At 46.5% G+C, this 57,671-nt stretch carries 40 protein-coding genes (2 of these 40 cut by a window edge); 23 read left to right on the top strand and 17 right to left on the bottom strand.

Annotated elements, in window-relative coordinates:
• Nucleotides 1-2,170, top strand: the 3' portion of a protein-coding gene (locus tag QT973_RS13285; RefSeq protein ID WP_333374155.1) for an EAL domain-containing protein. It extends 1,268 nt beyond the left edge of the window; only the last 2,170 of its 3,438 coding nucleotides appear in the window; its start codon lies beyond the left edge, outside the window; its stop codon occupies nt 2,168-2,170.
• A 198-nt stretch (nt 2,171-2,368) separates the two neighbouring features.
• On the opposite strand, the gene ilvN is transcribed toward QT973_RS13285, so the two are convergent.
• The 4 genes from ilvN to QT973_RS13265 all read right to left on the bottom strand — a co-directional run bounded on the left by ilvN (nt 2,369) and on the right by QT973_RS13265 (nt 5,407).
• Nucleotides 2,369-2,887: an acetolactate synthase small subunit gene (ilvN, locus tag QT973_RS13280; protein ID WP_333054405.1), complete on the bottom strand. Its 519-nt coding sequence runs from the start codon at nt 2,885-2,887 to the stop codon at nt 2,369-2,371.
• 718 nt (nt 2,888-3,605) lie between these two features.
• Nucleotides 3,606-4,418, bottom strand: a complete 813-nt coding sequence (locus QT973_RS13275; RefSeq protein WP_333054406.1) for a carbon-nitrogen hydrolase family protein — start codon at nt 4,416-4,418, stop codon at nt 3,606-3,608.
• Nucleotides 4,419-4,670: 252 nt separating this feature from the next.
• Nucleotides 4,671-4,799, bottom strand: a complete 129-nt coding sequence (psaJ, locus tag QT973_RS13270) for a photosystem I reaction center subunit IX (protein ID WP_333037175.1) — start codon at nt 4,797-4,799, stop codon at nt 4,671-4,673.
• Between the two features lie 119 nt (nt 4,800-4,918).
• Nucleotides 4,919-5,407, bottom strand: coding sequence for a Photosystem I reaction center subunit III (locus QT973_RS13265; RefSeq protein WP_333037176.1), 489 nt, complete (start codon nt 5,405-5,407; stop codon nt 4,919-4,921).
• Between the two features lie 330 nt (nt 5,408-5,737).
• On the opposite strand from QT973_RS13265, the gene tsaD reads away from it, so the two are divergent.
• Both tsaD and QT973_RS13255 read left to right on the top strand, forming a co-directional pair.
• Nucleotides 5,738-6,811: a tRNA (adenosine(37)-N6)-threonylcarbamoyltransferase complex transferase subunit TsaD gene (gene tsaD / locus QT973_RS13260; RefSeq protein ID WP_333054408.1), complete on the top strand. Its 1,074-nt coding sequence runs from the start codon at nt 5,738-5,740 to the stop codon at nt 6,809-6,811.
• A gap of 232 nt (nt 6,812-7,043) precedes the next feature.
• Nucleotides 7,044-7,535 (top strand): N-acetyltransferase family protein, encoded by a 492-nt coding sequence (locus QT973_RS13255; protein WP_333054409.1) that lies wholly within the window; start codon nt 7,044-7,046, stop codon nt 7,533-7,535.
• A 341-nt stretch (nt 7,536-7,876) separates the two neighbouring features.
• Here the strand turns inward: QT973_RS13255 and QT973_RS13250 are convergent, their stop codons facing one another.
• Complete coding sequence (locus QT973_RS13250; RefSeq protein WP_333054410.1) at nt 7,877-8,617, bottom strand: HAD family hydrolase; 741 nt, start codon at nt 8,615-8,617, stop codon at nt 7,877-7,879.
• A gap of 1,139 nt (nt 8,618-9,756) precedes the next feature.
• On the opposite strand from QT973_RS13250, the gene QT973_RS13245 reads away from it, so the two are divergent.
• Entirely contained in the window at nt 9,757-10,389 is a 633-nt protein-coding gene (locus tag QT973_RS13245) for a helix-turn-helix domain-containing protein (RefSeq protein ID WP_333051457.1), read from the top strand.
• A complete protein-coding gene (locus tag QT973_RS13240) occupies nt 10,349-11,191 on the top strand; it encodes a transposase (RefSeq protein WP_333051458.1) in 843 nt (280 codons plus the stop codon). The genes QT973_RS13245 and QT973_RS13240 overlap by 41 nt, the downstream gene beginning before the upstream one ends.
• Nucleotides 11,192-11,204: 13 nt before the next feature.
• On the opposite strand, the gene QT973_RS13235 is transcribed toward QT973_RS13240, so the two are convergent.
• From QT973_RS13235 to QT973_RS13205, 7 genes are all read right to left on the bottom strand, one after another.
• On the bottom strand, nt 11,205-15,419 hold the full coding sequence (locus QT973_RS13235; RefSeq protein WP_333391487.1) for a chemotaxis protein CheB: 4,215 nt from the start codon (nt 15,417-15,419) through the stop codon (nt 11,205-11,207).
• A gap of 233 nt (nt 15,420-15,652) precedes the next feature.
• Nucleotides 15,653-17,062 carry an adenylate/guanylate cyclase domain-containing protein gene (locus tag QT973_RS13230; RefSeq protein ID WP_333391485.1) on the bottom strand — a complete coding sequence of 470 codons (1,410 nt, stop codon included), beginning with the start codon at nt 17,060-17,062 and terminating at the stop codon, nt 15,653-15,655.
• A gap of 715 nt (nt 17,063-17,777) precedes the next feature.
• Nucleotides 17,778-18,893 (bottom strand): 30S ribosomal protein S1, encoded by a 1,116-nt coding sequence (locus tag QT973_RS13225; protein WP_333051464.1) that lies wholly within the window; start codon nt 18,891-18,893, stop codon nt 17,778-17,780.
• Nucleotides 18,894-19,533: 640 nt separating this feature from the next.
• The gene (nrdR, locus tag QT973_RS13220) at nt 19,534-20,091 is read right to left on the bottom strand and encodes a transcriptional regulator NrdR (protein ID WP_333051824.1); all 558 of its coding nucleotides are present in this window, start codon (nt 20,089-20,091) and stop codon (nt 19,534-19,536) included.
• A 194-nt stretch (nt 20,092-20,285) separates the two neighbouring features.
• Nucleotides 20,286-20,381, bottom strand: a complete 96-nt coding sequence (locus QT973_RS13215; RefSeq protein WP_006635641.1) for a photosystem II reaction center protein T — start codon at nt 20,379-20,381, stop codon at nt 20,286-20,288.
• A 418-nt stretch (nt 20,382-20,799) separates the two neighbouring features.
• Nucleotides 20,800-22,329, bottom strand: a complete 1,530-nt coding sequence (gene psbB / locus QT973_RS13210; RefSeq protein ID WP_333051466.1) for a photosystem II chlorophyll-binding protein CP47 — start codon at nt 22,327-22,329, stop codon at nt 20,800-20,802.
• Nucleotides 22,330-22,527: 198 nt separating this feature from the next.
• Complete coding sequence (locus tag QT973_RS13205) at nt 22,528-22,857, bottom strand: hypothetical protein (protein WP_039887994.1); 330 nt, start codon at nt 22,855-22,857, stop codon at nt 22,528-22,530.
• 746 nt (nt 22,858-23,603) lie between these two features.
• On the opposite strand from QT973_RS13205, the gene QT973_RS13200 reads away from it, so the two are divergent.
• From QT973_RS13200 to mnmG, 3 genes are all read left to right on the top strand, one after another.
• Nucleotides 23,604-23,975 carry a type II toxin-antitoxin system RelE/ParE family toxin gene (locus tag QT973_RS13200; RefSeq protein WP_333051469.1) on the top strand — a complete coding sequence of 124 codons (372 nt, stop codon included), beginning with the start codon at nt 23,604-23,606 and terminating at the stop codon, nt 23,973-23,975.
• A complete protein-coding gene (locus tag QT973_RS13195) occupies nt 23,965-24,318 on the top strand; it encodes a transcriptional regulator (protein ID WP_333051471.1) in 354 nt (117 codons plus the stop codon). The genes QT973_RS13200 and QT973_RS13195 overlap by 11 nt, the downstream gene beginning before the upstream one ends.
• Before the next feature lie 226 nt (nt 24,319-24,544).
• The gene (gene mnmG, locus QT973_RS13190) at nt 24,545-26,461 is read left to right on the top strand and encodes a tRNA uridine-5-carboxymethylaminomethyl(34) synthesis enzyme MnmG (RefSeq protein ID WP_333250135.1); all 1,917 of its coding nucleotides are present in this window, start codon (nt 24,545-24,547) and stop codon (nt 26,459-26,461) included.
• Nucleotides 26,462-27,033: 572 nt separating this feature from the next.
• Here mnmG and glgP read toward each other — a convergent pair.
• From glgP to QT973_RS13175, 3 genes are all read right to left on the bottom strand, one after another.
• Entirely contained in the window at nt 27,034-29,592 is a 2,559-nt protein-coding gene (gene glgP / locus QT973_RS13185; protein ID WP_333391495.1) for an alpha-glucan family phosphorylase, read from the bottom strand.
• A 150-nt stretch (nt 29,593-29,742) separates the two neighbouring features.
• Nucleotides 29,743-29,931, bottom strand: a complete 189-nt coding sequence (locus tag QT973_RS13180) for a hypothetical protein (protein WP_333391483.1) — start codon at nt 29,929-29,931, stop codon at nt 29,743-29,745.
• A 49-nt stretch (nt 29,932-29,980) separates the two neighbouring features.
• The gene (locus tag QT973_RS13175) at nt 29,981-33,328 is read right to left on the bottom strand and encodes an EAL domain-containing protein (RefSeq protein ID WP_333391481.1); all 3,348 of its coding nucleotides are present in this window, start codon (nt 33,326-33,328) and stop codon (nt 29,981-29,983) included.
• Nucleotides 33,329-33,669: 341 nt separating this feature from the next.
• Between QT973_RS13175 and QT973_RS13170 the strand changes: the two genes are divergently transcribed.
• The 5 genes from QT973_RS13170 to QT973_RS13150 all read left to right on the top strand — a co-directional run bounded on the left by QT973_RS13170 (nt 33,670) and on the right by QT973_RS13150 (nt 40,818).
• Entirely contained in the window at nt 33,670-34,248 is a 579-nt protein-coding gene (locus QT973_RS13170) for a hypothetical protein (protein ID WP_333051476.1), read from the top strand.
• 480 nt (nt 34,249-34,728) lie between these two features.
• Nucleotides 34,729-35,766, top strand: a complete 1,038-nt coding sequence (locus QT973_RS13165; RefSeq protein ID WP_333391479.1) for a M28 family peptidase — start codon at nt 34,729-34,731, stop codon at nt 35,764-35,766.
• Nucleotides 35,767-36,041: 275 nt separating this feature from the next.
• Nucleotides 36,042-37,922 (top strand): ABC-ATPase domain-containing protein, encoded by a 1,881-nt coding sequence (locus tag QT973_RS13160; protein ID WP_333209247.1) that lies wholly within the window; start codon nt 36,042-36,044, stop codon nt 37,920-37,922.
• Between the two features lie 77 nt (nt 37,923-37,999).
• Nucleotides 38,000-40,360, top strand: a complete 2,361-nt coding sequence (locus QT973_RS13155) for an FHA domain-containing protein (protein WP_333391476.1) — start codon at nt 38,000-38,002, stop codon at nt 40,358-40,360.
• Nucleotides 40,357-40,818 (top strand): EVE domain-containing protein, encoded by a 462-nt coding sequence (locus tag QT973_RS13150; RefSeq protein WP_333209251.1) that lies wholly within the window; start codon nt 40,357-40,359, stop codon nt 40,816-40,818. The genes QT973_RS13155 and QT973_RS13150 overlap by 4 nt, the downstream gene beginning before the upstream one ends.
• Nucleotides 40,819-41,120: 302 nt before the next feature.
• Here QT973_RS13150 and QT973_RS13145 read toward each other — a convergent pair whose 3' ends face one another.
• Both QT973_RS13145 and QT973_RS13140 read right to left on the bottom strand, forming a co-directional pair.
• Nucleotides 41,121-42,161 (bottom strand): glucokinase, encoded by a 1,041-nt coding sequence (locus QT973_RS13145; RefSeq protein ID WP_333259599.1) that lies wholly within the window; start codon nt 42,159-42,161, stop codon nt 41,121-41,123.
• Between the two features lie 35 nt (nt 42,162-42,196).
• Entirely contained in the window at nt 42,197-44,257 is a 2,061-nt protein-coding gene (locus QT973_RS13140) for an amylo-alpha-1,6-glucosidase (RefSeq protein WP_333391474.1), read from the bottom strand.
• A gap of 317 nt (nt 44,258-44,574) precedes the next feature.
• Here QT973_RS13140 and treZ point away from each other — a divergent pair, with 317 nt between their 5' ends.
• The 10 genes from treZ to QT973_RS13090 all read left to right on the top strand — a co-directional run.
• Nucleotides 44,575-46,398 carry a malto-oligosyltrehalose trehalohydrolase gene (treZ, locus tag QT973_RS13135; RefSeq protein WP_333051493.1) on the top strand — a complete coding sequence of 608 codons (1,824 nt, stop codon included), beginning with the start codon at nt 44,575-44,577 and terminating at the stop codon, nt 46,396-46,398.
• 233 nt (nt 46,399-46,631) lie between these two features.
• A complete protein-coding gene (gene treY / locus QT973_RS13130) occupies nt 46,632-49,427 on the top strand; it encodes a malto-oligosyltrehalose synthase (protein WP_333391493.1) in 2,796 nt (931 codons plus the stop codon).
• A gap of 143 nt (nt 49,428-49,570) precedes the next feature.
• Entirely contained in the window at nt 49,571-49,804 is a 234-nt protein-coding gene (locus QT973_RS13125; RefSeq protein WP_333028250.1) for a hypothetical protein, read from the top strand.
• 17 nt (nt 49,805-49,821) lie between these two features.
• Nucleotides 49,822-50,346: a GNAT family N-acetyltransferase gene (locus tag QT973_RS13120; protein ID WP_333051494.1), complete on the top strand. Its 525-nt coding sequence runs from the start codon at nt 49,822-49,824 to the stop codon at nt 50,344-50,346.
• 11 nt (nt 50,347-50,357) lie between these two features.
• Complete coding sequence (locus QT973_RS13115) at nt 50,358-50,510, top strand: hypothetical protein (protein WP_333231314.1); 153 nt, start codon at nt 50,358-50,360, stop codon at nt 50,508-50,510.
• A gap of 257 nt (nt 50,511-50,767) precedes the next feature.
• A complete protein-coding gene (gene dnaK / locus QT973_RS13110) occupies nt 50,768-52,675 on the top strand; it encodes a molecular chaperone DnaK (RefSeq protein WP_333051498.1) in 1,908 nt (635 codons plus the stop codon).
• A 325-nt stretch (nt 52,676-53,000) separates the two neighbouring features.
• Nucleotides 53,001-53,513, top strand: coding sequence for a DUF4112 domain-containing protein (locus tag QT973_RS13105; protein ID WP_333051500.1), 513 nt, complete (start codon nt 53,001-53,003; stop codon nt 53,511-53,513).
• Nucleotides 53,514-54,270: 757 nt separating this feature from the next.
• Entirely contained in the window at nt 54,271-54,879 is a 609-nt protein-coding gene (locus QT973_RS13100; protein ID WP_333051502.1) for a PadR family transcriptional regulator, read from the top strand.
• A gap of 265 nt (nt 54,880-55,144) precedes the next feature.
• Nucleotides 55,145-56,926 carry an efflux RND transporter periplasmic adaptor subunit gene (locus tag QT973_RS13095; protein WP_333231310.1) on the top strand — a complete coding sequence of 594 codons (1,782 nt, stop codon included), beginning with the start codon at nt 55,145-55,147 and terminating at the stop codon, nt 56,924-56,926.
• A 180-nt stretch (nt 56,927-57,106) separates the two neighbouring features.
• Nucleotides 57,107-57,671, top strand: partial view of an efflux RND transporter permease subunit gene (locus QT973_RS13090; protein WP_333391472.1) — the beginning only. 2,639 nt of this gene lie beyond the right edge of the window; only the first 565 of its 3,204 coding nucleotides appear in the window; the start codon lies at nt 57,107-57,109; its stop codon lies off the right edge, out of view.

The following is a 57,671-nucleotide window of genomic DNA, read 5'->3' as shown; positions in this document are numbered from 1 at the left end:
TTACACCTTGGCAAAAATACTGCCGGTCGGGATTTTCCGCGCCGATGCTGCTGGAGATTGCTTGTACGTCAATGAGCGATTTTTGGAGATGGCGGGACTGACTGCGCCAAAGGCACTCGGCGAAGGTTGGGCGCAAAGTTTGCATCCCGAAGACCGCGAGCGTGTTTTGAGCCAGTGGTATCGCGCTGTCATAGACAAGTTGCCATGTAAGTTAGAGTACCGCTTTTGCAACGGTGAGTTGACAACCTGGGTATTTTGGCAAGCAGTGCCAGAAATTACCAAAAGCGGGGAAGTTCTAGGCTATCTCGGCACGTTGACCGATATCACCGATCGCAAGCAGGCAGAATTCGCGCTGCAACAGGCCGAAGAGAAATACCGCAGTATTTTTGAAAATGCGATCGAAGGCATTTTCCAGACAACGCCCGACGGACGCTACCTCAGCGCTAACCCTGCTTTGGCGAGAATTTACGGCTATTCCTCGGCCGCCGACTTGATCGCGAACATACGCAACATCGACAGCCAACTCTACCTCGATCCCAACCGCCGTGTCGAGTTTTTGCGCGCGATCGAAAAACACGGTTTTGTGTCTGAGTTCGAGTCCCAAGTTTACCGCGCTGACGGCAGTACTATCTGGGTTTCCGAGAACGGCCGGGCAGTTCGCGATCCTGACGGAAATTTACTTTACTACGAAGGCACTGTCGAAGATATTACCCTCCGCAAAATAGCAGAAGATAAGTTGGTACACGATGCTTTGCACGATATGCTAACCGGTTTGCCCAACCGAGCTTTATTTATGGATCGCTTGGGGCACGCGATCGATCTTTCCAAACGCCGCCCCGAAATTTTGTTTGCGGTGCTGTTTATCGATCTCGATCGCTTTAAGGTTGTTAACGACAGTTTGGGGCATTTAGTGGGCGATCGGTTGCTCATCGCGATCGCGCAGCGCCTGGGAATCTGTTTGCGCGCTGGAGATACCGTTGCGCGTCTTGGTGGCGACGAATTCGCTATTTTGCTGGAAAATATCAAAAGCACCGAGGATGCGATCCAGATTGCCGAACGAGTGCAAGCGGAACTGGCAGAGCCTTTTTACCTTAACGAATATCAAGTTTTTACCAGTGCTAGCATTGGGATTGTTTGTTCTGGTTTGCCTCGATATCCAAGGGAAACTAGCAAACTGTCGAGTCCCGAAAATTTGGGAAATATCGATCGGGAAACTTCTTTGTCTGGCTTATCTTCCGACTCTCCTGTTCCCAATGTCCCGTTCCCAATGTTGTACGATCGGCCTGAAGAACTGCTCCGAGATGCAGATGCGGCCATGTATCATGCTAAGGGATTGGGCAAAGCTCGCCACGAAGTTTTTGACTTAAGTATGCACACTCGCGCCGTCGCCCTTTTGCAACTGGAAAACGACCTGCGACGCGCTTTAGACTCCCAGGAATTTCAGCTTTACTATCAGCCTATCGTCTCTCTTGTTACTGGTAGAATCAGCGGTTTTGAAGCGCTGCTGCGGTGGTATCACCCGCAGCGGGGTGTCGTAGCTCCTGGCGAGTTTATTTTAGTAGCTGAAGAAACTAGATTGATTATACCTATTGGCTGGTGGATGATGCGATCGGCTTGCCATCAGATCCACGAGTGGCACCAAAAATTCCCCGAAAATCCGCCGTTGACTGTCAGCGTCAACCTTTCTAACCAACAATTTAAACAACCGGATTTAATCGATCGCATTCGCGACATTTTACAAGAAACTCAGCTTGACCCCCGCACTTTAAAGGTAGAAATTACTGAAGGCGTCATCATGGAGAATGCCGAATCAGCAGTGGCTATCCTCGCGGAATTGAAAAATTTACAAATTCAATTATATATTGACGATTTCGGCACTGGCTATTCTTCTTTGAGCCGCCTGCACACTTTTCCAACTGATGCTTTAAAAATCGATCGAGCTTTTGTCAGCCGCATGACTGAAGATGAAGGCAACGAAGCGATTGTACAGACTATTTTAATTTTAGCCAGTCATTTAGGCATGGATGTAATTGCTGAAGGCATCGAAACCAGCGAACAGCTTAATTTACTTAGAGCGCTGCAATGCGAATACGGACAAGGATACTTTTTCTCAAAGCCGATAGACAGCATCGCAGCCACACTTTTAATAGAAAGTCAACCCCAATGGTAAGGATCGCGAATTAAATAACTTACAATTTTAATTGTTATTGTGGAAGTTATTTAATTCTCATTCCTAATTAGTCAGGAGTCGTTAGTCATTGGTCATCAGCCATTGGTAATTGGTAGTTGGTAATAAGAAGTCGAAAGTTAAAAGTTAAAACATTCCTTCTGACTAATGACTAATGACTAATGACTAATGACTAATGACTTAAACTTTCGCTTCCAAGGACTTGAGAAACTCAGTATTTACCCCCGACTCGCGCGTCAGGGCAATTTTCCCAGTACGAGCAATTTCCTTAATCCCAAATCTATTCAGCACCTGGACGATCGCCACCATTTTACCGGGATCTCCGACAACTTCCAATGTCAGCGTATCATCACCAATATCCACCACTCGCGCTCTAAAAATTTGAGCTAACTCAATGATCTCCGATCGCGTCCCGCTAGCAGCATTAACTTTCAGCAACATCAACTCCCGTTCCACACAGGGAATTTCCGTTATATCCTGAACTTTAAGCACGTTAATCAACTTGTACAGTTGCTTTGTCAACTGCTCAATAACTTGGTCATCTCCGGGTACAACCATCGTAATCCGAGACACTCCCCCTTGTTCCGCCGGGCCAACGGCCAGACTTTCAATATTAAAACCCCGACGGGCAAACAAACCAGCAATTCGAGTGAGGACACCCGCTTCATCTTCAACTAAAACCGAAAGAGTGTGTTTCATCAGAAAATTGGGTAGAAACCTCGTCCTTTTAGGACGGCTTTATATTACAATATAATTGGTCAACGACCCACCCGAGACGATGGATCAAACAGCCTATACGAGCGAAGTTCAGCCCGAGGTGCTGGCGGCGAAGCAAAATCGGTAGACCGGTTCAAGAGGATAGGGCAATGGTAAACATCCCTAGAATCAAAACGAAGAAGAATTCCGTTTGGTATTCGACACATAAAAACCGCTTTCTCTTGCGGGGTTAGTCTGTGGAGCGAACATAAGACCAAATCTCTTTTAGGGTGGAGGCAGTTGCGAAGAAGCAGAAATTCAAATCGTGAGGTTTGGGAATCCCCGTCCGCGACGGTCGGGGTGGATGTCAATTCTCCAAAAAGACGCATTTCGTGCAATTCTACTTTCGCCCATTCGCCTGAGACCAGAAATGCACGCCCATTCAACCTGCCTTAGACATTTTATCGCGAGTTACTGGCCGTTCCTTTCCAGGAAAAAACAATATATTAAGCTGTCGGGGCGCCTAGTAACGCCCGATCGACAATATCACTCATAGATCGGCGTAAATCCGCCCCCACCCGCTTATTTTTGTCGATCGCACGCACATGATCTAAGTTTTTTTGTGTACGAACCTACACAATTACTTGAGCGAATAAAAACTTGAAAGGTCGGGCGGCCCACTGGGACTGAAATTTTGAGACCAATTGGTCTCAAAATTCCTTCAGAGAAAAACCCGGTGTTGCAGAGATGGCATCTGGCGGCGGACTTGTTCTAGTCGATCGGGATTAATTTCTGCAATTGCCACACCCGGTTCGTCTCCAGCATCCGCCAAAACGGCACCCCAAGGGTCTACAATCATCGCGTGACCGTGTGTTTGACGGCGGCCGTAGTGGTGTCCAGTCTGTGCAGGTGCGATCGTATAACAAGTATTCTCGATCGCCCTAGCTTGCAACAAAACCTTCCAGTGATCCTTGCCAGTGTAAGCAGTAAACGCCGCCGGCACGAACAAAATATCAGCCCCCTTGTACGACAAATGCCTGTACACCTCCGGGAACCGCACGTCGTAGCACACCGAAAGTCCTAGGGTGCCCAAATCCGGCGACACATAAACAGGGGGCAAATCTTCACCAGCTTTCACAGTGTTCGATTCCCTGTAAGTAATGCCGTCTGGCACATTCACATCAAACAAATGTACTTTTCTGTACCTTGCCACTTCAGTGCCGTTTGGGTCTACCAGCAAACAAGTATTGTATACCTTCCCCCCGGTCGTCGGCACTGGAAATCCGCCGCCCAGAATCGTTACCTGGAACCGCTGGGCCATCGTTTTGAGGAATTTTTCGCTTTGGATGCCGATCGCCTCTGCTGAAGCAATCTTTTCCTCCTCTTCGCCCATAAACGAGAAATTTTCTGGTAAGGAAACTAACTCCGCACCCCGACGCACTGCCAGGTCGATTAATTCCTCTGCCTGAACCAAATTTTTTTGCAGGTCAGGCAAGCTAGTCATTTGAATTGCTGCGGCGAGATAAGACTTCATCGATTCAAAATATTAGTCAATAGTCAATAGTCAATAGTCATTAGTCATTAGTCATTAGCCATTGGGAACTAATTTGATAACTAAATAGTTTAGATCCTTGGGTTTTACCCATCTCGGCGCTGGTTTTGCCCGAACTGGTATGGTTTGAGAGTTTTGATATTTGAGTTTTAAATTAGCCTGTAACTCATCACTCAAAACTCAAAACTCTCAACTTTTTACTCCTAGGTTTTGTAACCTAATTTCCTTCAAATCTTACGGCATCGGATGGAAAAGCAGGTCGGGGAAAAAGCGGTTAAATTCAATTAAAGCCGCAGCTTGAATAGATATCCAAAGGATAGCCAATACTGGTGCTGTCGAAAGAAACTTGACAAAGTATTGCATGAATTCTGCTCCTGAAAATTCCAGACAGTTGGTAATTGCCGATCGGTCTAGCGCGCTAATTGCTATTTTCTAGTTAACTACTTAACTGTTAGCTATTAGCTCTTCTCCATTTCCCAATTTTAGCGGGGGGAAACAGTAATTTCGTCGTCCTTCGCAAACATTTCACCGCTGGTGATTGATGTGAGAGCTGCCAGAGGCCATAAAACGCCGCTCAGCATACATTTGATTGCCAAAGGAACGTCGATAATAATCTCTTTTTCCTCTGGGGTTGCTGATTTCTTGGTAACTTGCAGATAAGAACGGCCCACCCAACCAATCCAACCTGCGATATACAAGAACAGTATGCTAGGAATCAAAAAGTCCCCTGCTTTGCTCAAGTTGCCGTCTACGATTAAGTGCGGGTATCCTTCCGGGCCGCACATAGCTTGAGAATAGCGATCGAATCTTGCTTTCGCAGATGCGGGGTCGCCATTGGTTGAACGTGCATTTTTAGCCAGTTCCTTGAATTCGGGAGAGTCCTTGCACGGCACTAAATTGTAAGCCGAAGCAACTGGAGCAAAACTGATCCAGACACTCAACACTAAAATTGCAGCAAACAATCGTCGCATGGAATTGTTTCCTTTTGTTACAAAACAATAAGTTTTTGTACAAGCATTTCAACTTGCCGATCTGGAATCCAGATTACCGTGTTTGTTGACAGTGTAAAGTATCCATCATTGATGTGGCAAAGTCCAATAGAATGAGGGATTCCCGTTCTCATAGGTCAATGCTGAGCTAGCAATACCGCGAGGATATTCCTTCATTGCATCCGATGATGGTCTTACCTGTCGATCGGGCAAAAATCCCTTAACAATAACCTGAGTACAGGTAGAGCGGGGGACTTGCGCCGAATTAGTTAAGCTAGCAATAACTAACCTATCAAATAAAATTAGCAGTTAATGGCAACCATTTTCGCAATCGAAACAAGTTGTGACGAAACAGCAGCAGCAATTGTTAAGAATCGTCAAGTTTGCAGCAATGTTGTAGCATCGCAAATTAAAATCCACCAGCAGTTTGGCGGGGTAGTACCGGAAGTCGCTTCGCGGAGTCACCTAGAAATGCTCAATCAGGTAATTGCCCAGTGTCTCGGTGAAGCAAACCTGAGTTGGTCAGAAATTGACGGCATTGCAGCGACTTGTGCCCCCGGTTTAGTAGGTGCATTGTTAGTCGGGCTGACAGCGGCGAAAAGCTTGGCAATAGTCCATCAAAAACCTTTTTTAGGCGTCCATCACCTCGAAGGACACATCTACGCTTCTTACCTTACCGAACCCGACTTGCAGCCACCGTTTTTGTGTTTGTTAGTTTCCGGGGGCCACACTAGCTTTATTTACGTCAAAGATTGCGGCGTTTATGAAACAGTAGGACACACACGCGACGACGCCGCAGGCGAAGCTTTTGATAAAGTCGCGAGACTGTTGCAGCTAGGATATCCCGGCGGGCCGCTGATTGACAAATTGGCCGCCCTTGGCAATCCCCAAGCATACCCTCTACCAGAAGGCAGAATTTCCTTGCCCGGTGGTGGCTACCATCCTTACGACAGTAGTTTTAGCGGGTTGAAAACTGCTGTTTTGCAATTAGTGCAGAAACTCAAGAAACAAAATAACAATGTGGGTGAGGAAGGCATCTTGACTGCCTCTACAATTAATGATATTGCGGCCAGCTTTCAGGAAACTGTAGCTAAGGGTTTAACAAAAAGAGCGATCGACTGTGCCGTAAATTTCGGGCTTACCACTATTGTAGTCGGCGGCGGAGTTGCAGCAAACAGCGGACTGCGAAAACACTTACAAGCAGCAGCAGCCAAACACAACTTGCGGGTATTGTTTCCGCCATTAAAATATTGTACAGACAACGCAGCAATGATCGGCTGTGCGGCGGCAGAACACTTGCAGCGAGGACACACATCACCACTCACTTTGGGAGCAAATTCAAGAATGGCTGTCAGCGATATTATGGAACTGTACAAGAGTCATTAGTCATTAGTTGTTAGTCATTAGTTATTAGTCATTAGTTATTAGTCATTAGTTAACAGTCATATCATATCCGATCGAGTGACCGCGATTAAAAGGGCGGGTTTTTGAGATTGTCAATTATTGGCAGATGTTTTTCGTGAACCCGCCCCTACCGTATTAAGGGTAATCGACAGGACATAATATCATTAGTTAACAGTTAACAGTCAACAGTCAACAGTCAACAGTCAACCCAACGATGAAAATCCGATCCGCAAAAGAAAGCGATTTGCCAGCAATTGTCCAAATATATAACGCAGCAATACCGGGCAGAATGGCCACAGCCGATTTAAAACCAGTCTCAGTCGAAAGCCGCCTCCCGTGGTACAGAGAACACTCCCCAAATTCCTGGCCGATTTGGGTAATGGAATCAGAACAAAATATTGTTGGTTGGCTGAGTTTGCAGATTTTCTACGGACGCGCTGCCTATCAGCATACAGCAGAAGTTAGCATCTACGTCGCACCCGATCGCCAACGCTGCGGAATCGGACAAAAATTATTGCAATCGGCAATTGTGCGGAGTCCAGAATTGAAGCTAAAAACTCTCATAGGAATAATTTTTGCTCACAATCAGCCGAGTGTAAGATTGTTTGAGAAATTTGGCTTTCAGCGGTGGGGATATCTGCCGCAAGTTGCCGAACTTGACGGCGTTGAAAGAGATGTCGTAATTCTGGGTTTGCGTTGTCTTTAGGGAAACGGCAATGCCCATTGGTGTCAGCTTAAACTGTCAGTCCGCCCAATCATTCCGTCCGCCCGTCAGTCCGCCAGGGAATGAATTCCCTGTCTAATAGCGAAAGTCCTCTTAAGAGGACTAATGAATCTTAAATTTTTCTTCTCAGTCCTCTTAAGAGGACTTTCGCTTTGAGGCAGGGGTTGAAACCCCTGCCGGAGTATCGGTTGTACGTTAAGTTGTCACCAATGGGCATTGCCGTGTCCTAATTTGGAGGAAACGGCAACACCTTGTCTTGATTTGTAGGGAAACGGCAATGCCGTGTCCTAATTTGGAGGAAACGGCATTGCCGTTTCCCTGGCTCAATCTGGTAAAATTGTAATTTCATCCAAAGATGCGATCGCCACATCAGCATTTTCCAAATGACTAACCTGGGCCTTTCCCCAACAAATCCCGATACAGCCAGCCGCGCCCGCATTTTTACCCATCTGAATATCGCCCGCTGAATCTCCCACCATCAAAGTTGCTGCGGGATTTACTCCGAGTTTCTCACAAGCTTGCAAAAACAATTTCGGGTCTGGTTTATGAAGCGTTGAATCAACTCCCATTTCTAACTGAATGTAGTCAGCTAATGCGTGGTGTTTCACAAACTTCTGCACCGATTCTGTTGTAGCAGCCGAAAGAATTCCCAGTTTTAAACCCGCTTCCGAAAGATATTTCAGCACTTCCAAACTGCCGACAAATAAAGGAGAAACTGCACTATTTTTAAACATTTCGTCAGCTTCATCAAAAGCGCGACGCGCAATAGTTAAAGATTCTAGCCATCCCCTGCCGGTTTCGGCGATGTATCCCGCCGCCACAATCTCATTTTCCCTACGACTACCGACGGCCAGCAAGCCTGTGGGGTCGATGCTGCCACCTTCGATGCCGAAAGCCATTTGTAAAGGCTCTCCAACGCCCGGAATTTGAGCGTCTGCGAGGCGCGATCGCTTAATCCCCAACAATCTCAAAAATTCTTGAGAATCCTCTAGAGTGCCGTCTTTGTCAAAGATTACGGCTTGGATATTCGAGAAGGTAATGCCCCGACATTTAATAGTTACCAAGAATCTGAACTCCGTAATATTTATATCAGGACACAACAATGTTGTGTCCCTACAATATCATGTGCGATCGATTAACCATAATACAATACGCTTGGGTTAGTTTGATACTCCCCACCGATGAATCGGGGGGATTCTTGACGTATTCCATAAAAGAACTTTCAAAGGCGTTATCAAGGCACCTCTACCCACTCAGCTTGAACGAGTCCAAACCTTGCGTATACTTTTAGCTTTTTATACTTTCAGAGTCCATCGCAACGCCAGATAGGTACGCTCAATAATTCACTGTTACTTGTTTGGTCAGGCTACGGTCAAGCCGAGACGAACCAACTCAGGAGTTTCACCTTATTAAATTATTTCAACACGTAGATGGTTATTCTTAATCGATGTAATTAGTGTATCATTTCAATTAAATTTGTGCAATTATTTTAAGGCGACTAAATAAGTCGCAGCCACGTTCCTCCCCATGTCTAAAGCCAGGGGCTTCCCGCTCGTTTTTCGGTGAAAAAAACCGATCGTGCGTAGGTTGGGCCCGTGAAACGGAGGGTGCGCTACGCTCGGAGCCCACCTACAGAAGAGTATTGAACCATAACATGGCGGCCGGGGCGGGTTTTTGAGATTGTCAATTATTGGCAGGTATTGTTGGTGAACCCGCCCCTACGAAAATCGCGCTCGATGACCGGAGATCATATCAGTGGCCGAGGCGGGTTTTTGAGATTGTCAATTATTGGCAGGTATTGTTGGTGAACCCTTCGACTACACTCAGGGCATCGCCCGCCCCTCCAAGAATCACGCTCAATTGACATGATTTCTGTAGGGGCGGGTTCACCCTGATCTTCAACACAAATCCCAAATTCAATAAACCCGCCCCGGCCGGATATTACGATCGATCGACCGGACATGATATCATACAAAATATTTAACTACCAGCCGGGAAGTCCCTCGGTATATTTAGAGGGGATTAATCTGAGCGCTGCGCGAAGTACCCCGAATAAATTACGCCCGCGTGATGAAAGGCTCGTCGGGTGTAGGTACGGAAACCGACAATTAGACATTGCGAGTACCTTTAACTTTGATGTACTTCCTAGATATTAAAACAAAAGAAATGGTATATTAAGGTAGGTCGAAAAAAGAAGCTAAAAATGCAACTCACTTACAAATACCGCCTCAAACCAACCAAGCCCCAACTATCAACTATTGTGGCTCATTTAGAACTCTGCCGTCGGCAGTACAACTACCGAATCGGCGAAAGATTTAGGTGGTGGGAAACCACGAGAACACCTATCAACGCCTGCCCATTGATTGTTTCGATAGTCCCTGTTGAGGAGATTTATCGAAATATTCCCTTGACTAGATTGCAAACTAGGGATGGCAGAAAAAAGGATGAGTCAGGCAATCCTCTAACCAGGAAAGGTGATGTTTTCTCAAACATTGAAGGCGGATATGTACAGTGGCAGACGATACAATTAGCTGACCTGAAAAACACTAAAAAACTATTTCCTGACTACAAAGCGTTGGATTCTCAGGTTTTGCAAGATGTCGTCAACAGAGTTGAAACTTCCTTTTCAAATTTCACCACGCCCGATAAAAACGGCAATCGTAGAGGTCAGCCCAGATTCAAAGGGCTTCACTACTACAAATCCTTCACTTATCCTCAACTAGATAACTTAGATATTGTCAAGGACGAGCAAGATAGGATTTGTATTAGTCTCGCCAAAATAGGTAAGCGTGCCTATGGTTTTCCACCGTCCAATACCAACAAAGTTCAAAGTTAAGACGGGTACAGTTATCAGAGAAGCGGATGGGTGGTATATTTCCCTGACGCTAGAAGATAAAACGGTTCCCGTAACGGTTGCAGAAATTCAGCCGACGGTCGAAAATACTGTTGGCATTGATTTGGGAGTCACTAATTACGTCTATCTTTCCAATGGCGAAAGAGTTGAGAATCCTAGATTTTTGAGGAAATCGGCTCAGAAATTAGCAAGGCTTCAAGCGAAGTTAGCTAATAGAGTCAAGGGTTCTCAACCTTGGAAAATAATCAAGGACAAGGTTTCCCAACTCCATCAGTTCGTAGCTAGAGCTAGATTAGATTTTCAATTTAAAACTGCACATGAGCTACTTAGCAAGTGTGAGGTTTTAGTTGTTGAAGATTTGAGCGTCAAAAATCTAACTAGACGTGCCAAGCCCAAGACTGATATTGAGAATGGTAATTTGGTTTATTTGCCTAACGGTCAGTCAGCTAAGAGTGGTTTGAATAAATCCATGCTTGATGCTGCTCACGGGCAATTCGCCAACGTTCTGAAATATGTCGCCTGGAAACTAGGTAAAAGTGTTTTATTTGTTGATCCAAAGGGAACTTCCCAGCACTGTTGGAACTGCCTCAACAAAGTCCCGAAAGAATTATCGGAACGGTGGCATTCTTGTCAATGTGGAGAATCTTTGGATCGAGATGAAAATTCAGCCAAACTCATAAGAAAAATTGGTCTGAGTTACAAAAGTGGCGGGGGAACTCCGTCACTCAAAAAAGCCTTTGAAAAAAAGGAAAAAGAAGCCTGCGGTCTAACTGTACTCAGTTGACCGTCAGGTTCGTTCACAATCGTCCTACTAAATTAGCCACCATTAATCCTAGTACAACCGGCTGAATCGGCTTAACCATATGCCTTTGAAAACCAGCTTCGATCGCCATTTCGCGTTCTTTATCGCTCGCATAGGCAGTCAGCGCCGCGGCTGGGATTTCTCCTCCGGCTTCCGCAGCAAGAGCTCGCACTTCTCGAATTAAGAAATACCCATCTTCCTCTGGCATTCCGATATCGGAGATGAGCACGTCATATCTGCCCGGATATTCAGTCAAAGCAGCGATCGCACTTCTGGCAGATGCAACAGCCAAAACCTCCGCCCCGTAGCCTTCAAGCACAAATTGTAAGAAGTCGCGCGTATCTATCTGATCGTCTACGGCTAAGATGTGCAAGCCTTCTAGAGAGGGGACGCGATCGCTAGAGGCGTTTAAAGGCCCTACCAAAGCAGTTGACTTTAAATCGATCGCCGATGTCAACTCTTGAGGTAGCGATCGCAACGGCAATCTCACAGTCATTGTAGTTCCTTGTCCCTCACCCGGACTTTCGGCTTGCACCGTTCCCCCGTGCAATTCAACCAGGTGACGCACGATCGATAAACCCAATCCCAGCCCTTGATTGGTCTTAGTGCTGCTGGCATCACCTTGATGGAAACGATCGAAAATATACGGCAAAAATTGTGCCTCAATCCCTTTTCCCGTATCGCTGACTCGAAGTTCAGCATGATTCTCAATCGCCGATAGCATGATTTCCACTCGTCCCCCCGCCGGAGTAAACTTAATCGCATTAGACAGAAGATTCCACACAACTTGCTGCAAGCGATTAATATCTCCTAAAACACTCGTAGAAATCAACTCCGAAACAATTTGAATGTTTTTTGCCTCGGCTGATAATTGAACCCCCTCCAGCGCTGCTTGCACCACTAACCGCAGATCGATCGGACAAATGCACAGTTGAAGCTTGCCGCTGGTAATCCGGGAAATATCCAGGATATCTTCGATTAACTGAGATTGCGCCCTCGCGCTGCGCTCGATCACCTCTAAAGCCTTAGTAACGGCTGGTTCCTTCAGTTCCCCCGAACGCAGAATTTGTGCCCAGCCCAGGATCGGAGTCAAAGGATTGCGTAATTCATGGGAGAGATTCGCCAGAAATTCATCTTTACTACGGTTGGCTGTTTCTGCCTGTTGGCGGGCCAACTGTTCATGCAGTAATAACTGCGATCGTACAGTCTCAAACTGCTTGCGCTGCGTGATATCCTCGATCGACAACAGAATCATTAAAGCTTGATCTTCTCGTTCAAGTTTACAAGCATTCAGCAGCATGGTTTTCTGCCCGATCTGCTCAAACAGGTGATCCAACTCAAAGTTTTCAAGCTGAACATCACTAACCAGAATATCTTCCAGAATCCATCGCAATTGCGGGATATTCCACTGCCCATTTCCCAATTCAAACAGCGAAGATTGCGCTGTTTCTGGGGATGAAACCTGAAACGTTTCATAGAACGAGCGATTTGCTTTATTCACTCGGAAATCAGCATCTAGGACGACTAAAGGCGTTTGCACAGTTTCCACAATGGTTTCAGCATAATTTCGGGCCTCCTCCAAGGTTCTGGCACTGCGTTTAAGAGCATCGATATCGAGCAAAACCATCACCACACCGTCAATCTGGTTTTCCGTTGTCCGGTAAGGACGAATGCGGAGGTTGTACCAATATCCCGATAAAGTTTGAACTTCTTGTTCTTTCGTCTGGAGAGTATCAATCACCTCCAAAATCATCTGTTCCAAGTCAGGAACGTTCAGAGTTGAGCGGATGTCGCTAAAAGGCCGTCCAACATCTGTGGGAATCACACTAAAAATTTGCTGTGCCGTTGGCGTAAAGCGTCGAATCTGTAAATCGTTTGTCAGCATTAAAATAGGGATATTGATACTGGAAAGCAAATTTATCAGATCGTTATTCACCAGGCTTTGTTCAGTATTGCGGCTGCGAAGTTCATCGTTAGTGGTAGTGAGTTCCTCGTTAGTGGCTTGAATCTCTTCTTTGGCAGTCTCTAACTCCTCATTCGTGCTTTGCAACTCCTCGTTGCTGGATAGGATTTCTTCGTTGGCAATTTTGAGGTCTTGGTTGAGACTTTCCTGATCCTGGATCACCGCTTGCAGTTGAGATTGAGCCGCAGTTTTTTCTTGGTTAGCCGCTGCAACTTGCTGGCTCAGCAGCTCAATTTCGCGCACTAAATCAGCTTGCTCGAAGCTTTCAGAAGGGAGAGTGCTGAAGTTAAGCACGGGGGGTGCAGCCTCTTCAAATACCACCAAAAAGTAGCGTCCTTCGACCGCCGGTGGCCCGAAGGGAATCACCTCAAAATTGACGATACTCGATCGTCCGCCCGATTCAAGCAATACCCTTTCTTTCCTAATGGTTACGTTCTGCGTTTGTGCCTGATAAATCGCGGTGCGAAGCTCAACCAGCAAGCCTGCCCTTGCCATTGCCAGCAAGTTTAAGTCGGGCGTTCCGGCTACCACTCTCAAGTAAGGATCGATGTCTCCCCGCACTTGCAGGATTTTCATCTGCTCGTTGACAACCACACTGGCTGGGGCATATCGATTTAAAATCAGTTGGTCAGTTTCTTGTTGTAAATCCAAGCTATTCGTAAAATTGTTTTTCACTTCCTCCCGTTCACGTGCTTTAGCGACGGGATAGGAACTCGGCGTAAACGAAAAATGGGGACGAGTCGCAGTCAACTTTTTGGCATAAATTTTAGACTTTTTATCCACTGAAGTAAACAAGTAGGAAAATTCTCCGGTACTCTCAGAAGTGCCTAACAGGAGAAAGCCCGTTGGCTTAAGACTGTAATGGAAAATCGGCATCACTTTTTTTTGCAATGACTCTCCCAAGTAGATCAGCACATTGCGACAGCTAACTAAATCGATATTGGAAAAAGGCGGGTCACTGCCTAAGTCTTGTCGGGCAAATACACAAAGTTCGCGGACTGCCTTGCTGATTCTATAGCTACCTCTTGCTTCGGCAATAAAGAAGCGAGTACGTCGTTCTGGTGAAACATCTACCATCTGGTTTTCTGAGTAGACGCCACACCTCGCTTTGTTGATAGCGTGTTCGCCAATGTCCGTGGCAAAAATCTGGATCGGTGGCTGAATGGCTCGATCGCCCAAAAACTCTAACAAGCAAATGGCGATCGAATAAACTTCTTCACCTGTCGAACATCCCGCCACCCAAATCCGAATCGGAGTTTCGGCCGATTTATTTTTGGTAATCGTGGGGAAAACCAGTTCTTTTAACTTTTCAAAGGCTTCGGGATCGCGGAAGAAACTGGTAACGTGGATCAGGATTTCTTCATACAGCGCTGTGACTTCAGCCGAATTGTGTCGAAGATGTTGGGCGTAATCATTCAAGCTTTCCAGCTTGTACAACACCATCCGTCGCTGGATGCGTCGAGCGATCGTCCTGGGTTTGTACTGGCTAAAATCAACGCCTGTGGTGGATTTCAGCAGCGCAAAAATAGTAGCCAGGGCATCTCCCTGTTCGGGCGATTCCTCAACTTTTGTCATGGCAAGCGGGCCAGTGAGAAGCGGATTGTGACTATAGTTTGCCAGTTCCTCGGCAATTTTTTCCGGTGGCAGAACGAAATCGACATTGCCTGTCGCAACAGCGGTATTCGGCATACTATCGAATTTTGCTGTGTCTTGACATTGAGCAAAAGTCATGCCTCCGGCTGCTTTGATTGCCTTGAGCCCGAGTGAACCGTCTCCGTCTCCCCCGGATAATACTACGGCGATCGCTTTGTGCCCGCGATCGATCGCCAATGAGGTAAAAAACGCATCTCCCGGCATATATTTGCCATAAACCTTCTCGCGCGGTGATAGTTGCAGGACGCCTTTAGATAGCACCATCTTGGTGTTAGGCGGAATAACGTAGACTTGATTGGGTTCTACAGCTACGCCGTCTTTTACCTCATTCACAGGCATTTGGGTGGTTCTCGCGAGAATCTCGCTAAGCAGACTTTTGTGATTGGGATCTAAATGCTGAATCAGCACAAACGCCATACCCGTATCGGCCGGTAAATGGCTGAGTAACTGCGTGAATGCTTCCAACCCTCCTGCTGAGGCGGCAATTCCAACAATGGGAAAGGGGGCATCGGTTTCGGTTAATTGTTCGCTGTCGAGGGCGGCTGGTGCGATGGCTTCGGGTGTATTTTCTGGAGATAATTGAGGAGAAGTCATGCTATGAAGTCGAGGACTTCAGCTATTCAGCAACCTACAGTTCTCGCAAGATGCCGCTGAAGAACCCGTACTATACTTAAGTATACCTTAAGTTATGGGTATTATGCAACTCATTTAATGAGTAAGTATACTGTTGGAGCCATGATCTGAGCGCTCTCGAACAACTCTATCTGCTGTTGGGGCGATCGTAACGAGAGGCTGGCAATAACCAAGTAGTATATCTGCTTGCCTACTTAGCTTTTTTCACCGACAAGTGTAGCAGACAGCGGGATTACTGATTCCGTATTAATTCTAGCAGTATAAGCGACTTGTGCGCCTTGTATTCCTTTTAAATCTTCTACTCGTTTTTGAATTTCGGAGACTCCAGCAGCTTTTAATGCTGTTAAAAATGCTTCGTCGCTGTAAACATCTTCGGAAAATGAAACTTCGTCACTTTTAGAAAGATTTTGAATGCGGGCGGCTTTGTTGACTGTAGAGCCAAAATAGTCGATCGAATTATTAAGATTTACCAGCAAAGCCGTACCTCGGTGAATGCCAATTCTGACTTGAATCCACTCTTGTGGTTGGCGAGTTGAGTTATACTCTCTCAAACAGGCTACAGCACCAGCGGCAGCCATAATTGCTTGTTCGTTGCTGATAAAGGAAGCCATGACAGCATCGCCGATGGTTTTAATGACTTTACCGCCAAATTTCTCGATCGACTCAAAGAAAATTTCAAAATGATCGCGCACAATATTGTAAGCTTTGGTATCTCCCAGTGTTTCGTACATTCTGGTAGAACCGGTAATATCAGTAAACATAATAGTAATCGCCCGAATCTTGACTCGCTCTCTTTCCGAGATTACTCGATCGCCGAACAAACGCTTATAATCCGGGTGATGAAGCAGTTGCATTCCTGATAGTCGCAGGGGCAGTTTTTCTACTGTCAATTCATCGGGCAATTCATCGGAATGCAAAATGAGTCCCGACAAATTGTGTTCGGCATTAGTTAATTCTATCTTGACTTTTCCCGGACGCACGGCAAGCTCTTTTTTATCGAAATCTGGGCCGGCCAACTGCTGGAGTTGAATTTCTTGTATCTCTTCTGTTTCTTCGCCTTCCACCTTTAAAATCCCTTTAGCTAAAGTCAGGGGACAGCAGTAGCGATATCGACCTTTTTCTAAGGTGACAATCTGCGATTCGGTGCAGTAGAGAGGCGTTACCAGTTGCAGTTTGCTCTGGAGTACGGGAGGGGGAGCGCAGACGGGCCGCAGTTGCGGGTCTTCGATTTCTTTGTTCAGGGAAAAAGTGACTTCCACACGATCGAGCAAATCAATGTTAAACTCGCGCTCGCACATCGGGCAAAAAGACATTTCTGATGTGTCTGCCAAATCCTTAAATTCTTCTGTAATCATGTTGCAGTGGGGGCAGTGAATATCCCAGTGCAAGTCGAAGACACCGGCTTTTACTCCGTGCAGAAATTCGGAAGTAATTTTTTTAACATTCTTGACTGTATCGCCTGCTACGTAGTAAGGATTAATTCTCAATCTCTGCAAAATGTGGGAACCGATTAACCAGTTTTCGATTTGGTCGATCGTTCCTTTGCTCGAATTGGGACGTTTTTTGAGCTGTTCTAATTTTTCTTTTAATAGTCCGATTTTCATGATTCACTTGCCTTTGAGCCTCATGGCAAGAAATTTCTAAGTATTCTTTTGTGTAATTTGCTTGTCTAGTGTGTTTTTGCCTGAGAATGCTGATGAGTTGGGGAGCATCTCATATTTGTAAAAACACTTCTTCTGGCTCCTTCCTTCTTCCTCTTCTCTCTTCTCTCCTGCCTCCTGCCTCAAAACTCCTGCCTCAAAACTCCAATTTCTAGCGGAGGCCTGCTTTCATTGAGATGCTCCCGATGAGTTGGCACTTGTGCGGATGTCCCTGATGTTTGTAAATCTTAACAAATTAGCAGCGTAAAGGCTAGGTTTATTTAGGCAGATCGATCGCGCTGTCACTTGTTTTAATTCCAAGTGCGATCGCTGCATCTGCCTGCAGGAACATATTAAATTGTTGGTAATTGGTAATTGCTAATTGGTAATTGCTAATTGTCAACCACTAAGTAGGGAGACAGCAATGCCCATAGGTGTCAACTTAAGCTGTTAGCTCGCCAAGTTCGTTAGTCATCCCGTCAGTCCGCCAGGGGTTTCAACCCTTGCCGGACTATGGGTTTAACGTTAAGTTGACACCTATGGGCAATTCCGTTTCCCTACAAATGCCCGCGTACTTTTCAGAATTGATATTAATTGGTAATTAATGATTGGTAATTGGGACGTTTAAGGCAAAAAAAAAGAGGGAATTTTCCCTCTTTTAATCACACTAACTGTGATCTTATTCTTCCGTCGCAGGAGGGATTTCTTCCTCTACATCTAATACTGCTTCGGGTGCTGCTTCGGGTGCTGCTTCGGGTGCTGCTTCGGGTGCTACTTCGGGTGCTACTTCCGGCAGATCCTCTTCCATTGCTGAGGGCACATCTTCGAGTTCGTCGGAGAAGTCATCATCAGCATCAGTTGAGTCTACAGGAATGTCTATGCCTGCTTTAGCTTGCTTTTGAGCCAGCATTTTCTCGCGGAACTTAGCTGCCATTTCCTCAGCTTTTTCGTATACCAATTCGCGATTTTTGACCATCGCGCCCGGTTCCGGTTCCAACTGCTTGGTTGAGAGAGAAATCCGGCCCCTCTCGGCATCCAAGTCAATGATCATCACTTTCACTTCGTCGTTGACATTGAAGACGCTATGAGGCGTATCGATGTGATCGTGTGAAATTTCCGAGATGTGCAGCAAGCCGCTGACGCCGCCGATGTCGATAAAGGCACCGTAAGGCTTGATACCGCGTACTGTACCGATGACGACTTCCCCGACTTCGAGGCGGTTCATCTTGCGCTCAACTAAGGCGCGACGATGGCTCAATACTAAGCGGTTGCGGTCTTCGTCTACCTCTAAGAATTTTAATGGTAATTCTTCGGCGACTAATTCTTCCTTCGGTTTGCGGGTACTGATGTGAGAACCGGGAATAAAGCCTCGCAAGCCTTCTATTCTCACGAGTGCGCCGCCGCGGTTGGTGGCAAATACTTGCGATCGTACTGTGGCATCTTCTGCTTGCAGTTGTCGCACTCTTTCCCACGCCCGCATATATTCGATGCGCCGGATGGACAGGGTTAATTGTCCGTCTTCATTTTCATCGGTTAGAATGAAAAATTCTCTGGTTTCGTTTGATTGCAATACCTCTTCAGGGCTTTCCACTCGATTGATGGACATTTCCTGAATGGGAATGTAAGCTGCTGTTTTAGCACCGATATCAATCAGAGCGCCCCTCGGTTCTATACTAAAAACTGTACCCGCTACTACATCGCCCGGGCTAAAGTGATAGTCATATTTATCAAGTAGGGCTGCAAAATCTTCGTGAGTAAAGCCGATGTCTTTGACTGTGGTTTTGAGATTGACCATGCGAATAGTTTCCTAGGATTTCTCTCCTTCATGTTTTTCGTTTGTGCCGGCAGATATTCGAGATTTTGGTGAAAAAGCGATTAACTTTTTTCAAAATCTTTTACTAAAGTCAGTTTTCGCTAACTTTTGCCAGGTGCAACTGCACACCAGCGCTTGCCATTACTGTTACTCCATACTCTGTGTTAAAACGTTGAATCTTAACATTCCGAGTCAAGTAGACTATTTTGACACTCTCAGGTATAAATAAACTGAGATTCTTCGTTCAACGAGCCGACTTGCTGGCGACAGGATTACTCCAGTCTAAGTAGAGGTCGGTTTCTCCAGAAGCGTAAATTTCGGTATGTCCTACCGTATTTAATTAGTCACCGAGCTTTAGTTAGGTTTTGTTCAAATGCGAGCTTTCCTAAACTGCAACACCGTTAGGTGTGACTACGCACTCAACTAATCCAGTTAAGTTTTTACGTTGTCTAGTTATACTCTATTTTAGACCGATGACGATCATATCACACCCAGCACTGTTACTGAGAAAAAAGAACACTCGCTCGAATGAGAGTCCCTTGAGTCGCTATTCCTCCGGGCCTTCATCGGGACACGGTTTTCAATCTCAAGCGAATATTTCTCTAAATTAATTTAAGCGAGCTTAGCTGGGAGTTGCACAGGATGCTGGGCTTTCTCGATCGACTGCTTCGGAATCCGGCAAATCTGCGTCAAAATTTGTCCCTGTTTCTGTATCTTCAGCTTCGTTGAGGGGATTCTGAAGGTGATTTAGGGTATCTACAAAATCTCGGATGCCTCGAAATTGCCGATATACCGAGGCAAAACGGACATAAGCGACTTCGCTGAGGGGTCGCAGGTGCAACAGCACCAGTTCCCCTATTTCTGAACTGGCGATTTCTCGGAGCGATCGACCTTGAAGTTGTGCCTCGATTTCTTCTGCCAGAGTTTCGAGATGCCCGGAAGACAAACCGGTTTTTTCGCAGGCCCGAATCAATCCCCGAACTAATTTTGACCTGTCAAAAGATTCGCGCTTGCCGTCCCGCTTGATCACCGTAATCGGCACAAATTCTATGCGTTCGTAGGTTGTGAAGCGGTGCTGGCAGTTCAAACACTCACGCCGCCGACGGATGCTTTGACCTGATTCGGCTGAACGCGATTCTAGAACGCGGCTATTTGTGTGTTGGCAGGAGGAACAGCGCATGATTGCTGATTTTAACAGGCATTGCCAGCAAATTGCCATTCATCTAACCGCTTGGGGTCTGATGAATGGCTGGACTAGAAAAATCACTTAGCACACAGCGGTGAAAGAGTCCCGCACCAAATTAGATCGCTATGATGCGGGCTAACCGCAGTCCGGTTCAGGATATTTTGGACTTACCGCAGGCGTATAGCTAATTATTTGCCAATCCGGGGAGGTTCCCGAAATGCGATCGCAAAAAATAGTACGCCTATGGCTAAAGCCAGAATCAAAATGTAAGCAACACTTTCCATGTTAAATTTTCCCTATCTTCCCTTGCCGTATTATTTTATCGTGAACAAACCTGACGGTCAACTGAGTACAGTTAGACCGCAGGCTTCTTTTTCCTTTTTTTCAAAGGCTTTTTATAGTGAGGTAGTTCCACCCCCACTTGCTAATATAGTATCAGAGTATTTCCCGATCATCTTGGGGTTTAAAAGAATAATTGTCGGTTTCGGTACCAAAACCCAACAAACCTTTCATCCCAAGGAGTAATTCCCAACGAGGTACGGGGCCGAGCGCTCAGATTAATCCCCTCTAAATATACGTTCGGGACTTCCCGGCTGGTAGTTAATTGCTGGTTTTATTATTAACTAAAAAAACCCGGTTTCTTGAAGAAACCGGGTTTTTTACACCGGGGATGTTTCCCGGCTAGCCAGAGGCTGGCAAAATTTAGAGAGGTTCTTGTCTTCTGGTGGTCACGTCGCCCAGTTTTTGGAACAGGCCCCACTCGACTTGTTCTTCCAAGTCAGCCTCAACTCCAGCAAACACGTCGCGGAAAATAGTCCGAGAACCGTGCCAGATATGGCCGAAGAAGAATAGCAAAGCAAAGCAAACGTGTCCGAAAGTGAACCAACCGCGAGTCGAAGTGCGGAAAACGCCGTCAGAATTCAAGGTTTCGCGATCGAATTCAAACACTTCACCCTTTTGAGCAGCGCGAGCAAACTTCTTAACATCTAGAGGATTATTAAAGGTTTGACCGTTAAGTTCACCACCGTAGAAGCTGACGGTAACTCCGCTTTGTTCAAAGCTGTATTTTGATTCAGCACGGCGGAAGGGGATGTCAGCGCGAACGACCCCATCTTTGTCCGTCAAAATTACTGGGAAAGTTTCAAAGAAGTTGGGGAGGCGGCGAACCGACAATACCCGACCTTCGCTGTCAGTAAATACTGGATGGCCCAGCCAAGATTTAGCAATACCGTCGCCATTGACCATCGCGCCGGCCCGGAACAAACCGCCTTTAGCAGGAGAGTTGCCCACGTAGTCGTAGAAAGCCAATTTTTCGGGAATTTGTTCGTAAGCGGATTGGAAGCTAGCGCCACCGGCCAAGCTAGCTTGAGCTCTGCGATCGATTTCTTGTTGGAAATAGCCGCTGTCCCACTGATAGCGAGTCGGGCCAAAAAGTTCGATCGGAGTTGCAGCAGAACCGTACCACATCGTACCCGCAACCACAAAGGCTGCGAAGAACACGGCAGCGATACTGCTAGAAAGTACAGTTTCGATATTCCCCATCCGCAGGGCTTTGTAAAGACGTTCCGGCGGCCGCACTGTCAAGTGGAACAAACCGGCAATTACGCCGACTACGCCCGCTGCAATGTGGTGAGCCACGATGCCGCCCGGATTGAACGGATCGAAGCCTTCAGGGCCCCAAGCAGGCGCCACTGGCTGGACGTGACCGGTCAGGCCGTAGGGGTCGGACACCCACATTCCGGGGCCAAAAAGTCCCGAAAGGTGAAATGCGCCGAAGCCGAAGCAGAGCAAGCCGGAGAGGAACAGGTGAATGCCAAACATTTTTGGCAAGTCGAGGGCTGGTTCACCGGTGCGAGGGTCTCTGAAAAGTTCTAAGTCCCAAAATACCCAGTGCCAAACTGCTGCTAAGAACAGCAGGCCAGAGAGGACGATGTGAGCGATTGCGACGCCTTCAAAGGACCAGAAGCCCGGATCGACGTTACCTTCGCCAGTGATGCTCCAACCGCCCCAAGAACCCGTAACTCCCAAGCGAGTCATGAAGGGCAACACGAACATCCCTTGACGCCACATTGGGTTCAGAACTGGGTCTGTGGGGTCAAAAACTGCTAGTTCATAAAGGGCCATTGAGCCGGCCCAACCTGCCACGAGGGCTGTGTGCATTAAGTGTACAGAAATCAATCGGCCTGGGTCATTTAAGACGACTGTGTGTACGCGATACCAGGGTAGTCCCATTGACTGCGGTTCTCCAAGGTGTAAGTGATGATGTCTATTTTTACGGAAAAATCAGATTCTCAATCCCCAGCAGTTACCTGCAGGGTTTAAACTCTGCCTTTTGCCGACTGCCATCTACCTTCAAAGGTGGAGGCATAAAAATGAAAGTTATTTAAAGAAGTGTATCGAGTGTTAGAACCGATTGCAATATGTTGAGCATTACATTAGTTGCGGGTTGCCCATTTCGCAGCGGGCGGCGATCGTCCCGAGGCGTTCGAGGACTTGCTCGGCATCGATCAGTCTGGTGAGGGTGACGTTGCCGATATTTTTGGCGGGATCGGCGGGATCGGGACGGACTGCGGGTTGGACTTCTACCATGAGTACGGCGTCTTCTACGCGGTAGAGCCACATTTTTTCGTTGCGATCGGAAAGACAGAGGTTGAGCTGTTGGATGTCCGGCGCCCGCCTCCAGGCGGCGTGACTCCACTCGCCGCCGACGCCCCAAACGCGCCCAACTTTCCAGCCGTCGGATAAGAAGAAGTATTTCACTTGTGTACGCTTGTTGAGATTTTTTTGTCTAACATAACGCAAAACTGGAAAAGTACGGAATTGTTGAACCGCGAAGACGCCAAGGACGCGAAGGAAGAGGAGAGAAGATGTAGGTAATCTGCAAGCTGTTGGGTAAATCTACAGAATTGTCCGATAAGTTTCGGTCTGGTCGATCGGTAAAATATCCAATCTTAGATTTTTCAAGTCGAGTGCAGTTCCCAGCATTTCGAGGAGGAATACTCGTCACAGCGGCTCGCTTGGGTCAGAAAGTTCTAAACATTCAAATGTGCCTTCGGGCCCTAACAAGGTTGTGGTAATTTTGCTGTTTTGGTCGCTGGCTGTCGATCGCATCATCTTAATCTCGGTTAATATGCGCCAATTATGAGCGTTCGATATTTGACCAAACTTTTTAATATACTATATAATGGTATTAAATGACAGGTGCCCTGAACTGCACGGGGAGGTATGGTACGGTTGAGATACCGTGCGCCTGTCAGAGACAAGGTGCCCCGAACTGCACGGGGAGGTATGGTACGGTTGAGATACCGTGCGCCTGTCTAAAATCTTATTCAATAAAGGAACCCAGGACTCTCGCAGTCGTGGGTTTCTGATTAAATACCTTTCTTCGCTTAGGGAAGGAGTTCGCGATCGATCGAGCCTTCAAAGTTGTTTTCAGCGTGCATATAAATATTGTTATTCGATCGACTATTGTCTATAATATGCTATGTAAGGCATAATCGATCCAAATGACATGGAACATTCAGTTTCACTTTGATTTTTACTCTGAGTTTAGCGAATTCCCCACTGATGTCAGATTAGAGCTTTTAGCAAAACTCACACTGTTACAAGAATTTGGCCCAAACCTCAAGCGTCCTCACGTCGATACTCTCAATGGTTCTACCTACACCAATATGAAAGAACTTAGGTTTCAGGCGGCTGATGGAGTTTGGCGAGTCGCTTTTGCATTTGACCCCCGCAGAGAAGCGATTTTGTTGGTAGCTGGGGACAAATCGGGTAGTAGTGAGAAGCGATTTTACAAGCAAATAATTAAGATAGCAGATAGTAGATTTACCGACCATTTGAATAAGTTAATGGAGCCAGAAACCGATGACAATTAGCCTGAAGACTATTATGGATAATTTGCCTCCCGAACAACGAGCAATAGTCGAAAAGCGATCGGTTGAATTAATGGCTGAAGAAATGACATTGCAAGACTTACGAAAAGCCAGAAAATTTACTCAGATTCGCATGGCAGAATTATTAAATATGCGTCAAGAAAATGTCTCGCGACTAGAACGCCGTGCGGATTTGTTGGTATCTACTTTGCAAAGTTATATCGCGGCAATGGGTGGGGAGTTGTCATTTGTCGTAGAATTCAAAGATCGACCCCCCGTAAAAATTACTGGATTAACATCGATGTTTGAAGAAAGCAGCTACACTAATGGAGAGGAAGAGTTTTAATTGAGGAACACCTGTTGTTAAAGTGAGAGCGATCGAACCTTTTCGCATCTAGAGACCGACGATCAAAAACATCGTATCCGATAAGTACGCATCCGCATTAAACTCTGAAGTCAATTAGACATCTTCTAAAAAGATTTTGTCAGCCTTTCCCTACCTGGACTAAAACCTAATTTTGCCAGATGTCTATTATTCAATCTAAAATCTAAAATCTAAAATCTAAAATCGAATGACTGCACAAACACCAGTACAATTCCAAGACAGTTTCGACATCATCGTAGTAGGTGGCGGACACTCCGGCTGCGAAGCCGCCCTCGCCACTTCTCGCCTCGGCTGTCGCACCCTTCTCCTCACCCTCAACCTCGACAAAATTGCGTGGCAACCTTGCAATCCGGCTGTCGGCGGCCCGGCTAAAACCCAACTTACTAACGAAGTTGATGCGTTAGGCGGGGAAATTGGCAAAATGGCCGATCGCACTTACTTACAAAAGCGCGTCCTCAACGCTTCGAGAGGCCCCGCAGTGTGGGCGCTGAGAGCACAAACAGACAAGCGGGAATACGCCGCTGTGATGAATAATATTGTTGAAAACCAACCCAATTTGACCATCCGCGAAGCGATGGTGACAGACTTAGTTTTGGGCAAAAACGAAGAAGTTATCGGAGTCGAAACATACTTCGGCGTCGCTTTTGAATGCAAAGCAGTAATTCTGACAACAGGTACTTTTTTAGGTGGCACGATTTGGGTGGGCAATAAGTCGATGCCCGCCGGACGGGCGGGAGAATTTGCCGCCGTTGGTTTGACGGAAACTCTCAATCGTTTGGGCTTTGAAACTGGCAGGTTAAAAACAGGAACTCCGGCAAGAGTTGACAAACGTACTCTCGATTACACCAACCTGGAACCGCAGCCAGGAGATGCAGAGGTTCGCTGGTTTAGTTTCGATCCAGAAGTTTGGATCGAACGGGAACAAATGCCTTGTTATTTGACTCGAACTACGCCAGCAACTCATCAATTAATTAGAGACAATTTGCACCTTTCTCCAGTCTACGGCGGCTGGGTTGATGCGAAGGGGCCACGCTATTGTCCGAGTATTGAAGATAAGATTGTGCGGTTTGCAGATAAGGAAAGTCACCAGATTTTTATTGAACCGGAAGGTAGAGATATTCCAGAACTTTATATCCAAGGTTTTTCTACTGGTTTACCGGAAAATTTGCAATTGCAAATGCTGCGGACTCTTCCGGGTTTGGAAAAGTGCGAGATGATGCGCCCTGCTTATGCTGTGGAGTACGATTATTTGCCGGCAACTCAGTGCTTTCCCACGCTGATGACTAAGAAGATTGAAGGGCTGTTTTGCGCGGGTCAGGTGAACGGTACAACTGGATATGAGGAGGCGGCTGCACAGGGGATTGTGGCGGGGATTAACGCAGCCCGGTTTGCGAAAAATCAGGAGATGATTGTGTTTCCTCGCGAGCAAAGTTATATCGGGACTTTGATCGATGATTTGTGTACGAAGGATTTGCGGGAACCTTACCGGATGTTGACTTCGCGATCGGAATATCGGCTATTATTGCGATCGGACAATGCTGACCAACGCTTGACGCCGCTGGGACGGGAAATTGGTTTGATTGACGATCGCCGCTGGGAGTTGTTCGATCGCAAACAAGCTAATATTGTGGCAGAGAAGGAACGGTTGTACTCGACGCGGGTGAAAGAGCACGAGGAAGTAGGGAAGGCAATTTTTGCTGACACTCAACAAGCAATTAAAGGTTCAATTACTCTGGCTGATTTGTTGCGTCGTCCTGGTTTTCATTATGTGGATTTGGAACGCTACAATTTAGGCAATTCTAGTCTGAAGTTGGCTGAGAAAGATGGTGCAGAAATTGACATCAAATATTCCGGCTACCTGCAAAGACAGCAAAATCAAATCGATGACATTGCCAAACACGAACGCCGACAATTGCCTGCGGATTTGGATTACATGGCAATTACAACTCTATCCAAAGAATCGCGGGAAAAATTGGCTAAGGTGAAACCGCTGACGATTGGCCAAGCGGCGAGAATTGGCGGAGTAAATCCGGCTGATGTTAATGCTTTGTTGATTTTTCTGGAAGTGCGAAACCGTCAGCAGCCAGCGGGTGTAGGAAAATAACCTCAACTAGAGGTGTTTCAAAGCTGCCTTCAATTTTATGCAATATACCAATCCTTGCAGGAGTCGTAAACTTTTTACCCCACCCCAACCCTCCCCTTATCAAGGGGAGGGAGTAAGAAATTCACAAATGATGCGAGGATTGCTATAGTAGTATGAAAAAGTTTGGCTATTGTGGCACCACTTTTTTGTTTGGCGGCTTTCATATTGATGGATATAGATTCTGGGCTTTGCTGAGTCACGGTATGAATCAACTTTTATCGGAATTTACAAAACTCACCCGACTTGGCTTATAAAAACTCCGAAATCGGGAATGGATACCTGTATTCAGCAACGCCACAAAAACAGAAAACTGGCAGAATGTCAACTATAATTGATGAAACTCTGCCAGTCTATTGTAGATATTTATCAATCCTCGAACCCCAACTTCCATAAAGAGTGCGAGAGAGAGTGGGAGAGTGGGAGAGGGGGAGAGGGGGAGAAGTGGGAAACACAGTTAAATTCATCCGTGTATCCGTGTCCGAATCCGTGTCGTGCCTTCCTTCTTCCCTCTTCCTTCTTCCTTCTTCCTTCCTTTAATGTGCCCAGAGAATCACGCCAGCTTCATAAGGACTGCTGAGATTATCGTGCTTCGGCAAAACCCGCAAGGACAAGCCTTGCAAACCGCTAGAAGTATAAGTAATGTCAGCCGTATAAAGGCTAGCATTCTGAGAATCTTCACCCAAATACTCCATCACCACCGGCACGCCACCAATGATATCGCCGTTAGCATCAACCGAGCCTTGATAAAGTTCAACTTGCACGTCTGCAGGCGTCAATCCCATCAGATTAATCCGAGATTTAACAGAGATCGACTGATTGACCTTAACTTCCTTATCCTGGGAAATATCAACAGCCTCAATCTTAATATCGTGCCATTTCGCGAGAACGTGCTTCTTCCAGTGAGACAACTCCTTGGCCGGAGCGCAATTATCCGAAGTCATGGTGTGGTAGCGATCGCTCACCGGGAAATATGCGCGCCGCGCGTAATCCTTCACCATCCGAGCCGTATTGAACAAAGGACAATTCAAGCGAATAGAATCCTTCATTTTCGCCGTCCAACCGCGGGGAATTCCATCATCATCCCGGTTGTAAAATAGGGGTACAACTTCTTTTTCCATCAAGTCGTACAAAGCATTAGCCTCGACATCATCCTGATACTTAGTATCTTCGTAAAATTCCCCATGTCCGATCGGCCAACCGGTACGAACATAATCAGCCTCATCCCACCATCCGTCAAGAATGCTCAGATTCGGCAAACCATTCATCGAAGCTTTCATCCCGGATGTACCCGAAGCCTCACGCGGGCGGCGCGGCGTATTCAGCCACACATCGCAGCCAGACACCATCATCCGAGCAACGTTAATGTCGTAGTTCGGTAAAAACACCATCGAGCTCATCGTCTCGTGCTCGCGGATGAAGTGAACGATATCCCGAATCAATTCCTTACCCGGAATATCCATCGGGTGAGCCTTCCCAGCAATCACAAACTGCACCGGGCGATTTTGATCCCGCATGATCCGCATAATTCGATCGACATCGCGCAAAAATAGCGTCGCCCGCTTGTAAGTAGCAAAGCGGCGGGCAAACCCGATCGTCAGCACCTTCGGATTGAGAGCCTCCCGCGCGTGTTCGATTTCCGTTTGGGCCGCACCGCGCTCGCGCAAAGTCTTTTGCAGCCACTCCCGCGCGAACACCACCAACTCCGATCGACAGCGTTCGTGATTGCGCCACAATTCCTCATCAGGAATCGACGACAGCCTGTCCCATAGACGATCGTCCTTACCGGTCATTTCCCAGTCCGGGCCAAGGTATCGATCGTACAACTCCTGAGTAGACTTCGCCACACAACTGCGAGCGTGCACCCCGTTGGTAATCGAAGTAATCGGTACTTCTTCCTGGGGCAAACCCGGCCACAAACCCTGAAACATCGGGCGCGACACCACACCGTGCAAAGCCGCCACCCCGTTGACAAAACTCGACATTTTAATTGCCAAAATTGCCATATTCAGAGGTGCGGACAAATCGCCAGTATTCTCCCGGCCCAATCCCAGAAACTCATCTTGCGACAAGCCAAACATCTTGGGATAGTGACTCAGATAGTGCATCACCATATCCGGCTCGAACAAGTCAAACCCAGCAGGCACAGGAGTGTGAGTCGTAAACATACTGCTCGAAACCACCACCTGTTCCGCTTCCACGAAACTCAGGTGATATTCCTCCATCAGCATCCGAATGCGTTCCAAAGCCATGAAAGCCGCGTGGCCTTCATTCATGTGATAAGCCGTAACTGTCAGCCCCAATGCCTTGAGCATTTTCACGCCACCGATGCCCAGCATGATTTCTTGGTGCATCCGCAGAGTTTTATCACCGCCATACAGTTGGTCGGTAATATCTTGGTCGTAGCGGCTGTTAGGTTCAATATTTGTATCCATTAGGTACAAAGGAACCGTTCCCACTTGTACTCGCCAAATCCGGGCATACACCTTGCGGCCGGGATAGTCTACCTCAATCCGCAATTCCGAACCGTCGGGATTGCGTTCTGGGTGCAGCGGCATATTGTAGAAATCATTGAGCGGATAGCGTTCTTGCTGCCAGCCGTCGGCGTTGAGATACTGCGAAAAATAGCCTTCTTGGTAAAGCAGGCCGACACCGACTAAGGGCAAGCCCAAATCGCTAGCTGATTTGAGGTGGTCGCCTGCGAGCACGCCCAAACCGCCGGAATAGATGGGTAGGGCTTTAACTAAGCCGAATTCCATCGAAAAGTAAGCGTAGCATTCTTGCTGCTCGGTGCCGCGCTGTTTCCGGTACCAGGCGCGATTTTTGAGATAATCGTCTAACTGCTGGGCTGCTCGGTTCATTTGGGCAATGAAGCCTTCGTCTTCTGCCATTTCTTGCAGTCGCTCTTGAGATATGGTTCCGAGCATCAGCACCGGGTTTTGGTTGCTGGAGTCCCACAGGTCTCGATCGAGGCGGCGGAAGAGGTCTTTGGTATCGACGTTCCAGTCCCAGTGCAAGTTGTAGGCAAGCTTGCGTAGGGGTTCGAGAATTGTCGGTAGCGAGGGGGAAACGTTAAATGTGCGAATTGGCTGCATAGACAAAGCATTTATGTTGGGGTAGCGATATTTTCCTCTGTCTTTAGGTACAAGTCCGTTATTCTGCACACTATTTTAAGTTTTAACCAGTTCATGCACGATGCCATCAAGCAGACGAAACGGAAGCGCAGGTCGTTCGATGTGAGCGAACTAGCCGTTTTCGGCTGCGATAACTGTCGCAAGAAGGCCTCGCCACCAGACCATCACGACTGGACGGCGATCTGTCTTGAGTGCGGCAACGAGTTTTCCTACAGTGGCTGCTCGTGCGACGGCTGCTGCGGCGGGACGTATGCGGGTTTCGGCGGTGGTCGCACGACTTTTTACGTGTAACGTTCGCAAGACTTGCACGCAGCGTTACAACCTAACGCAGTCGTAAGTCGCAACCCAATTAAGCAATTTTCACTTGTTGCAACTGAGAATTTAGCAATAGCTTCCTAGCATCATTGGCTGATAGTGCAGGGCTGAAATAATGACCCTGAATTTCTTGACAGTGCAGTTCGCGCAAACACTCTAACTGCTCTTTAGTTTCTACTCCTTCGGCTACCACGCTCAAGTTCAAATCTCGCCCCAGGGTCGCTACAGCCTTGGCGATCGCCCGTTCGCAGGGATCGGTCGTCAATCCGCTGACAAACGACCTGTCTATTTTTAAGATATTCAAGGGAAACTTTTTGAGATAATTTAGAGAACAATAACCCGTGCCGAAATCGTCCAGCGCAATTTGCACTCCCATATTCTGCAACTCCCTGAGAACTTTTGTGGTATAATCCACATCTTGCATGGCTGTAGTTTCGGTAATTTCTAACTCTAAATATTTGGGTGCTAAACCAGTTTTTTCCAAGCAGTTCGCTACCATTTCTAATAAATTAAATTGCTGGAACTGCCGAGCCGAAACGTTGACTGCTACCCGCAAATCTGGCTGCAAAGCATCCTGCCAAGCTTTATTTTGAGTGCAGGCTGTTTGCAGCACCCATTCCCCAATAGGTACAATGAGTCCGTTCTCTTCGGCGATGGGAATAAATGTAGCGGGAGTAACTAAACCTAATTGTGGATGTTGCCAGCGCAGCAGAGCTTCCATGCCCTGAATTTGCCAAGTAGTAATGTTGACTTTTGGCTGATAGAAAACCTCAAATTCTCCTTGTTCTAAAGCCTCGTGCAGTCTGTGTTCTATAGTTAGTAAATGGCTGCAGTGGGGATTAAGTGTTGAAGTATATAACTGATAGTTATTTCTTCCCATTTCTTTAGCGTAGTACAAGGCAGCATCGGCATTTTTGACTAAAGTTTCGGCCTCTTCACCATCATCGGGATAAAGGGCAATGCCGATGCTGCTGCTAACATGAAACGGTTGTCCTTCTAGTTTAAATGGTGGCTTTAAATTGTTGAGTATTCTTTGAGCTGTTTTAACGGCATCTTCTAAGCAATTGATGTCGGGAAGCAGTATGGTAAATTCGTCGCCTCCCCAGCGGGCTACCGTGTCAGTCGATCGCAAAGTGTCGCTGATGCGTCCGGCAAAACCTTCTAACAGGCGATCGCCCGCAGCGTGACCTAGTGTATCATTAATCTTTTTGAACCTGTCCAAGTCTAAAAACATCACAGCAAGCATTTTTTTTGTTTGTTTAGCTTGTTTTAAGGACGCCAGCAGCCTCTCGTTAAACAGTATCCGGTTCGGTAAACCGGTGAGTTGGTCATAAACAGCTTGATAGCGAATAATTTCTTCAGCTTGCTTGCGCTGAGTAATGTCCATCATCGTGCCGATCGCCCTGACTGCTTGGCCACTTTCATTGCGGATGATATAGCCGCGATCGAGCACAAAAACATATCCCCCGTCTGCACGGTGAAAGCTGTATTCTTCCGACCAACATTGAGCGTCTGAGTTCATTGTTTGGTTGAAGCTAAACATCACTCTTTCCCGTTCTTCGGGATGAATATTTAACCACCAAGATTCTAATTCTATCGTCTGAGTTTCGTTGAGTTTGTATCCAAATACTTTTTCAAATTCTTCGCTCAACCAATACTCATTTTTTAACAAATCAAAATCCCATACGGCATCATTTGTCGCCCGCGTCAGCAGGTGAAAGCGTTCTTCGCTTTTGCGTAGTTTTTCTTCGGATTGCACCCGTTCCGTTACATCCCGAAAGCTGAATACTCGACCAGTAATTTTGCCTCCCGTGCGCTGAGGCAACGAGTAGCGCTCGAAGATTCTGCCATCTGTTAACTCAATGATATCGTAACTTTCTTCGGTAGGGCGATCGGACAATTCTTTAGCACGGTTGAGAAATATTTCCGGATATTTTAACTGGTTGATTCCAAAGGCCAAAATTTGGTTGTTATCTCTCGAATCCAGCAGGAAATCCGGCAACTGCCACATTTCGGCAAACTTGCGGTTAAAGGTGAGCACTGTGCCTCCACTGTCAACCGCCAGAATACCGTCAGCAGTAGATTCAATGGTTGCCTGAAGCAAGGAAAGAGATGTTTCTCGTTCTAACTCTGCTAATTTGCGATCGCTGATGTCAAATGCTGTGATTAATATTGAGGCTTTTTTTTCAAATTTTATAATATCTACAGTTGCTTCAATCCAGCGCATTTCTCCAGTTTTCGTGACTATTACTAATTCATATTTAGAGCCTGCTGTTGAGCGCGCATGACTGGATTTACCCCATTTTTTAACTATTTCTATAAAATCTAGATGAATTAAGTCGTATAAATCCAATGCTAGTAATTCTTCGCGAGTATATCCTGTCAGAGCTTCTGTCTCAGCATTGACATAGCGGAACTGTCTGCGGTGATAGATAAATGCAACAGCATTAACAGTTTCTATCAGTTGGCGAAACTTTTTTTCACTGCGTCGCAAATTTCTTTCAACCTGCTTGCTTTCGGTAATGTTTTGTGCTATGTATAACTTACCGCTGACCTTGCCTTGACTGTCGCAAATAATTGAAATAGAAAGCAGTACAATTATTTTTTTTCGCTGTTTAGAAAGGTAGACTTTTTCCACGTTGTGGACAGAACCTTCGGCTGTTAAACTTCCTAAATCTAACACCGGGGCTGGTGATTCACTTTTCTTAAAAAGTCCGGCTATTGGTTTGCCTAACAACTCTTTTTTAGAGTATCCCAAAAGTTGACAGGTAGCTTGGTTTAACGATAGGATATGACCGCCTGGAGTCGTCGCGATTATCGAGACGTTCATTTCCTCACAAATATCGAGAGCATATTCGGCAGTTTGCTGCAAATCTTGGGTCATCTGGGCAATAGTATGCCAGATATCCTGTTCTTTTTTTGGATATAACACTTTTTCTCCTTTTGGTAGCTTGTCATTCTCTGTTTCAGACTTCGGCTTGATTAACCTCATCGTCTTGGATAAGCTATTTACTGTCTTCTCCCGGATCAATAATGAAATTACTAAACAAAGACAAACCAGAAAATAACCGATGATTTTTAACCTAACATTAGGTTCTTCTTTATTGGTATTTTGAGAGTTAATCTGATTGTAATTTGGTAATATTCGTGGTTCAATTTGGGATAAATGATTCAAAAATAATGCGGCGCTTCCAGAGGTAAGGGGACGAGATGCCGATCGCAAATAGCTATGTTTTTGAGACAGCACCAAAACCCTTTCTACAGGGTGAGTGCCAGATTCACCCCATACACTTATCGGTAATATTTTTGCACTCATGCTAGATTCCACACCAAAAATAGCAACCGCGAAATATCCCCAAATTAATTGAAAAATTATTTTCATTTGCTCTATTTCCTAAGATAAAATACTTTTTTAGTAACCAAAAATTGTAAAAATCTTAGCAGAAGTTTCTCTGCCATAGGAAAACCCAGCCACCATTAATTCATGTGGATTTGTAAATTAAATTTTAGCCAGGTAATAACTTAGCTTTATAACTAATTACAATTTTAATCTTAATTTAAAATGTGTCATCAGCCATTGTGCCACAAATTATCCGCCATTCTGCCTAGACACCGGGTGGAAGCGCGCTAAAATTAGATAATTCCCGCAAGGAGGCGATCGGGATTTGTTAGAAAAATAAACAATTAGCTTAAAATCTATGCAGAGGTCCACTAATTGAACCCATGAGTCAGACCATCCCAGAACTCCAAAAAGAAGTCCGCGCGCTAGAAGCAGAACTTACCGCCCTGCAAGAGTCGCGGGAAAAACTTGGCGTAGAGCGCTCAGAGTGCCGAGTGGCAGTCAGTTTTCCCAAAAATAATACTCCTGAAGCCATTGCCGAGTTCCACCAGCAAACTGCTGCTTTTGGGGAGCAGTGGTTGCAGCAAATCCAGGAAATTGACCGAGAGACTAAAAATATTGAAAAGCAACTGCAACAAAAACAGGCTTTACTCAATTACAAGCAAGGTGAACTAGAAAAGTTGGTGGCCGGAGAGCACTGGCAAGAACTAGAAAACAAAGTTCAAACCGGGGAAAAGCGCTTGCAAACACAAGCTCGCAGAATCAATCAAGCAGCAGCGCAGCTACAGGCAGAAATCCAAGCTTTGAAAGCACTGTACGACCAACTCAATCCGAGTTATTCCGAGTGGTTTCAACAACCAACTCAAATAGTCAAATTTTCAGCCACAACTATTCCTTACGCTGTTCCCAGCAGCAGCGGGTTGATATTGGAGAATAAGGAGATTGAGTGGGAAAAGAAGTAGTTTTGGATTGTAAATTTAAAAGGTAAATTAGTGATTTGAATGTCGCCGTCGAACCATCTAATAAGGAATGAGAATTAAATAACTTCCACAAGTTTGTGGGATGGGCTCTTATAGCCCGTCATGAGTGGACGGGCGGGACGCCCATCCCACAATAACAATTAAAATTGTAAGTTATTTAATTCGCGATCCTAAGCAATACAGATTCGACGGCAACATCGCAAGGCTTTTTCCTGCAGTTTTATATAAAAAATATAAAACTGCCTCTGGCGCAGCTAATTTTAAGATTTTTGAGTTTCTTTTTTGGAAACAGGTTTATTTTTAACTCTGGTGTGAACCTAAAATCTAAAATATAACTGTTATGAACGCATCAACCGGGTTTTACGAAAAGACTTTGTGGCTGCCCTCGCTTCCGCTAAAAAACCCGGTTTATGGGAGTGAGGAGTGCGTAAGCTCTGTCTAAAATTTCAAATAGACTTACTAATGAAACAATTGATTTGGATAGCGCTATTTATTGTGGTTGCGGTGACGGCTGCGGGTTGGGGTTCTGACTCGTGGCAGCGGTTGTCGGCTGTACCCGAAGTTGGGATCGATCGCAATATCCACACTTCCCAAAAACCGTCTCCCTTACCGCTTCCTGCTGAAAAAAATAGTTTTTTTCAGCCCCAAATTGACCCGTCTCGGTTGTGGAAACACGTCGATAGTTTAGCAGGAGAACGCGATGGAGAACGAGATCGCTCTTTTACTAGAGACTACATTTCCCAACAACTAAAAACATTAGGATTTTCCGCAGAGTTGCAGCCGTTCGATCGCGGAATCAATGTCTTCGCTGAGAGAAAAGGCACTGACTCAAACGCCGGTGCAATTTTAGTAGCAGCACACTACGATACTGTACCAAACTCCCCCGGCGCTGACGACAATGCGACGGGAGTTGCAGTAGTTTTAGAAGTAGCAAGATTGCTGGGTTCTCGCCCCACGCCTCGGACATTGCAAGTAGCATTTTTCGACAGGGAAGAACTCGGACTTTTAGGCAGTTTAGCATTTACAGGTAGCGACGCGCGGTTAAAAAATTTGCAGGGTGCGATCGTCCTAGATATGGTAGGTTATGCGTGCCGCACGCCCGGATGTCAGCAATATCCCGAAGGATTGACAGCGCAACCTTTTCTAGAAGCATCGGGGGTAACTTCTCCCGATAAAGGCGAGTTTATCGCTGTGATTGGGGATGCGGAACATCCGCAGCTATTGAAAAGTTTTGCGGAGTCGCGAAAAGCCGATTTACCGCCGGTGGTGGCGCTGCCGGTTCCCCTGAAAGGGTTGCTGACTCCCGATGTTTTACGCAGTGACCACGCGCCTTTCTGGTATAAAGGAATTGGTGCTGTGTTGGTGACGGATACTGCAAATTTGCGATCGCCTCACTATCACCAATCTAGCGATACATTAGCAACTATCGATCGACCTTTTTTCGCCGGTTCTGCTCAAATTGTTGTTAATGCCACCGCTAAATTATTGGAAATTCGGTAATCTACTCGTTATTAGGCTCTGCCTGGTAACGCATATCTGGAGGCTCTGCCTCCTATTTTCCCACGCCAAGCAAGCGAGGCAGAGCAAGAGTGAAATCGGTTCATAAAGAATGAGAATTAAATAACTTCCACAAGTTTGTGGGATGGGCGTCCCGCCCGTCCTTTTTGGATGGGTGGGACGCCCATCCCACAATAACAATTAAAATTGTAAGTTATTTAATTCGCGATCCTAGGCAGAGCCTAGGAACTAGGTAAATAACAAATAAGTAATAAAAAATGACTAACAAAGAAAGCCTGCAACGGCATTTACTGCAACTAGACAATCGAGGCTACAAAGCATACAAAGACATTCAAGGTAGTTACGAATTTTCAGAATTCACATTAATAATTGATTACGTGCAGGGAGATCCCTTTGCTTCTCCCAGTAAATTTAGAGTCATAGTTCCCCCCAACATTGCTCAAATTCCCCGCGAACTTTTCAACTCTCGCAGTCGAGAAATAGCCTTGCGAGATTACCTAACTCGCCAGTTTGACAAAGCAGCACACAGCATCAGCAGCAAACGCGGCACTGGCAAAAGCGGTATGATTGCAGTGACTCGGTTCGGACAAGAAGTTTTAGAGCGAACTTCCGCATTTATTACCCCCCCAACCCCCCCTTATCAAGGGGGGGCAAAAATCTCTATATCCCCCCCTTATCAAGGGGGGGCAAAAATCTCTATATCCCCCCCTTACCAAGGGGGGGAATTAGGGGGGGTAGAACTGCGATTTGCCGTCGGACTTCCAGCGGGCGGGCGGAGTATTTTAGGGCGACAAGCTGCTGAAATGCTCTGCGAAGATATTCCTCAAATAGTCAGTAAATCTCTGAAGTATGCTAATTTAAATCCTGCGGAATGTCGCCGTCACGTTGAAACTGTAGAAGATGCTGACTGGCTGCGGGAACAGTTAGCTGAAAAAAGATTAGTTGCGTTTGTTGCTGACGGTTCTATTTTACCCCGCCGCAGCGGTGTTGACAACAGTCCTTTGTTAAATAATGCTGTGGCTTTTCAGTCGCCGCCGTCGTTAAAAGTTGAGTTTAATTGTCCGAATCGCGGTTTGATTTCCGGTATGGGTATTCCCGCTGGCATTACTTTGATTGTTGGGGGCGGCTATCACGGCAAATCAACTTTACTCAGGGCGATCGAGTTGGGGGTTTACAACCGAATTCCCGGAGATGGTAGGGAATTTGTGGTGACTAATCCGGCGGCGGTTAAAATTAGAGCGGAAGATGGGAGAAGTGTTGCGGGAGTTGATATTTCGCCTTTTATTAACCACTTGCCACAAGGTAGAGATACTGCACAATTTTATACTGAGAATGCGAGCGGTAGCACGTCGCAAGCTGCTAATATTATTGAGGCTTTGGAAGTGGGGAGAAGGAAGAAGGAAGGCACGACACGGATTTTGACACGGATACACGGATTAATTTATGAAGAGGATTTAGTGCCTGTTTTATTGGTGGATGAGGATACGGCGGCGACGAATTTTATGATTCGCGATCGCAGAATGCAGGAACTCATCGCTAAGGATAAGGAACCGATTACGCCGTTTATTGATAAAGTTAAACAGTTGTACGCAGATGGCGGCGTATCGACTATTTTAGTAATGGGGGGAAGCGGCGATTATTTTGATGTGGCAGATACTGTGATTGCACTAGATAATTTTCAAGCATATAATGTGACGGGAAAAGCTAAAGATATTGCTAAAAAATACTCGATTAGCCGTGCTGCTGAAGGGGGAGAAAATTTTGGTAAGATTACTCAAAGAGTGCCGATTCCTGCTAGTTTAGATCCGAGTCGGGGACGGCGAGATGTGCGGGTGAAGGTGCGAGATGTTGATGAATTGGCTTTCGGAACTGAGGAGATTGATTTGGGTGCTGTTGAGCAAATTGTGGACAGCGGACAGTTAAGGGCGATCGCTGCGGCAATGGTTTATGCTAAGCAGCAATACATGGACGGAAAACGCACTTTGTCGGAAATTATCGATTTGGTGATGGCAGATATTGACGCGCGCGGGATGGATATTTTATCGCCTTTTCCTGAAGGGGATTTTGCCATGTTTCGACGCTTTGAATTGGCGGCGGCAATTAATCGGCTTCGTAGTTTGTCGGTTGTTGCTAAGTAGATTTTCTTAATATAAGTGTATTGTTGTCCTACTTTTGATATGCTGACCAAAGTGAGTGCAAAAACCGCGATTGAAGTATGACAGGCAATATAGGACAACTGACTGCTTTAAGCGATCGACCTTATTTAGTATTAAGCAATCAAGGGGAGGTTTTACAGTTAGAGTTAAAACAGCAGCAGCACGTATTGGGGCGCGATCGCACTCGTGCTGATTTAGCCATTCCCGAAGCTTGGCGCGCAGTTTCCGGCGTTCACGCTGTTTTGCGCCAAATTGGGGATAATTACTGGATTTACGACGGTGACGGCCAGCGGCCGAGCACTAATGGCTTATTTGTCGATCGCACTCGCATCACTCCCAATGACGGCTATTGTCTGAAAAACGGCACAGAACTTAAAATCGGTCTCGATCCTCAAAATCAAGTTTTGCTGACTTATTTTAATCCGCTGGCGAATCAGGTTGCTGTCCCTAGCAAGCAGTCAATTCTTCTTAAGAATCGGTCGGTTTTGTTGGGTCGCGATCCAAACGCTTCGCTGCAATTAGATGCGCCGCTTGTTTCTAGACGCCACGCCACAATCGACCAAGACAGTCGCGGTAATTATATTTTGCGAGACCACAGCGTTAACGGGGTTTTTGTTAACGGTCAGCGAGTCACAAATTCTGTACAGTTGTCCGAAGGAGATGCAATTCGGATCGGCCCGTTTACTCTAACTTACCGCATCGGTGAGTTGCAGATGCAAGACTCCGGCCATCAAATTCGTTTGGATGCTGACAGTCTGGTGATTCCGAAGCGTTTGGATAACATCACTTTGGCGATCGAACCGGGGCAGTTTGTGGCTTTAGTCGGCGGTAGCGGTGCGGGTAAATCTACTTTAATGCGGACGCTTTTAGGCATCGAAAAAACTACTAACGGCGCTGTGTTTCTCAATGGCGACAACCTGCGCCAAAACTTCAATATTTACCGCAATCAAATCGGTTACGTGCCTCAAGATGATATTGTGCACGCAGATTTGACAGTAGAAGAAGTCTTGAGTTATGCCGCTAAATTGCGCTTACCTCCCGATACAGATGTCAAGCCGGTAGTCGCCAAAACTTTAGAAGATATTGAAATGACTCACCGTCGCAAGGCTTTAGTAAAACAGCTTAGCGGCGGACAGCGGAAGCGGGTCAGTATCGGAGTCGAACTGTTAGCAGACCCGAAACTTTTCTTTTTAGACGAACCGACTTCAGGACTCGATCCGGGTTTGGATAAGAAGATGATGCAACTGCTGCGAAAGTTGGCAAATCAAGGCCGGACGGTGATTCTGGTGACTCACGCGACGGCAAATATCACGATGTGCGATCGGATTGTGTTTTTGGGTCGCGGCGGTCGCCTTTGTTACTTCGGCCCGCCTAGGGAAGCGCTCGATTTTTTTGATGTCAAAACAAGCGATTTTGCAGACATTTACAACGAATTAGAAACAGGAGAAACCAACGTTCAAAGCTGGGCAGAAAAGTTTAATAAATCTCCCTACTATCAGCGCTATATTGTCAACCACTTCAGCACAGGCAAGGCTAATGCACAAATACCTTCTGCACCTTCTGTACCAAAATCTCAATCTTTTGTAAAACAACTCGTTTTGCTTTCCCAGCGCTATTTTCAACTCGTTTCCCGCGACTTAGTTAACTTGAGTTTAGCTCTTTTAACGGCTCCGATCGGCATTAGTTTGCTGCGGCTAGCCGTCAGAGATAAAGACCCATTAATTGGCGCACCGGAGGCAACTTTAGCACCTTTAGCGCTCAGAGTTCTATTTGTATTTACCTGCGCGGCGATTTGGGTAGGGCTGGCAACTTCTCTGCAAGAAATTGTTAAAGAATCTGCTATTTATCTGCGCGAACGTTTGGTCAATTTAGGATTGTTTGCTTATTTAGGTTCAAAAATTTTTATACTTTCTGGTTTAGCCGTATTGCAAACACTGTTAATGGTAGGAGTTATTCTGATTGCTTTTAAATCCCCCGAACCGAGTTTTATTTCCTGGCCGGTGGGGGCAAGTATTACCACATTCCTAACTTTAATGAGCTGCATAAGCCTTGGATTAGTCGTTTCCGCGATTGTTAAAAATAGCTCTCAAGCTAATAGCGCTTTGCCTCTATTATTGCTGCCTCAGATTATTTTTTCGGGAGTTTTGTTTAAGATGGAAGGTGCGGCGAGCAAGTTTTCTTGGCTGATGTTAAGCCGCTGGTCTGTGGGTGCTTACGGCTCTTTAGTTAATGTGAATGGGATGGTTCCCGCACCTACTACATTACCGGATGGGAGTACGCTTCCTCAGCCGTTTGAGCCTACTCCTGTTTACGATCCAACTTGGGAAAATTTGGGTTTGAACTGGGCTATTTTGTGCGTGCATATTTGCGTTTATTTGATGTTGACTCTGTGGTTGCAGAAGCGGAAGGATATTTTATGAATTATTGGCTGATGAAGTCGGAACCGGATGTTTACAGTATTGCGGACTTGAAGGGCGATCGCACTTCCATTTGGGATGGCGTTCGCAACTATCAAGCGCGCAATTTTATGCGAGAAATGAGTCGGGGAGACTTAGTATTTTTTTACCATTCTAATACTAAATTTCCCGGTATTGTCGGGTTAGTGCGCGTCGTTGAAACTGGGATTGCTGACCCTACTCAGTTCGATATGAAGAGCGAATATTATGATGCTAAATCGCAGTTAAGTGCTCCTCGCTGGCAAACTGTGAAAGTGGAGTTTGTTGAGGAGTTTGCTAAGTTAATATCTTTGGATGAACTGAAACAAAAGTTTAGCGCTGATGAGATTTTGGTGGTGAGAAAAGGCAATCGGTTATCGGTGATGCCGGTATCTGAAAGTGCGGCACAGAAGATTTTGAAGATGAGAGAATCTAATGATTAAACCGCAGAGAACGCAGAGAACACAGAGTCAGAAAAAAGAGAGATGAATAATTCTGATGCCAACAGATTTGATATTACCCACAGTCAGGACACGGCAGTGCCGTATCCCTACAATTAATCTGGCGATGGTTACATCTCTCAGGTCGTGCTCGTGATTATTTTGGGGTAGGGAAACGGCATTGCCGTGTCCGTCTTGCCTATCATGTCTGAGTGCAACCGGAATTAATACTACAGGCAAGATGCCTGTGCCACAAATTGCTTGTGGGGTGGGCCGAAGAGCCCGCCCCAAATATTTGAAATCCCCTAAAGACCGGCAGCACAAACTGCGGCTCCAATTAACCCTACATTGGGATTCAAAACCAATCGAACCGGTATCATTTCTAATAGCGAATCCATCCGCCCTTTGTGGGTAAAAGCCCGCATAAAACCCCCTTCTAGAATCAGTGGCAAAATTTTAGCAGCAATGCCACCTGCTATGTACAAACCGCCGTAAGGTAAAAGTGATACAGCCATATTTCCCGCCACCGCACCGTAGGCTTCTACAAACATTTGCATTGTTTGTTCCGAAAGCCGATCGCACTTTTTGAGGGCCGCCTGTGCAATTGTCGCCCCCGGATCGACAGTCTTTTCAGTTTTCCCGATTTCTGACTCCCATTTTTTGATAACTTCCCCTACCTCCGGCGATTCAGGAGCAAACTTTCTGTCCCGCAAAAACTGGTAAATTGAAACAATCCCTTGTCCCGAAACCACACGCTCGATCGATATTCTTTGAATGTCGTGTTTTGCTAACAAATATTTCAGCAATTCAAACTCCAACTCCGAACGAGGAGCAAAGTCACCGTGCCCCCCTTCCGAAGAAAATACCCGGATGCCATTTGCCTCTGGAATTCCAAAACAATTTCCCAAACCAGTACCCGCACCAATCACAGCAATTGGATCGTATTGGCGGGGTTTTCCGACTTGCAAAATGTGCAAATCTTTAGCATCCAAACCCCACACGCCGTAGCCAACCGCAACAAAATCATTAATTAAACTGACGCGGGATATTCCTAATTCTTGTTCCAGACGCTTCGCATCCAGCCTCCAAGGCAAATTAGTCAGTTTTGCAGTATTGTTAACCACCGGGCCTGCGATCGCAAAACAAGCTTTTTCAGGCAATGGCGCAAAATCCAATTTCGTAGCAGCTTCCGTCAAAAACTGCAGCACCATTGGTACTAAATCGGGAAACTCCCCGCTCGGATAGCGAAACTCGTAAAGAGCGTTCATTTCACCGTTAACAGTCCTTTCCACTAAGCGCAAAATTGTCTTAGTTCCGCCAATATCGCCCGCTAATAATAATGCCATAAATCTCTTTTTTCACCAAAGATAACATTCCCCATTTAAACACCCACAGTATTAATTGCCAACCAAGCCCGCAGCACCTCAGCCACTGTCCAAGCTTGAGCCGTGCAGCCCCGCGGCGAGTGGGGGGCGTCGCCCTCAAAAATTTCGCTCAGACTGCCAACTCCGCCGCCCCTTATATGATGTGCCATTGATTCGAGAAATTCGCGAGCTTGTGCTGGGTCTTTGTATACGTGCAAGTGCGCCAAGACAAACGGGCCAATCAGCCAGCCCCAAACTGTGCCTTGGTGGTAGGCGCTGTCGCGCTGCAATTGGTCGCCTTCGTATGCGCCGCGATACTGGGGGTGATGTGGCGAGAGGCTGCGGAGGCCGACAGAAGTGAGCAACTGTTGAGCGCAGCCGTCCACCACGCCGCGCTGCTGGATGGGCGTCAGTAACGGTGTATACCGCGTTTCCTGGCGCATCCCCGCTGACAAGGAGTTGGCGGAGTGAGGAGGAATCGAGTCTAGGGGCAGGGAAACGGCGAATATTTGGTTGGGCCGCAGCGAGGCATCGTGTCCGTCTGGGCCGTCGAGAACGTCGTAACAGTAACCGGTTGAGGCGTTCCAGAAGCGAGGGAATCCGGCGGCCGTTCGATCGCCCAATTGCTGGTATTCATTGTGAGGCTTGCCCAGTTTTCGAGCAAAACTTGCCATAGCTTGTATAGCATTGTACCAAAGCGCGCTGAGTTCGATCGGCTTACCAATCCGGGGCGTCACCACCCAATCGCCGATTTTCGCGTCCATCCAAGTCAGTTGCACACCCTTTTCGCCCGCGTAGATTAAACCGTCATCGGGATCGACGCGGATATTATACCGAGTTCCCTGTATGTGCCAATCAACAATCTCACATAAAGTAGGCCAGAGTTCGCTCAAAAGTTCGTCGTCCCCCGTGGCATCGATATAAGCGCGAATTGCCTCAAAGTACCACAGAGTGGCATCTGCGGTGTTGTATTCCGGTGCGCCGCCCGCATCCGGGAAGCGGTTCGGCAGCATTCCCCGATCGACATACCGCGCAAATGTCCGCAAAATCGATCGCGCAATTTCCGATCGCCCGGTACAGATTGTGAGACCGGGCAAGCTAATCATCGTATCGCGCCCCCAGTCGCTAAACCAGGGATATCCGGCGATAATCGTTTTGCTTTCGGGTTCCTCCGGTAGCGGGCGGCTGACGATAAATTGGTCGGCGGCGAGCACTAAGTGATTGATCCAGTCGGGAGATTCGCTCACTTTTGACCAGTTTTGCAGGAGTTGTTGGTCATAAGTGCGGCGCACTTCTAAAGCTGTACCGCCGTTGAGTTCGGTATTTTTCTCGGTGCTGGCTATCAATGTGAGAGAACTTCCCGGTGCGATCGTCATGTGAAAAGTCGCCGCCTGCAAGTGATCCTCGCAGCAATCCAATCCGCGGCGCTTTTCGGCTGCTAGATCCAATCCGTAATGCCAATTGTATAAGGGCGCAGAGACTTGAAATTTGGCTTCTGGTGTGGCATCTGTCAGCAGGTACAGGGGTGCAGCCTTGGGAAATGCCGTCACGCAAACGCCGCTTTCCAAGGTTTCTAGGCTCATCTGCCAGTCGCCGGCGCTCGTTGTGTGGTGGTAGTCGCGATAGTTGACTAGGGCTTTGACAGCGAGGGCGATCGGTTGTGAGGCGCGGTGCAGGCGGTATTGAATATATGTTGTGTTAGCACCTTGCTGCATCCAAATCCGCTTTTCCAGGATAGCGTCGCCGAGAGCAAACCTCCAAACAGGCGTCGTGCCTTCGAGGTGAAAGCTTTCGATGTAGTTGTAGCCGTGGGGTTCGATCGTCGCGTCGGCCCAGCGGTTTGTATAAAGCGGATAGGCGCGATCGTGATACACCGCCGTCTCGTCCAGCTTGGCGAGCATCAAAGTGCGTCCCAGCGGGGGTTTGAGGGCTGCTACCAGCAAGCCGTGATAGCGGCGGGTGAGGAGATTTGCGATCGTCCCGCTAGCGTAACCGCCGATCCCGTTTGTGACCAACCACTCCCGAGACTCCGCCGAGTCAAGATTGCAGCAGATTTCCCGTCCAAAAGCCATAACCATAAAATCCACACTCGCGCTGATTTTTTACCTACCTTTAGGTAGATTTTCGACATAATATCAACCACAAATATTAACGATTTCAGACCGTTAATTTGGCGATCGCCCCCGTGCGGATTCATGCTCTAATTTAGACATAACTAACCGCTACTTTTGCCCCATATACAATTTTAGCCTTTGATGCCTCTGTCTAAAGTTAGTTGTTTGTTATATTAAGTAATATTACCGTCTAAACAGGCGCTCAACGTTAAGGGCAAAGCATTTGATAGCGCGTCGGGCGATCGAACTACCAACCTATTTTATAAGGAGAACGGCTCAAAGTGAAGATAGGAGCAAATTACCTCGGCAATAACCAATGTGAATTTACCGTTTGGGCGCCCACCCTCAAACAAATCGCAGTCCAAATTGTTTCCCCAAAAAAACGCCTGATACCCCTGCAACAATCAGCAGAAGGTTATTGGCAAACCACAGCTACAGACATCGAACCAGGAACCCTTTACACTTACCAAATCGAAGGAAAAACCGACCGACCAGACCCAGCCTCAAAATATCAACCCCAAGGCGTACACGCTCCGTCGCAAGTAATAGATCAAAATATTTTTACTTGGACTGACACAAATTGGCAAGGCGTGCCGCTAGCCGAAATGATTATTTACGAACTGCACGTCGGCACATTCACCCAAGCCGGAACATTTGAAGCAATAATTCCCCATCTAAAACAACTTAAAGACTTGGGAATCAACGCCATCGAAATCATGCCAGTAGCCCAATTTCCCGGCGAGCGAAACTGGGGATATGACGGCGTATATCCCTACGCAGTTCAAAACTCCTACGGCGGCCCCGAAGGCTTCAAAACACTCGTCAACGCCTGCCACGAACACGGCATTTCAGTAATTCTCGATGTAGTTTACAACCACCTCGGCCCCGAAGGCAACTACCTCAGTCAATTCGGCCCCTACTTTACATCCAAATACGGCTCAATTTGGGGAGATCCCCTCAACTTCGACGACGCCTACAGCGACGGCGTGCGTAACTACTTTATTGAAAACGCCCTCTACTGGTTTCGAGACTATCACATCGATGCCCTGAGATTAGATGCAATTCAAGCAATATTTGAAGTAGGTGCAAGACCTTTTTTACAAGAACTATCCGATGCCACAGCAGATATTTCCAACGAACTAGGACGGCAACTTTACTTAATAGCCGAAAGTGACTTAAATGATGTCCGCACTATACGTCCCAAAGAACTCGGTGGCTTCGGACTAGACGCCCAATGGTGCGATGATTTCCACCACGCACTGCACGCCTTGCTCACCGGAGAAGACGACCGCTACTACCAAGATTTCGGCAAATGCGAACACTTAGAAAAAGCCTTCAAAGAAAGCTTTGTTTACTCCGGCCAGTACGCCCCCCACAGAAAGCGGAGACACGGCAATTCTGTCAAGGATGAACCGGGTCATAAATTTCTGGTGTTTGCCCAAACCCACGACCAAATCGGCAACCGCATTTTGGGAGACCGACTCTCAAAAATAGTTAACTTTGAAGCATTGAAACTCGCAGCAGGCACTGTCTTAATTTCTCCTTACATTCCCTTCTTTTTTATGGGAGAAGAATACGGAGAAGAAGCACCGTTTTTTTACTTCGTTTCCCACTCGGACGAAAACTTAATTGAAGCTATCCGCAAAGACAAACAACAAGAATTTAAAATCTTTGAAGGCCGAGGCGAGTTTCAAGACCCCCAGAGTCCAGAGACTTTCGATAAGTGTAAGTTAAACTGGGAAAAACAAACCGAAGGCAAACACAAAATCCTTTGGGAATGGCACCAACATCTGATTCAACTGCGGCGGACAATACCAGCCCTTAAAAAACTCGACAAAAACAGTCTAGAAGTGTCCAGCATTGAAGCGGAAAAAATCTTATTTCTACGTCGCTGGACAGATGACAGCCAGATATTCTGCATTCTAAACTTCAACACGCAAGATGTCACTTTTACGGCTACACTGCCCCAAGGCAACGGTCACAAAATTTTAGACTCTGCTGATGAAAAATGGATGGGTTCAGGTTCTAGCTTGCCTGAAAAGATAACTTCAGAGCAAAAATTGACCGTTAAACCGCAGAGTTTCGCACTCTATGAATTAGAGTAATTAAAACGGGAGGCAGAGCCTCCAATACAGGCGTTCCCAGGCAGAGCCTAGGAACAAGCAATAGGAGGCAGAACCTATGTAGTTCTCAGCCTCTGTCGCGGAATCTAGTCCCACAAGAAACGGGAGGCAGAGCCTCTCTCATTCCCAGCCTCGGGCCGGGAATGCAGTAGAGGAGGCTCTGCCTCATACATTAAAAGAGAAAACCCTAAAAAACCCGGAGTAAAATTAACATGATGAGAATTCCCACAACAACTTATCGGATTCAATTTCATGGAGGTTTTAACTTTGAAGCCGCCAAACAAATCCTTAGCTATCTGGAAGATTTAGGAATTACCGACCTTTACGCTTCACCAATATTTAAAGCCAGAAAAGGCAGCTCTCACGGATACGATGTCGTTGACTCAAATCAGCTCAATCCCGATTTGGGAACATCAGAAAATTTTGAAGCCCTCACATACGAAATCAAGAAACGGAACATGGGATGGCTGCAAGATATTGTTCCGAACCACATGGCTTATGACACTCAAAATTTGCTGCTGTTAGACGTATTGGAACACGGGCCAGATTCCGACTATTTCGATTACTTCGATATTGAATGGAATCACGCTTACGAACATCTCAGGGGTCGAGTGCTGGCTCCGCTGCTGGGGAATTTTTATGGAGAGTGTCTGGAAAATGGCGAGATTCAACTCAAATACAGCGAAATTGGGCTAACCATCAATTATTATAGCTTACAATTGCCAGTAAGAATTGAATCTTATGCTAAATTCATCAGTCATAACTTGGGGCATTTAGCTAGAGAATTAGGCAGACGCCATCCAGATTTTATCAAGTTTTTAGGAATTCTTTATTTAATTAAAAATACACCTTCAGAAACTAAAGGTAAAACCCGATACGATCAGATAGCTTTTGTCAAAGGACTGCTGTGGGAACTCTACAATCAAAATCCCCTTGTACAGGAATTTATCGATGAAAATATCAAAGTTTTTAACGGAGAAAAGGGAAATTCCGAAAGCTTTAATTTGCTAGACGAATTGCTTTCCGAGCAGTTTTACCGTCTGTCTTTCTGGAAAGTGGGGGCAGAGGAAATTAATTACCGAAGGTTTTTTACAGTAAACGAACTTATTTCGGTAAAAGTTGAAGAGATTAAAGTTTTTCATAAAAACCACGCTCTGATATTCGACATGGTTGATGAGGGAAAGTTTACTGGATTGAGAATCGACCACATCGATGGACTGTACGACCCCACAGAATATTTGAAACGCCTCCGAGAGAAAGTCGGAGACACTTATATTACTGTTGAAAAGATTCTGGAACACGAAGAAGATTTGCCGTCATATTGGCCGATTGAGGGAACTAGCGGCTACGACTTTTTGAATTACGTAAACGGCGTTTTTTGTCGGTGCGATCGCGAGCAGCAATTTACCGAAATATATCAGAGATTTACTCGCTTGACCGTTCCCTACGAACAGTTGTTTTTAGATAAAAAAGGACTGATTGTTGAGAAAAATTTGGCGGGAGATGTAGACAATCTAGCTCAACTTTTGAAGAATATTTCCGGTCAATCGAGACAGGGAAATGACTTTACTCGTCCCGGTTTGGAAAAAGCATTGGCGGCTGTTTTGACAATTTTTCCAGTCTACCGAACTTACATCAATCAAGACGGTTTGAGAGAGTCCGATCGCACTTACGTAAAATATGCGATCGCCCATGCCAAAGAACAAGCACCCAGACTCCTCAAGGAACTTAAATTTATCGAAACGGTGCTGTTGCTGGAAGAAGAAGAAACCCTAACACCCGAACAAAAAGAGCAGCGTCGGCACTTTGTAATGAAACTCCAGCAGTTGACAGGTCCATTAATGGCAAAAGGCGTGGAAGACACGCTTTTATACGTCTACTATCGGCTTTTATCCCTCAACGAAGTGGGAGGAAATCCCAGTCAGTTCGGCGTGTCGCTGGGAGATTTTCACGAGTTCAACCAACAGCAGCAAGCAGCTTGGCCACACAAAATGAATGCGACAGCTACCCACGATACCAAACGTGGCGAAGATGTGCGAGCCAGAATAAACGTTTTGTCAGAAATTCCCGATGAATGGGAACAGCAAGTCAGGTCTTGGAGAGAGGTAAACTCTTCTAAGAAAGTCAACTTTGTGAATCGAATGGTTCCAGATACTAATGACGAATACTTCCTGTACCAAACTCTGCTCGGCAGTTTTCCCTTTGAGGGAATTGAAAACACTGATTATGTCGATCGCCTGAAAGATTATGTGATTAAAGCTGTCCGCGAAGCCAAAGTTTATACGGCTTGGCTGAGACCGGATAACGACTACGAAGCTGGTTTTATGACCTTTGTCGATAGCGTTCTCGAAACTTCGGAACAAAATCAGTTTCTCAACAAATTTACACCTTTCTGGAAAAAAGTAGCTAATTACGGAATTTTCAATTCTTTATCTCAAACGCTGCTGAAAATCACGGCTCCGGGTGTTCCCGACATTTATCAAGGGACGGAATTCTGGGATTTAAGCCACGTCGATCCAGATAACCGCCGTCCCGTAGATTTTGAGCGCAGAATCGAGGTTTTGCGGGAAATTAAAGAGCAAGCTCAGACGGATATTTTGCAACTAATTGAAGATTTGATTGCGACGCGAGAAGACGCGAGAATTAAGTTGTTTTTGACGGCAAGAGCCCTAGAAGCGAGAAAAAAATACTTGCAAGTTTTTCAATCAGGCGATTATCTGCCCATGGAAGCAGTTGGCACGTTTAAAGATAATGTTGTTGCCTTTGCCAGAAGCTTTGGAGAGACTACCGTTATTGTCATTGCTCCCCGGTTTTTGACGGGAATTGTCAAACCGGAAGAAATGCCGATCGGCAAACAAGTCTGGAAAGATACTAATTTGAAATTATCCGAGGAAATGCCGTCGGTTTGGAAAGATGCAATTACAAATCAGGCGGTAGAAAGTAACGGTACTTTGGCAATTGGTGACGCTCTGAGTTACTTTCCGGCAGCTCTGCTGATCGGTAAAAAATAGAAACTAAAGTTGTAGGGTGCGTCAGGAATTGATTATTGGGAGTTCACAATGTTTTTTGGCTCTGACGCACCATACCATGTGCTGGGCTTCTTGAGTTAAAATAGTAGCAGGAAAGCAATCTTAGTAGCGGGAGGAATAGCAAAATGCGATCGCTCGTCAAAACCGAAACCAGTACCGAAACCAGACTCTCTTGGTGGGCTTACCTATTTGTCCTAGACGAATTCATTGCCGAAGCAGATGCTACGATCAACGGCCCAGCAGCTTACAATAATACACCTCCAGCACTGTCGGATCGCGATCGAGCCTTTTTACTGTCAGTCATGGAAAACCCGCCAGCACCGTCTGAAGGATTGCTCGCATTATTTGCAGATTATTAAACAAAACAGTACAGCGAGTGAATTGGACTATTAGCCGTCTAGAAGATATAAACCGAAGTACGAGCAGTCTTAGAAAAGACCCATTTAATTCGGGAAATACAGAATTAGATGCTTATCTCAAACGATATGCAAAGCAGAATGATCGCCTCGGTACTGCTAGAACTTTTGTAGCTTTAGCAGGTGAAGATAACTACACAATAGCAGGCTATTATGCTGGCAGCGCTAATTTACTCGATCGTACCCAGCTACCACCTAACTTGCGAGAAAATCTCCCCAACTATCCCCCTCCTGCTATGCTAGTTGGGAAACTTGCAGTCGATCGATCAATGCAAGGTAGAGGCTTGGGGAAGCGGTTACTGCGCCATGCCTTCGAGAATGCACTGAATTTATCCCAAAATATGGGAATTTATGCTGTCAGGGTAGATGCTATTGACGAACAAGCTAAAGAATTTTACAAAAGGTGCGGTTTCTTGGAGTACCAAGATAGTCCTTTTTCACTGTTTATTCTGATGAGTACAATTAAACAAGCAGCAAATGGGTAGGTCTCTAACTCATGACTCTAACTGATAAATTTTACTTTTATTTTGAAGCCGATCGACCGATCGCCCCTACCAACCAAACAAAATTTATACAACAAAGACGGCAAACACAACACAACGTATACGGTTTGCCACAATACCCGAATCGATCGCACACCGTACATTAGGAAGAGTAAAGAAAAGCAGTCAACAACTGTAGCGGTGCAAGCCTCACGGATGCAACCGTCCCCCAACAGGTTCGGTAAATACCCCTTCATCGCAAGGTCTACCGCCCGCAGTATAGAGATAAGCACCCTATCGAAGACTGTATTAAAGCAGGACTCACTACCCGTAAACCGCGAGGTAAAATGGCAGTCCTGAATAACCAGACTATCGCACAGATAAAACACCAAAATTTTGTAGAGATTGGAGCCGGAACACCCCTATGGGAAAAGTAGTTGGAATTGACTTAGGTACGACAAACTCCTGCGTCGCAGTTATGGAAGGCGGCAAACCCACCGTCATAGCCAACGCCGAGGGGGGTCGCACCACACCTTCTGTAGTAGCATATGCTAAAAATGGGGATCAACTTGTCGGACAAATCGCCAAGCGTCAAGCCGTGATGAACGCCGAAAACACCTTTTACTCAGTAAAACGGTTTATCGGGCGTAGGGTTGATGAAGTAACCCACGAAACCACTGAAGTTTCCTACAAAGTTCTCAAAGTCGGCAACAGCCTCAAACTAGACTGTCCCGCCCGCGGCAAGCAATTTGCCCCAGAAGAAATTTCTGCACAAGTTCTTCGGAAACTCGTAGAAGACGCCAGCAAATACCTCGGCGAAACTGTTACCCAAGCGGTAATTACTGTTCCCGCTTACTTCAACGACTCCCAGCGCCAAGCTACGAAAGACGCAGGAAAAATTGCCGGTATAGAAGTGCTGCGGATTATTAACGAACCTACAGCAGCAGCTTTAGCTTACGGGTTAGATAAAAAGAGCAACGAAACCATCCTCGTATTTGACTTAGGTGGCGGTACTTTCGACGTATCTATTCTCGAAGTAGGCGACGGCGTATTTGAAGTGCTAGCAACTTCTGGAGACACTCACCTCGGCGGTGACGACTTCGACAAAAAAATTGTTGATTTCATCGCTAATGAATTCCAAAGAGCCGAAGGAATTGACCTCCGCAAAGACAAACAAGCCCTGCAACGCCTGACGGAAGCAGCCGAAAAAGCCAAGATTGAGCTTTCGAGCGTTACCCAAGCAGAAATCAACCTGCCGTTTATTACCGCGACTCAAGACGGGCCAAAACACTTGGACACGACTTTGACGCGGGGCAAGTTTGAAGAACTCTGTTCCGATTTGATCGATCGCTCCCGCATCCCCGTAGAAAATGCGATCCGCGACGCCAAATTAGACAAATCTGCAATTAATGAAGTCGTCTTAGTTGGTGGTTCTACGCGCATTCCTGCGGTGCAAGAACTGGTCAAAAAACTCCTTGGCAAAGACCCCAACCAAACCGTAAACCCGGACGAAGTGGTCGCAGTCGGTGCAGCAATTCAAGCAGGCGTACTCTCCGGCGAAGTCAAAGACATCCTGTTGCTCGACGTTACTCCGCTGTCTCTCGGCGTCGAAACCTTGGGTGGCGTGATGACCAAAATCATTCCCCGCAACACCACTATTCCTACCAAGAAGTCGGAAACTTTCTCGACTGCTGTAGACGGTCAAACAAACGTGGAAATTCACGTTTTGCAAGGCGAACGGGAAATGGCCAATGATAACAAGGATTTGGGAACCTTCCGCTTAGATGGAGTTCCACCGGCCCCCCGTGGCGTACCTCAAATTGAAGTTACTTTCGATATCGATGCTAACGGTATTTTGAATGTAGCTGCTAAGGATAAAGGTACTGGCAAGGAGCAATCGATTAGCATTACTGGTGCTTCTACTTTGCCCAGCAATGAAGTCGATCGCATGGTGAAGGAAGCCGAATCGAATGCTTCTGCTGACAAAGAGCGTCGCGAAAGGATCGATCGCAAAAACCAAGCTGATTCTCAAGCCTATCAAATCGAGAAGCAGTTGGCAGAATTGGGCGATAAAGTTCCCGCTGATGACAAAACTAAGATTGAAGGGTTGCTTAAAGACTTGCGATCCGCGATCGAGAGTGAAGATGACGATCGCATCAAGACACTGACAACAGAGTTGCAGCAAGCATTCTACGCTGTCAGCAGCAACCTGTACCAGCAAGCAGGCGGCCCAACTGACGGCCCCGGCGGCCCCGGCGGCTATGGAGACGGCGGCCCCACTGGCGGCGGCGACGACGTGATTGACGCCGACTTCACAGAAGGCAACAAATAACAGGCTAAATTAAAAGCCCCCAGCTAGAAGCAAGAAACCCGGTTTTGAACAGAAACCGGGTTTCTGTTCATGCAAAAACAAACCAAAGTCGATCGACTAAAATTACTAAAAATCTTGCTTGAGGCATAGAGACAAAACTAGAATATGCTTCAACAAATATCATAAACTATAGCAATCCTAAATGATTTGTGTAATTCTTGTAGGGGCAAACCCCCCGTGGTTGCCCCGCCTTAGCTGGGCTAGGCACTCTTAGCACTACCCCTACATATTTTTACAACTTATTTAGGATTGCTATAGCAGTAATATCGCAATCGAGAGCAATTAAATGTCACGTTCTCCTATACAAAATTCCTCCCCAAATACTCCCAGCCAATCTCATGTTGCATCCTTGCGCCGACTCCGCCGGATCAGCCATTTACTAGACAACGCAATTCCCATTCCCGGCACAAAATACCGCATCGGACTCGATCCGATACTGGGACTTATACCGGGCGGCGGCGATTTAATCAGTTCAATTTTTGCAGGCTATGTTGTCTTCAAATCCGCTCAAATGGGAGTGCCTCAAGAGACTTTAGTAAAAATGGCAGCTAATATCGTATTTGATACAGTTGCTGGTACTGTACCGGTAGCCGGAGATTTGTTAGATGTTGCTTGGAAAGCTAATGTCAAAAATATAGAATTGCTGGATGCTCATTTAGGTTCCCCTGAACAAGGCAAAAAAGCCGATTGGCTATTTGTGGCGGCGCTGTTATTGGGTTTAATTTTAATTGTCGGAGGTGTTATTTTCTTGAGTGTGATGCTTTTTGGGTTGCTATTTCAATTAATTACAGGGCGTTAAATTGGGTTTAACGCTCCAGATAAATTCCTCTCTTTATGTCATTCATAGTGATAGCATATAATCGGGAAGCTTCTCCTTGAAACTCCTTTTTGAGGATGATTGCGAACCGAAACACAACATCTGGCTTTAATTATCCATAGGGTGCGTTGCTTTTTTTGATGCCTTACTAAAGAGCAAATATTTCACATATCCGTAGATTACAAACAGGGCGATTGGAAAAAAAACAAACTGTTTTTTCGCAGCAATACTTAATAATAAGAGGAGTATTAGCTACAAAAAAACAGTGACTGCAATCAATGTTCAATAAATAAATACTAAAGTGTGTCTGGGTTTAAAAATTCAACCAACCCCTACTAATAAAAGTTCTGATCCTCTTACCAAGAAGAGATATGTGGCAGAAATCTGAGATATTGCAGCATTCTCAACAACAGGCAAGATGCCTGTTCCACAAGAGAATTCACTCTGGATATTAAAAAATATATCTTAAGGGGATTGACAAAATTTATTAAATACATATTTAATAATCAATTTTCTTTGAAACTAGGAATTGACCAGGAATTTCAAAGGTGGTACCCGCCACGTGATGTATCTCGCGCAAATCAATCCAAAATCGAAAATCCTTGCGTCCCCCGCATTTATCCGTCGGGTCGCCTCTAAAATCTAAAATCTAAAATCTAAAATCTAAAATCGATTGACCCGATCGCCCTTGAGTCCGATATAGTGATATAATCCAGACTATAATATCAAATTGATATAAATGCTTGAATTATCAGCACTTGGACTGCTACAGTTGCAACCCCTGCACGGCTATCGGCTAAAGCAAAAACTGGAGCTGTTTATGAGCAGTTGCATCAGCGTCAACTATGGAGCGATTTACCCGCTGCTGAAGCGCTTGGAAGAGCGAGGGGAGATTTCGGTAATAGCCGAAGAAGCCGGAGATGCGGGCTGTCCGCGCAAAATCTACGGAATTACCCCCAAAGGGCGCGAACTGTGGCGGCAAAAAATGCTCGAACACCCTCAAGAAAGCTGGGTTAACAGTGGTTCCCGGTTCCAAATCAAGTTTTTCTTTTTTGGCGACTTAGAACCGGCAGAACGGCTGAAGCTATTGGAACACCGCTTGCGAGCCTGTTACACCAGGCAAGACTACATCGAAAGCCTCAAGAGCGAATATCCACTAACCGACGACTATCAATTCGCTTCTCGCGATCGCTGCAAGTCAGTGCTGGCCTCAGAGATTGAGTGGTTAACCGAGCAACTAGCCAAGGAAAAAAGCGCGATCGCCCGAGTGCGTGACTCCCCAACCTCCGCTGAATCCGCTGAATCCAAGGGAAAATCCTTCCAACTCACCCACTCAGGTGACTCGTAAGAAGGATGTGCAATCATTCCTGCCATCGTAACTTTTGAGAAATAACAAGAAGCTTTCCTAAAAATAATCACCCCTAGGCTTGGCTAACTGTGATGAGACTAAAGCCCTGCACATACCCCAACCCCATTAAAAAGAGACTTTCCCGATTCCATCCTGTTTAAAATCCCTTGTCATTATTCCCCCTTGTTGGAGGGGAACGCCGGAGAATCAAAGATTTCGCCCAAGTCTCAGTCAGAAGTTAAAAAAAATCTAAGTGGTGCTGCCCATGAGTTATTCTAAATCCCCAGAATCCGTCGTTGAAACAGAAGAGCAAAAACCTGCCACACCCGAACTGCACCCAACCGATGCAGACAGCGATCTACCAGAGGATTTTCCCGCCGTTGTCGATCGCCCGGAACCTGTTGCTAAACCACGATCGCGCTGGCCCCTAATTGCCGCGCTCGCGATCGCCACAGGCGCAGCAGGTTTCGGCTGGTACTCGTGGCAATCAGGCCAGACTCGCGCACCGCAACAGGCAGCCGCCGCCCAACCCCCAGGCATACCAGTCAAGATCGCAGCCGTACAAACCAGCTCAGTCGAAGATGCTTCCGAATTTGTTAGCAGCTTAGAAGCCAAGCGTTCGGTACAAATCAAACCCGAAGCAGAAGGGCTAGTCACGGAGATTTTTGTCAAAGCCGGCGACTTCATAAATCAAGGGCAAGCCATCGCCCGCATGAAAAGCGACAGCGCCCAAGCGGACTTGAGGCAATCCCAAGCCAACCTGATCCGCGCTCAATCCCACTTAGCCGAATTGCAAGCAGGAGCCAGGCCCGAAGAAATCGCCCAAGCTCAAGCCCAAGTCGCCCAAGCCCAAGCCAACCTCGCCCAACTGCGATCGGGCTCTCGGCCAGAAGAAATTGGTCAAGCCCAAGCCCGCGTTAGCCAAGCTGAAGCCGACCTCGCCGACGCCGAAACAGGTAGCCTCTTAGAAGAAATCGCCCAAGCAAGAGCGCAAATAGAAGCAAGCACAGCCGAAGCAAAGTTAGCCAGCCAGCAACTTGCCAGATATCAGGCCTTGGCAAAAGAAGGCGCAGAATCCGCGAACACTCTTGAGCAATACACCCAAAAAGAAGGCAGCGCCAAAGCCAATCTCCGAGAAGCTCAAAGGCGGTTTGAGCAGCGACAAAAGAACAGACAAGCCGAGATCGAGCGTCGCACAGCAGCCTTGCAACAGCAGCGGCAAGCTTTGCGACAATTGCAAAACGGTTCGCGCCCAGAGGAAATAGCTGCATCCGAAGCAGAAGTCGCACAAGCCAAGAGTAGATTAGCCCAGTTAGCCAACGGCACCCGCCAAGAACAGCTCGATCAAGCTGAAGCGCAAGTTGCCCAGGCCGCGGCTCAAGTGCGCGGCTTTGAAGTACAACTACAAGAAACTGCGGTCATCGCCCCCTTCGCAGGAGTCATCGGCGACATACCAGTGAAAGTAGGTGATTACTTGCAAAAAGGCAACGCTATCGCCACCCTGACAGAGAACCAATTGCTAGACTTGCGGTTATCAATTCCTTTGGAACGGATGCCTCAATTACGCTTAGGGTTGCCAGTACAAATGCTCGATGCTCAAGGTAAGGCGATCGCGATCGGTCAAATCAGTTTTATCTCCCCCAACGTCAGCGCCAATTCCCAAACAATTTTAGCTAAAGCCACCTTTCCCAACCCCACCGGCGAACTACTTAATCTCCAGTTTGTAAAAGCTAAAGTCATCTGGAAACAGAACCCCGGAATTTTAGTTCCAGTAACAGCAGTTACTCGTTTAGGGGGGGAAACTTTTGTCTTCACAGCTCAACAGCCGGAACAGCCAAAACCTGGAATGCCACCTTTAGTAGCGCGGCAAAAGCCCGTGAAATTGGGAGCCATTCAGGGGAATAATTATCAAGTTATCGAAGGTTTGAAAGCCGGCGAAAAAATTGTTACCGCAGGCATCCTTAACCTGACAGACGGCGCTCCCATTATGGCTCAAGAGGAAGGGAAAGGAGCAGGGGAAAAATTACCATTAGCAAGCCAAAAATAAGGTAGGTTGTTGCGCTTTAGCGCTCTTAATAGGTAAATTAAGAGCGCTAAAGGGCAACTACGTACCTTACGTGAAACTACTTGATTGCTCCGCTCTAAAAAAGGGGGCTATTTTAATTTTTGACGCAAGTGCAATTAGGAATTAGCAATTATCAACTAACAACTACCCATTACCCAAATAATGTTTGCAGATTTCTTTATTAAACGACCAGTCTTTGCTAGCGTCTGCGCCTTAATTATTGTTTTGGTAGGCGCAATAAGCATTCCCACATTGCCGATCGAACGCTTCCCCGACATCAGCCCCACCCAAATCAACGTCACAGCCAACTATAGCGGTGCCAATGCTGAAGTTGTCGAAAATGCGGTAACAAACATCCTAGAAAGGCAAATCAACGGCATTGAAGGACTGAAATATCTAACTTCCAGTAGCACTAACAGTGGAACTAGCACCATTACAGCCACCTTTGATACTTCCCGCGACAAAGATATCGCCGCCGTCGATGTGCAGAATCGAGTTGCAGTCGCTCAGCCACAACTCCCCGATGCCGTACAACGCACAGGAGTTACAGTTACAAAACAATCTAACAGCCTACTGCTGGCTATAGGATTATTTACCGAAAATAAAGAATACGATACCATATTTTTAAGCAACTACGCCGACCTCTATTTAGCAGACACTTTAAAGAGAGTAAAAGGCGTGGGCGACGTGCGAATTTTTGGGGAAAGACGCTATGCTATGCGCCTGT

It is taken from the genome of Microcoleus sp. Z1_A1, assembly GCF_036700305.1.
In the GTDB taxonomy this organism is placed as follows: domain Bacteria; phylum Cyanobacteriota; class Cyanobacteriia; order Cyanobacteriales; family Microcoleaceae; genus Microcoleus.
Note: the sequence above shows the minus strand (reverse complement) of the source record. Positions and strands in the feature narration are given on the sequence as shown.

Excerpts from the sequence above, each read along its gene's own strand:
- QT973_RS13105 (WP_333051500.1), top strand. The coding sequence starts at position 53,001 with ATGTCACGTTCTCCTATACAAAATTCCTCCCCAAATACTCCCAGCCAA.
- QT973_RS13095 (WP_333231310.1), top strand. The coding sequence starts at position 55,145 with ATGAGTTATTCTAAATCCCCAGAATCCGTCGTTGAAACAGAAGAGCAA.
- nrdR (WP_333051824.1), bottom strand. The coding sequence starts at position 20,091 with ATGCGCTGTTCCTCCTGCCAACACACAAATAGCCGCGTTCTAGAATCG.
- QT973_RS13275 (WP_333054406.1), bottom strand. The coding sequence starts at position 4,418 with ATGAAGTCTTATCTCGCCGCAGCAATTCAAATGACTAGCTTGCCTGAC.
- glgP (WP_333391495.1), bottom strand. The coding sequence starts at position 29,592 with ATGCAGCCAATTCGCACATTTAACGTTTCCCCCTCGCTACCGACAATT.
- QT973_RS13155 (WP_333391476.1), top strand. The coding sequence starts at position 38,000 with ATGACAGGCAATATAGGACAACTGACTGCTTTAAGCGATCGACCTTAT.
- QT973_RS13240 (WP_333051458.1), top strand. The coding sequence starts at position 10,349 with ATGGTTTTCCACCGTCCAATACCAACAAAGTTCAAAGTTAAGACGGGT.
- QT973_RS13235 (WP_333391487.1), bottom strand. The coding sequence starts at position 15,419 with ATGACTTCTCCTCAATTATCTCCAGAAAATACACCCGAAGCCATCGCA.
- QT973_RS13230 (WP_333391485.1), bottom strand. The coding sequence starts at position 17,062 with ATGAAAATCGGACTATTAAAAGAAAAATTAGAACAGCTCAAAAAACGT.
- QT973_RS13165 (WP_333391479.1), top strand. The coding sequence starts at position 34,729 with ATGAAACAATTGATTTGGATAGCGCTATTTATTGTGGTTGCGGTGACG.
- QT973_RS13255 (WP_333054409.1), top strand. The coding sequence starts at position 7,044 with ATGAAAATCCGATCCGCAAAAGAAAGCGATTTGCCAGCAATTGTCCAA.
- psaJ (WP_333037175.1), bottom strand. The coding sequence starts at position 4,799 with ATGCAATACTTTGTCAAGTTTCTTTCGACAGCACCAGTATTGGCTATC.
- QT973_RS13170 (WP_333051476.1), top strand. The coding sequence starts at position 33,670 with ATGAGTCAGACCATCCCAGAACTCCAAAAAGAAGTCCGCGCGCTAGAA.
- tsaD (WP_333054408.1), top strand. The coding sequence starts at position 5,738 with ATGGCAACCATTTTCGCAATCGAAACAAGTTGTGACGAAACAGCAGCA.
- QT973_RS13145 (WP_333259599.1), bottom strand. The coding sequence starts at position 42,161 with ATGGCATTATTATTAGCGGGCGATATTGGCGGAACTAAGACAATTTTG.
- QT973_RS13195 (WP_333051471.1), top strand. The coding sequence starts at position 23,965 with ATGACAATTAGCCTGAAGACTATTATGGATAATTTGCCTCCCGAACAA.
- QT973_RS13150 (WP_333209251.1), top strand. The coding sequence starts at position 40,357 with ATGAATTATTGGCTGATGAAGTCGGAACCGGATGTTTACAGTATTGCG.
- QT973_RS13140 (WP_333391474.1), bottom strand. The coding sequence starts at position 44,257 with ATGGTTATGGCTTTTGGACGGGAAATCTGCTGCAATCTTGACTCGGCG.
- treY (WP_333391493.1), top strand. The coding sequence starts at position 46,632 with ATGAGAATTCCCACAACAACTTATCGGATTCAATTTCATGGAGGTTTT.
- psbB (WP_333051466.1), bottom strand. The coding sequence starts at position 22,329 with ATGGGACTACCCTGGTATCGCGTACACACAGTCGTCTTAAATGACCCA.
- QT973_RS13125 (WP_333028250.1), top strand. The coding sequence starts at position 49,571 with ATGCGATCGCTCGTCAAAACCGAAACCAGTACCGAAACCAGACTCTCT.
- QT973_RS13215 (WP_006635641.1), bottom strand. The coding sequence starts at position 20,381 with ATGGAAAGTGTTGCTTACATTTTGATTCTGGCTTTAGCCATAGGCGTA.
- QT973_RS13175 (WP_333391481.1), bottom strand. The coding sequence starts at position 33,328 with ATGAAAATAATTTTTCAATTAATTTGGGGATATTTCGCGGTTGCTATT.
- QT973_RS13115 (WP_333231314.1), top strand. The coding sequence starts at position 50,358 with ATGACTCTAACTGATAAATTTTACTTTTATTTTGAAGCCGATCGACCG.
- QT973_RS13265 (WP_333037176.1), bottom strand. The coding sequence starts at position 5,407 with ATGCGACGATTGTTTGCTGCAATTTTAGTGTTGAGTGTCTGGATCAGT.
- dnaK (WP_333051498.1), top strand. The coding sequence starts at position 50,768 with ATGGGAAAAGTAGTTGGAATTGACTTAGGTACGACAAACTCCTGCGTC.
- QT973_RS13100 (WP_333051502.1), top strand. The coding sequence starts at position 54,271 with ATGCTTGAATTATCAGCACTTGGACTGCTACAGTTGCAACCCCTGCAC.
- QT973_RS13225 (WP_333051464.1), bottom strand. The coding sequence starts at position 18,893 with ATGGTCAATCTCAAAACCACAGTCAAAGACATCGGCTTTACTCACGAA.
- QT973_RS13200 (WP_333051469.1), top strand. The coding sequence starts at position 23,604 with ATGACATGGAACATTCAGTTTCACTTTGATTTTTACTCTGAGTTTAGC.
- QT973_RS13245 (WP_333051457.1), top strand. The coding sequence starts at position 9,757 with ATGCAACTCACTTACAAATACCGCCTCAAACCAACCAAGCCCCAACTA.
- mnmG (WP_333250135.1), top strand. The coding sequence starts at position 24,545 with ATGACTGCACAAACACCAGTACAATTCCAAGACAGTTTCGACATCATC.
- ilvN (WP_333054405.1), bottom strand. The coding sequence starts at position 2,887 with ATGAAACACACTCTTTCGGTTTTAGTTGAAGATGAAGCGGGTGTCCTC.
- QT973_RS13160 (WP_333209247.1), top strand. The coding sequence starts at position 36,042 with ATGACTAACAAAGAAAGCCTGCAACGGCATTTACTGCAACTAGACAAT.